We start from the raw sequence: 57,671 nt of genomic DNA on the forward strand, positions 1-57,671 counted from the left end.
AGCGGTTGCGCCCGGTAAAACAGGCCCTATAATGCGCCTCCATCGACACGGCACATGTGAACAACATCACAGGATGAGCCGGGGAGAGTGAGAGTGAAACGGTAAATTAAACGTTGACTCTCACCGAGGAAAGCGTAATATACGCCACCTCGACTTGGTAAGGAGAACTTGCTAAGTCACTGCTCTTTAACAAATTATCAGACAATCTGTGTGGGCACTCGCAAGATTCGTATTAAGCATTCCTCGGAATGCCAAAATATTTAAAGTCTTGAAGAGTGACAGCAGTTAATTCATTACGAATAAACAGTTTAATTTCTTTGAGCATCAAGCTTTTAATTGAAGAGTTTGATCATGGCTCAGATTGAACGCTGGCGGCAGGCTTAACACATGCAAGTCGAGCGGTAGCAGGGAGAAAGCTTGCTTTCTCCGCTGACGAGCGGCGGACGGGTGAGTAATGTCTGGGGATCTGCCTGATGGAGGGGGATAACTACTGGAAACGGTAGCTAATACCGCATAACGTCGCAAGACCAAAGTGGGGGACCTTCGGGCCTCATGCCATCAGATGAACCCAGATGGGATTAGCTAGTAGGTGAGGTAATGGCTCACCTAGGCGACGATCCCTAGCTGGTCTGAGAGGATGACCAGCCACACTGGAACTGAGACACGGTCCAGACTCCTACGGGAGGCAGCAGTGGGGAATATTGCACAATGGGCGCAAGCCTGATGCAGCCATGCCGCGTGTATGAAGAAGGCCTTCGGGTTGTAAAGTACTTTCAGTAGGGAGGAAGGTGTGAACGTTAATAGCGTTCACAATTGACGTTACCTACAGAAGAAGCACCGGCTAACTCCGTGCCAGCAGCCGCGGTAATACGGAGGGTGCAAGCGTTAATCGGAATTACTGGGCGTAAAGCGCACGCAGGCGGTTTGTTAAGTTGGATGTGAAATCCCCGGGCTTAACCTGGGAACTGCATCCAAGACTGGCAAGCTAGAGTCTCGTAGAGGGAGGTAGAATTCCAGGTGTAGCGGTGAAATGCGTAGAGATCTGGAGGAATACCGGTGGCGAAGGCGGCCTCCTGGACGAAGACTGACGCTCAGGTGCGAAAGCGTGGGGAGCAAACAGGATTAGATACCCTGGTAGTCCACGCTGTAAACGATGTCGATTTGGAGGTTGTGCCCTTGAGGCGTGGCTTCCGAAGCTAACGCGTTAAATCGACCGCCTGGGGAGTACGGCCGCAAGGTTAAAACTCAAATGAATTGACGGGGGCCCGCACAAGCGGTGGAGCATGTGGTTTAATTCGATGCAACGCGAAGAACCTTACCTACTCTTGACATCCAGCGAATCCTGTAGAGATACGGGAGTGCCTTCGGGAACGCTGAGACAGGTGCTGCATGGCTGTCGTCAGCTCGTGTTGTGAAATGTTGGGTTAAGTCCCGCAACGAGCGCAACCCTTATCCTTTGTTGCCAGCGGTTCGGCCGGGAACTCAAAGGAGACTGCCAGTGATAAACTGGAGGAAGGTGGGGATGACGTCAAGTCATCATGGCCCTTACGAGTAGGGCTACACACGTGCTACAATGGCGTATACAAAGAGAAGCGACCTCGCGAGAGCAAGCGGACCTCATAAAGTACGTCGTAGTCCGGATTGGAGTCTGCAACTCGACTCCATGAAGTCGGAATCGCTAGTAATCGTGGATCAGAATGCCACGGTGAATACGTTCCCGGGCCTTGTACACACCGCCCGTCACACCATGGGAGTGGGTTGCAAAAGAAGTAGGTAGCTTAACCTTCGGGAGGGCGCTTACCACTTTGTGATTCATGACTGGGGTGAAGTCGTAACAAGGTAACCGTAGGGGAACCTGCGGTTGGATCACCTCCTTACCTGAAGATACGAAATTGTGTAGTGCTCACACAGATTGTCTGATAGATGTTCGAGCAAACGCGTCTGCGAAGCCGACCCTTGTGTCCCCTTCGTCTAGAGGCCTAGGACACCGCCCTTTCACGGCGGTAACAGGGGTTCGAATCCCCTAGGGGACGCCATTTGCGGTATCGGGTGAAAGACGGTGCCAACAGTATTGCAAAACGGACTTACGAGTCATGTTTGCAATATTTTGCTCTTTAACAATCTGGAACAAGCTGAAAATTCGAAAACAATCGAATTGCTTTTAATAAGTGATTCGAGAGTCTCTCAAATGCTTACAGCACGAAGTGAAACACCTTCGGGTTGTGAGGTTAAGTGACTAAGCGTACACGGTGGATGCCTAGGCAGTCAGAGGCGATGAAGGACGTGCTAATCTGCGATAAGCGTCGGTGAGCTGATATGAAGCATTATTAGCCGGCGATGTCCGAATGGGGAAACCCAGTGCAATCCGTTGCACTATCGTTAAGTGAATACATAGCTTAACGAGGCGAACCAGGGGAACTGAAACATCTAAGTACCCTGAGGAAAAGAAATCAACCGAGATTCCCCTAGTAGCGGCGAGCGAACGGGGAAGAGCCCAGAACCTGAATCAGTTTGTGCATTAGTGGAAGCGTCTGGAAAGTCGCGCGATACAGGGTGATAGCCCCGTACACGAAGGTGCACAGCTGTGAGTTCGATGAGTAGGGCGGGACACGTGTTATCCTGTCTGAATATGGGGGGACCATCCTCCAAGGCTAAATACTCCTGACTGACCGATAGTGAACCAGTACCGTGAGGGAAAGGCGAAAAGAACCCCGGCGAGGGGAGTGAAATAGAACCTGAAACCGTGTACGTACAAGCAGTGGGAGCATCCTTCGGGGTGTGACTGCGTACCTTTTGTATAATGGGTCAGCGACTTATATTTTGTAGCAAGGTTAACCGAATAGGGGAGCCGTAGGGAAACCGAGTCTTAACTGGGCGTCTAGTTGCAAGGTATAGACCCGAAACCCGGTGATCTAGCCATGGGCAGGTTGAAGGTTGGGTAACACTAACTGGAGGACCGAACCGACTAATGTTGAAAAATTAGCGGATGACTTGTGGCTGGGGGTGAAAGGCCAATCAAACCGGGAGATAGCTGGTTCTCCCCGAAAGCTATTTAGGTAGCGCCTCGTGAACTCATCTTCGGGGGTAGAGCACTGTTTCGGCTAGGGGGTCATCCCGACTTACCAACCCGATGCAAACTACGAATACCGAAGAATGTTATCACGGGAGACACACGGCGGGTGCTAACGTCCGTCGTGAAGAGGGAAACAACCCAGACCGCCAGCTAAGGTCCCAAAGTCATGGTTAAGTGGGAAACGATGTGGGAAGGCATAGACAGCCAGGATGTTGGCTTAGAAGCAGCCATCATTTAAAGAAAGCGTAATAGCTCACTGGTCGAGTCGGCCTGCGCGGAAGATGTAACGGGGCTAAACCATGCACCGAAGCTGCGGCAGCGACGCTTAGGCGTTGTTGGGTAGGGGAGCGTTCTGTAAGCCGTTGAAGGTGGCCTGTGAGGGCTGCTGGAGGTATCAGAAGTGCGAATGCTGACATAAGTAACGATAAAGCGGGTGAAAAGCCCGCTCGCCGGAAGACCAAGGGTTCCTGTCCAACGTTAATCGGGGCAGGGTAAGTCGACCCCTAAGGCGAGGCCGAAAGGCGTAGTCGATGGGAAACAGGTTAATATTCCTGTACTTGGTGTTATTGCGAAGGGGGGACGGAGAAGGCTAGACCGGCCGGGCGACGGTTGTCCCGGTTTAAGCGTGTAGGTGTGATGACCTGGCAAATCCGGTCATCTTTAACACTGAGGCGTGATGACGAGGCACTACGGTGCTGAAGTGGTTAATGCCCTGCTTCCAGGAAAAGCCTCTAAGCTCCAGATAACACTGAATCGTACCCCAAACCGACACAGGTGGTCAGGTAGAGAATACCAAGGCGCTTGAGAGAACTCGGGTGAAGGAACTAGGCAAAATGGTGCCGTAACTTCGGGAGAAGGCACGCTGGCATGTAGGTGAAGTCCCTTGCGGATGGAGCCGAAGCCAGTCGAAGATACCAGCTGGCTGCAACTGTTTAATAAAAACACAGCACTCTGCAAACACGAAAGTGGACGTATAGGGTGTGACGCCTGCCCGGTGCTGGAAGGTTAATTGATGGGGTCAGCCGTAAGGCGAAGCTCTTGATCGAAGCCCCAGTAAACGGCGGCCGTAACTATAACGGTCCTAAGGTAGCGAAATTCCTTGTCGGGTAAGTTCCGACCTGCACGAATGGCGTAATGATGGCCAGGCTGTCTCCACCCGAGACTCAGTGAAATTGAACTCGCTGTGAAGATGCAGTGTACCCGCGGCAAGACGGAAAGACCCCGTGAACCTTTACTATAGCTTGACACTGAACATTGAACCTTGATGTGTAGGATAGGTGGGAGGCTTTGAAGTGTGGACGCCAGTCTGCATGGAGCCGACCTTGAAATACCACCCTTTAATGTTTGATGTTCTAACCTGGCCCCGTGATCCGGGGTAGGGACAGTGTCTGGTGGGTAGTTTGACTGGGGCGGTCTCCTCCCAAAGAGTAACGGAGGAGCACGAAGGTTAGCTAATCCTGGTCGGACATCAGGAGGTTAGTGCAAAGGCATAAGCTAGCTTGACTGCGAGAGTGACGGCTCGAGCAGGTGCGAAAGCAGGTCTTAGTGATCCGGTGGTTCTGAATGGAAGGGCCATCGCTCAACGGATAAAAGGTACTCCGGGGATAACAGGCTGATACCGCCCAAGAGTTCATATCGACGGCGGTGTTTGGCACCTCGATGTCGGCTCATCACATCCTGGGGCTGAAGTAGGTCCCAAGGGTATGGCTGTTCGCCATTTAAAGTGGTACGCGAGCTGGGTTTAGAACGTCGTGAGACAGTTCGGTCCCTATCTGCCGTGGGCGTTGGAAGATTGAGAGGGGCTGCTCCTAGTACGAGAGGACCGGAGTGGACGCACCGCTGGTGTTCGGGTTGTGATGCCAATTGCATTGCCCGGTAGCTACGTGCGGAAAAGATAAGCGCTGAAAGCATCTAAGCGCGAAACTTGCCTCGAGATGAGTCTTCCCTTGGGCCTTGAGCCCACTGAAGGAACGTTTAAGACTAAGACGTTGATAGGCTGGGTGTGTAAGCGTAGCGATACGTTGAGCTAACCAGTACTAATGATCCGTGAGACTTAACCTTACAACACCGAAGGTGTTTTTAGAGAGACGAATTTAGCTTGTTCAAGATTGGAACCGATGGCCAGTGATGGCGGTTGGTAAAACAGAATTTGCCTGGCGGCGATAGCGCGGTGGTCCCACCTGACCCCATGCCGAACTCAGAAGTGAAACGCCGTAGCGCCGATGGTAGTGTGGGGTCTCCCCATGCGAGAGTAGGGAACTGCCAGGCATCAAACAAACGGAAAGACCCCATGCGCAAGCATGGGGTCTTTTTGTTTATCGAGGTTTTGCCGGGCAGTGGGTGACTCCTGAGGCGAACCGCGGCGCCGGCCGTGGAGCAGAACGGAACGTCTAGGAAGCGATGTCTGAAAGCCGGGGGCCTTGGGTTTATCCGCCCGGCGACGCTGGCGCTGCCGCACCGGCGTTAGCGGATCTCCCCGATGGGCAATACGCGGCGACCGAGCTGGCCATTGATCACCTCGGCCATGGCCAGGTAGATGGCGCTGGCGCCACAGATGATCCCTTCAACGCCGGCGATATGGAGTAAGCCCGCATTGCCGGTCAGATTGCCATAGGCCAGCAGAAAAAACAGGAGGGTTAGGCTGGCAAAGACAAACTGCAGTGCCCGATTAGCGCGTAGGGTGCCAAAGAACATGAAGAGCGTAAAGATCCCCCATAGCGCCAGATAGGCCGCCAGCGACGGCGGCGTGACGGCATCCGCCAACCCCATTTTGGGTAATAGCAGCAGGGCAACCAGCGTGAGCCAGAATGCGCCATAGGCGGTAAAGGCGGTCAGTCCGAAGGTATTGCCTTTGCGGAACTCCAGCAGTCCGGCGAAGATCTGCGCCAGCCCGCCAAAAAAGATCCCCATTGCGAGGATCATCGCATCCAGTGCGAATATGCCCGCATTGTGCATATTGAGCAGCACCGTGGTCATTCCGAATCCCATTAGCCCCAGCGGCGCGGGATTAGCCAGTTCGTTGTGCATAAAGACTCCTCGTGCCGCGCAGGCAGTATCGGTCCGTGCGGCGTTATGAATGAGGCGGAGCGCGCTTCTCCGCCGTAAGTGCCGCTAACGCGGCTGCATAGCCTGTTTCTCTTCCAGCAGTTTTTCTACGACGCCAGGATCGGCCAGCGTTGAGGTATCTCCCAGATTACTGATATCGCCGCTGGCAATTTTGCGCAGGATACGACGCATGATCTTGCCGGAGCGGGTTTTGGGCAGCGCATCGGTCCAGTGTAGGATGTCCGGTGTGGCAATGGGGCCAATCTCTTTACGTACCCAGTCGCGGACCTCGGCGTACAGCGCGGGCGATGGCTCCTCTCCTACGTTCAGTGTGATATAGGCATAAATCGCCTGTCCTTTAATGCTGTGAGGGATCCCGACGACGGCCGCTTCGGCGATCTTCGGGTGTGCGACCAGCGCTGATTCGATCTCCGCCGTGCCCAGGCGGTGTCCTGAGACGTTGAGTACATCGTCGACGCGACCGGTTATCCAGTAATAGCCGTCTTCGTCGCGTCGGGCACCGTCGCCGCTGAAATACATGCCCTTGAAGGTGGAGAAGTAGGTTTGCTCAAAGCGCTCATGGGCACCAAACAATGTACGCGCCTGTCCAGGCCAAGAGTCTAGGATCACCAGATTACCTTCACAGGCGCCTTCCAAGATCTCCCCGCTGTTATCGACCAGGGCGGGCTGTACGCCAAAAAAGGGGCGGGTTGCCGATCCGGCTTTAAGCACGGTGGCGCCGGGCAGCGGGGTGATCATAAAGCCGCCGGTTTCGGTCTGCCACCAGGTATCCATGATCGGGCAGCGGCCGTTGCCGATGGTATGGTAATACCACTCCCAGGCCTCGGGATTGATCGGTTCGCCGACCGATCCCATTATGCGCAGCGAGGTCCGGCGAGTGCCGGAGACGGCGCGCTGCCCCTCGGCCATCAGCGCGCGGATCGCCGTCGGCGCGGTATACAGAATATTGACCTGGTGCTTGTCTACGATCTGACTGAGGCGATTAATGCCGGGGTAATTGGGGACCCCCTCGAACATCAGCGTTATGGCACCGTTGGCCAAGGGGCCATACAGCAGGTAGCTGTGGCCGGTGACCCAGCCGACGTCCGCCGTACACCAGTAAATATCGCCGGGATGGTAGTCAAACACATACTTAAAGGTGGTCGCTGCGTAGACCAGATAGCCGCCGGTGCTGTGCAGTACACCCTTCGGTTTGCCGGTCGATCCGGAGGTATACAGAATAAACAGCGGATCTTCGGCGTTCATCTCCACCGCCGGACAGTGTTCATCGGCCTGGGCCATCAGCTCATGCCACCAACGATCGCGACCGCTGTCCCATTCGCCCGCGCCGCCGGTACGGCGGAATACCACGACATGGCGCACGCTGTTGACCTGGGGGTGCTGCAACGATTCGTCGACGTTGCGCTTGAGTGGAATGGTTCGCCCGGCGCGAACCCCCTCATCTGCCGTGATCACCAGTTTGGCTCCAGAGTCGATAATGCGCCCGGCAACCGCCTCTGGGGAAAAACCGCCGAAGATCACGGAGTGAATGGCGCCAATCCGCGCGCAGGCCAGCATGGCAACTGCCGCTTCGACCACCATGGGCATATAGATTGCGACGACGTCGCCCTTTTCTACCTGCAGTGATTTCAGCACATTGGCGAATCGGCAGACCTCAGCGTGCAGCTGGCGATAGGTTACCCTGCGGCTCTCCTGCGGATCGTCGCCCTCCCAGATGATGGCCGTCTGCTCACCGCGTTCAGCCAGATGGCGATCCAGACAGTTGGCCGCTAGGTTGAGGGAACCATCCTCAAACCAACGGATATTGATATGGCCTGGATCGAAGGAGGTATTCTTCACTCGGCTGTAGGGGGTTATCCAGCTGATGATCTGTCCCTGTTCAGCCCAGAACGCCTCGGGATCCTCGACGGAGGCCAGGTACATTTCACGGTACATTTCCGCATTGATAAAGGCGTGCTGGGCAATATCCGCTGGAACAGGGTAGGTATGGATCTGGCTCATGCTGCGTCTCCGCGCCAATGTTAATAATATGTCAATATAGAGTTAATTTTAGCCTCGGTTAGCGAGTTGTGTATTTTTTGCGCGCACGATCACGTAATAAAACGCAGCGCGGCGCCGCAGTACGGAGAATGTTCCGATGGCGCGAACGTATGCTGAACGACAGTGCATCGCCCCAACTTGGTGCCCCAAATTGGGGCGTGCGAGAGCGTGCGTCGAGGGAGAGGCGGGCCATCGGATGTCATGGGCCGTCGCGATATCGTTAAGATTGCCTCTGGTTTTATTCACCGGCGAACTATTGGCTGTATAACAGCATATTGTTCTTTTATTCAGGTTGAATTGTCGCCATCCGGAGGGATATGCCGTCTTGTGGCATAAATTATGCTTATATCGCTAGGGAGTGACGAGCAGCGGGACAGGCTGTGGCGGGGGATCGCCGTCGGGAAGTGGCAAGAGATAAAAAAGGGCGCCGCGGCGCCCAATAAGAATGAGGTGGTAGAGTGACGAAACGATTTAAATTGACCCTGGCGTGGCAGATTGTTACTGCGCTGATTTTAGGGATTGCGGTGGGTGCGGCACTGCATGATCAAACCGAATCGCGCCAGTGGCTGGTCAGCAATGTGCTGGGACCCGCGGGCGATATTTTTATTCGCCTGATTAAGATGATTGTTATCCCGATTGTGATCTCGACGCTGATTGTCGGGATTGCCGGCGTCGGCGATGCGAAAAAGCTGGGGCGTATTGGCCTGAAGACCATCCTCTATTTCGAGCTGATCACCACGGTGGCCATCGTCGTGGGCATTACGCTGGCTAACCTGTTTCAGCCGGGACTGGGCGTCGATATGAGCCATCTGGCTGCGGTCGACATCTCACAGTATGAGCGGACTACCGAGCAGGTGCAGAGCGGGGCGCACAGCCTGATCGGTACGCTGCTGGCGCTGATACCGGCGAACCTGTTCTCGGCCATGGCAAAGGGCGAGATCTTGCCGATTATTTTTTTCTCTGTGCTGTTTGGCCTGGGGCTCTCTTCTCTGCCGGTAGAGCATAAGGAGCCGCTGCTGCGGGTGTTCCGCGCGGTTTCCGAAAGCATGTTTAAAGTAACCCATATGATCATGCGCTATGCCCCGATCGGGGTCTTTGGCCTGATCTCGGTAACGGTGGCTAACTTCGGCTTTGCCTCGCTGATCCCGCTGGCCAAGCTGGTGCTGTTGGTCTACGCGGCGATCCTGTTTTTTGCCCTGGTGGTGTTGGGCGCAGTGGCTCGCCTGTGTCACCTGCGTATCTGGACGCTGATCGTGATATTGAAAGATGAGCTGATCCTGGCCTACTCCACCGCCAGCTCTGAAACCGTGCTGCCGCGCATTATGGAAAAGATGGAGGCCTATGGCGCGCCGAAATCGATCACCAGCTTTGTGGTGCCGACGGGCTATTCGTTTAATCTGGATGGCTCGACGCTATACCAGAGCATCGCCGCGATTTTTATCGCCCAGCTGTACGGCATTCAGCTGTCGCTCGGTCAGGAGATTATCCTGGTTCTGACCCTGATGGTGACCTCCAAAGGCATCGCCGGCGTCCCCGGCGTCTCGTTTGTGGTGCTGCTGGCGACGCTGGGCAGCGTCGGTATTCCGCTGGAAGGACTGGCCTTTATTGCCGGGGTCGATCGGATTCTGGATATGGCGCGCACGGCGCTGAATGTGGTAGGTAACGCATTGGCCGTACTGGTGGTTGCCAAGTGGGAGCATCAGTTCGATCGCGCTAAGGCGCGCACCTATGAGGCGCGGATGCATACTCCACAGGGCGTGGCACAGCAGGATTTATTATAGCCGCGCGGTGGCGTTGAAAAAAACAAGGGCGGAAAATCCGCCCTTTCTTATACGTTGCCATCCGCGCCAACGCTATTTAGCGCACGCCCCCGCCGGGGATCGGCCCATTGGCTTTGGCGGCCTGGGCCGCATCATCGGGGGCAATGCTGTCGGCCGCCGTCGGGACCGGTTTACTCAGATCGCCGTTGAGCGCCAGCAGATCGTTTTGGTTGAGCGTGCCCAGCGCATACTTGATGTTTAGCTGGCTGATCAGATAGTCATAGCGCGCGTTGGCCAGGTTCTGCTTGGCGTTGTACAGCGCCGTGGTGGCGTTCAGCACATCGACGATGGTGCGGGTGCCTACTTGATAGCCGGCCTGGGTCGCATCCAAGGAGCTTTGTGCTGAGACCACGGCCTGTTTATAGGCAGATACGCCGCTGATGGCGGCAGAGATATTGTTGAAGGAGGAGCGGACATTCTGCACCACGCTGCGGTGGGCGCTGTCCAGGGCCTCGCTGGCGCCGACAAAGTTGTACTGTGCCTGTTTCACCTGTGAGTTGGTGGCGCCGCCGGAATACAGCGGCAGGTTAAAGCTCAGGCCTACGGTGTTCTGTCCCTGATAGCTGCTGCCGTTGCCTCCCCTCAGCGTTTCTTTCTGCGCGTTGGAGAGGGAGTTATAGTCGGTATTGCTGACGCCGGTGGAGGCTGTCAGATTCAGGGTCGGCATATAGCCGGTTTCGGCATACTTGATCTGCTGACGCGCCAGGTCCTGGCTCAGGCGGGCGCTTAACAGCTGTAGGTTGCGCTTCTCGGCCTCTTGCAGCAGCGCTTTCACATCGTCAGGACGCTTGGTGCTGAAGCGATCGATATTCAGAGCGGAGAGCTGCGGATAGTACTGGCCGGTGATCTGGCGCAGGGCCTCCAGCGAGTTATCCAGATTGTTGCGTGCGCTGACCTCTTGGGCCAGCACCTGATCGTACTGCGCTCGGGCGTTCTGTACGTCGGTAATAGCCACCAGGCCGACGTTGAAGCGCTGGGTCGTCTGATCGAGCTGATTGTAAATCGCCTGTTTGTTGGCTTCGGTATAGGTCAGCTGATCGATAGCGCGTAGCACGTTAAAGTAGGCGGTGGCAGTATTCAGCATCAGCGTCTGTTCAGAGGACTGATAGGAGACATCCTGAATCCCGGCCTGCTTTTCGGTCAGCGATAGCTGACGCCATTTGGACATATCGAAGATTGTCTGCGTCAGCGCCAGGGTAGCCCCGTAATTATTTGAGTTCAGGCCGCTGCTGTCGCGAAAGCCGTTGGTATAGGTATAGTCAGCGCCAAGCCCCAGCTGCGGCAGCAGCGGGCTGCGGGACTCATTGATCTTTTCAAACGCAGCGTCGCGGTTAGCGGCGGCCTGACGGAGATCCGGGTTGCTTTCTTTGGCCTGCTGATATACCTGCATCAGGTTTTCTGCCTGACTTAATGCACTGAAGCCACTGAGGCTTAGGCCAATAAGAAGAGGGAGCAGTTTCTTCATTTGCATTCCTTGTTATGCAGAAAATATGGTTAGCGTGGCACAGACCTAACGTCTTAGACTGCCAATTTTACCAGAGAGCTTCCTCTGGGACGGGTGGCCGAATGTGCCATTCTTGCTAAATCATCCAAGTTTAAGAGCGCTAACCGTCTCGCTAAAGTGTACGACTTGCTTAGGTTCAGGTCCGGTGCTCTTTCAATCAGTAAGGATATTACGTTATGTGTGTCGACAAACCCAGCCCCGTCACCTTCGGCAAAGATGATGTGGAAATTATTGCACGGGAAACCTGCTACCGTGGTTTTTTTTCACTCGATCGCTACCGTTTCCGTCACCGTCTGTTTAACGGCGAAATGAGCGGCGAAGTGGTGCGCGAGGTCTTTGAGCGCGGTCACGCGGCGGTGCTGTTGCCCTATGATCCGCGCCGCGATGAGGTGGTCTTGATTGAACAGCTGCGCATGCCTGCCTACACCAGCAGCCGCACGCCCTGGCTGCTGGAAATGGTCGCGGGAATGATTGAGGCGGGTGAAAGCGTAGAGCAGGTGGCCCGGCGTGAGGCGCAGGAGGAGGCCGGGATTACCGTGGGGCGCTGCCAGCCGGTGCTGAGCTATTTGGCGAGTCCGGGAGGTACCAGCGAGCGGTTGTCCATTGTGGTCGGCGAGGTTGACGCAGCCACGGCATCCGGGGTGCATGGGCTGGCGGAGGAGCATGAGGATATTCGTGTCCACGTGGTCAGCCGTGAGCAGGCATATCGCTGGGTAGAGCAGGGCATTATCGACAACGCGGCGTCGGTGATCGCCCTGCAGTGGCTGGCTCTGCATCATCAGCGTTTGCGGGCGCAGTGGGCCTGAGCGGACGGCGAGCGAGCAGAGCTGTAAAAATTCAGACGCTCAGGGGATTGCCGGATCGGCGCGAGAGCCGATACCATTAACGCGACGGTCTGCCGTGGCCGGGCGCCTTGCGGGGCCCGGCCGACAGTCTCTGCCCCGGGAGCGTTCCGGCACGCATACCGTGTTATGGAATTGTGTGCAATACAGCAGATCTCCCGATTTAAAGCACGTTATGATAACCCGAATAAAAAGTTGCATCAGTGCGATGAAATGCATCAAATTAACTGGATTTCGGCAAGCGGATGCTCCGCAGGGTTGGGCGCAGATGCCGGGGGGGAGCGTATGCCGAGCGTTTTTTTAACTGTTCATTTCGATTTAGCCGTGTAACCGCCGTTTTGCAGGTTCTGACAGACTCAAGTCATAAAGGACGTTATTTGGAAAGCCTGTTTCATCTGGCCGTAGCGAGTGGGGCGCCGGTCAGATTATTGCAAATTACTGATACCCACCTATTTGCAGGGCAGCAAGAGACCCTGCTGGGGGTCAATACCTACCGCAGCTATCAGGCCGTGCTGGCGGCGATCCGCGCCGAGGCGCATCCGTTCGATCTTATCGTCGCGACGGGAGACCTCGCGCAGGATCACTCCGCTGCCGCCTATCAGCATTTTGCCGCAGGTGTTGCCGCGCTGCACAGGCCTTGCCTGTGGCTGCCGGGGAATCATGATTTTCAGCCAGCGATGGTCGACACGTTGGCGCAGGCCGGTGTACATGCGAACAAGCGGGCTCTGCTGGGGGACCGCTGGCAGATCGTCTTGCTGGACAGCCAGGTCGTTGGCGTGCCACACGGCGAGCTGAGCGATTATCAGCTCGAGTGGCTGGAGCAGACGCTGGCCAGCGAACCGCAGCGTCACACGATGCTTCTGCTGCACCATCATCCGCTGCCCTCAGGCTGTACCTGGCTGGATCAGCACAGTCTGCGCAATGCGCACGCGTTGGATGAGATCCTGCGGCGCTATCCCCAGGTCAACACGCTGGTGTGCGGCCACATTCATCAGGAGCTGGATCTGGACTGGAACGGCTGCCGCCTGCTGGCGACGCCGTCGACCTGCGTTCAGTTCAAACCGCTGTGCACTAATTTTACCATCGATACCATTTCTCCGGGCTGGCGCTATCTGACCCTGTATCCTGACGGGCGCGTGACCACGGCGGTGCATCGCCTGGCCAGCAGTGAGTTCAGGCCGGATTTGGACGCAGACGGCTATTGATAATGCCTACTCTTCTCTATCTTCACGGTTTTAACAGTTCTCCCCGCTCAGCCAAAGCGACGGCGCTACAGCGCTGGCTGGCCGAGCACCACCCGCAGATAACCATGCTGATCCCGCAGCTGCCGCCGTACCCTGCCGATGCGGCGCAGATGCTGGAGGAACTGGTGATGGAGCGCGCGGGGCGCCCCCTGGGGCTGGTGGGCTCCTCTCTAGGGGGGTACTATGCTACCTGGCTTTCCCAGTGTTTCACCCTGCCGGCGGTGGTGATTAACCCGGCGGTAAAGCCCTTTGAGCTGCTGCTGGACTTTTTGGGACAGAATGAGAACCCCTACACCGGGCAGCAATATGTGCTAGAGTCTCGCCACGTCTTTGATTTGAAGGTGATGCAGGTGGACCCTCTGGAGTCACCGGATCTGATCTGGCTGCTGCAGCAGACCGGCGACGAAGTTCTGGATTACCGTCAGGCCGTGACCTACTACACGCCATGCCGCCAGACCATTGAAGAGGGGGGGAGTCACGCCTTCGTCGGGATTGAGCGCTTTTTCCCGCAAATCATAGACTTTTTGGGGCTGAACGCGGAATAGCGCGCCGTCGCCCTATACCGACGGGTGGGTAAAGCAGGGGACGCGCTAACGGTATCCCCTGCTTTTCCCATCTGATTGACAAATATCTACTTTTACGAATCATAAGATGACGCAATCCAGCTATAACGCTGACGCCATTGAGGTGCTCAGCGGTCTTGAACCCGTGCGCCGCCGTCCGGGAATGTATACCGATACCACCCGCCCCAACCATTTGGGTCAGGAAGTGATCGATAACAGCGTTGATGAGGCGCTGGCCGGTCACGCGACGCGTATTGAGGTGATCCTGCACCCCGATCAGTCGCTGGAGGTGATCGATAACGGGCGCGGAATGCCGGTCGACATTCACCCAGAGGAGGGCGTTCCGGCCATTGAGCTGATCCTGTGCCGCCTGCACGCCGGGGGAAAATTCTCCAACAAGAACTACCAGTTTTCCGGCGGCCTGCACGGCGTGGGGATTTCAGTGGTCAACGCTCTGTCCCGCCGGGTCGAGGTGGGTGTACGCCGCGATGGTCAGATCTATCAGATGGCGTTTGAGAACGGTGAAAAGGTGGAGGATCTGCACGTCAGCGGTACGGTGGGGCGGCGTAATACCGGCACCAGCGTACACTTCTGGCCCGATGCGCAGTTCTTTGACTCCGCTCGCTTCTCGGTTTCGCGTCTGACCCATTTGCTGAAGGCGAAAGCGGTGCTGTGCCCCGGCGTGGAGATCCTGTTCCGCGATGAGGTCAACGGCAGCGAACAGCGCTGGTGCTATCAGGATGGCCTGACCGACTATTTGATGGAGTCGGTTAATGGCCTGGTGACGCTGCCGGAGCAGCCGTTTACCGGCGCCTTTGCCTCCGATACCGAGGCGGTCGACTGGGCGCTGCTGTGGCTGCCCGAGGGCGGGGAGCTGCTGACGGAGAGCTACGTTAACCTGATACCGACCCCACAGGGCGGAACCCACGTTAACGGCCTGCGTCAGGGGCTGCTGGATGCGATGCGTGAATTCTGCGAGTTCCGTAACCTGCTGCCGCGCGGCGTCAAGCTGACCGCCGACGACATCTGGGAGCGCTGCGCCTATGTGCTGTCGGTCAAGATGCAGGATCCGCAGTTTGCCGGGCAGACCAAAGAGCGCCTCTCCTCACGCCAGTGCGCCGCCTTCGTCTCCGGGGTGGTCAAAGATGCCTTTAGTCTGTGGCTGAACCAAAACGTTCAGTCGGCCGAACTGCTGGCCGAGCTGGCGATTAACAGCGCCCAGCGCCGCATGCGTGCGGCAAAGAAGGTGGTGCGTAAGAAGCTAACCAGCGGACCCGCACTGCCGGGTAAGCTGGCGGACTGTAGCGCCCAGGATCTGAACCGCACCGAGCTATTCCTGGTGGAAGGGGATTCTGCGGGCGGTTCGGCCAAGCAGGCGCGCGATCGTGAATACCAGGCGATCATGCCGCTGAAGGGAAAGATCCTGAATACCTGGGAGGTCTCCTCCGACGAGGTGCTGGCGTCGCAGGAGGTGCACGATATTTCGGTCGCTATCGGCATCGATCCGGACAGCGATGACCTCAGCCAGCTGCGCTACGGCAAAATCTGTATCCTGGCGGATGCGGACTCGGACGGACTGCATATCGCCACGCTGCTGTGCGCGCTGTTCGTCCGCCACTTCCGTCCGTTGGTGCAGGCGGGCCACGTCTATGTCGCGATGCCGCCGCTGTACCGTATCGATCTCGGCAAAGAGGTGTTCTATGCCCTGAGCGAGGAGGAAAAGGCCGGAGTACTGGAGCAGCTGAAACGCAAGAAAGGCAAGCCCAATGTGCAGCGCTTTAAAGGGCTGGGCGAGATGAACCCGCTGCAGCTGCGTGAAACCACGCTGGATCCCAATACCCGCCGTTTGGTACAGCTGGCCATTGAGGATGAGGATATGGAGCGTACCGTTGCCGTCATGGATATGCTGCTGGCCAAAAAGCGCGCCGAAGATCGCCGCAACTGGCTGCAGGAAAACGGCAATCTGGCTGAGCTGGACGTGTGACGCGCCCCGCCATACATCCGACAGGCTGCCCGCGGGTGGCCTGTTCTGTTTTCTCCTGAAACGGCGCCGCCCTGGGTGACGCGCTGTGACAGTCGGGCAAAAAATACGTTACTATCGCGGCCATTGCATGATTTTACTGCGATCGTCTGTCCTGCGGGACAGTGGCCGCGTCCAGAGGATGACCAATGAGCGATCTGACTCATGACAACAGTGAGCGTGTAGCGCTCCATGCGTTTACTGAAGACGCCTATCTGCAATACTCCATGTACGTCATCATGGATCGCGCGTTGCCCTTTATCGGCGACGGGCTGAAGCCGGTTCAGCGCCGCATCGTGTATGCGATGTCTGAGCTGGGACTTTCCGCCAGCGCAAAATTTAAAAAATCGGCGCGCACCGTCGGCGACGTGCTGGGCAAGTATCATCCCCACGGCGACAGCGCCTGCTATGAGGCGATGGTGCTGATGGCGCAGCCCTTCTCCTATCGCTATCCGCTGGTGGATGGGCAGGGGAACTGGGGGGCGCCGGACGATCCGAAATCGTTCGCGGCGATGCGTTATACCGAATCACGTCTGTCGCGCTACGCGGAGATTTTGCTCAGCGAGCTGGGCCAGGGCACGGTGGACTATGTCGCCAACTTCGATGGCACGCTGCAGGAGCCTAAATTCCTGCCGGCGCGGTTGCCCAATATCCTGCTGAACGGCACGACCGGCATTGCTGTCGGCATGGCGACGGATATTCCGCCGCACAACGCGCGCGAGGTCGCGGCGGCGCTGGTGGCCCTGCTGGACAATCCGCAGAGCTCGCTGGACGATCTGCTGACGCACATTCAGGGACCGGATTTCCCGACCGAGGCAGAAATCATCACGCCGCGTGACGAGATCCGCAAGATCTACCGCACCGGTCGCGGATCGGTACGCATGCGGGCGGTATGGCGCAAAGAAGAGAGCGAGATAGTGATCAGCGCCCTACCGCATCAGACCTCCGGCGCCAAGGTGCTGGAACAGATCGCCAGCCAGATGCGCGCTAAGAAGCTGCCGATGGTCGACGATCTGCGCGATGAGTCGGACCATGAGAATCCGACCCGTCTGGTGATCGTACCGCGCTCTAACCGGGTCGATCTCGATCAGTTGATGAATCACCTGTTCGCCACCACCGATCTGGAAAAAAGCTACCGTATCAACATGAATATGATCGGTCTGGATCGGCGTCCGGCGGTGAAAGATCTGCGCGAGATCCTCAGCGAATGGCTGAGCTACCGCCGTGAGACGGTGCGTCGCCGTCTGAACTACCGTCTGGAGAAGGTGCTGAAGCGCCTGCATATTCTGGATGGCCTGCTGTGCGCGTTTTTGAATATCGACGAGGTGATCCACATCATCCGCAGCGAGGATGAGCCCAAGCCGGTGCTGGTGGCGCGTTTTGGCCTCAGCGATACCCAGGCTGAAGCGATTCTGGATCTCAAGCTGCGTCACCTGGCCCGCCTGGAAGAGGTGAAGATCCGGGGCGAACAGGACGAGCTGGCGCAGGAGCGGGATCGTCTGCAAACGCTGCTGGCCTCCGAGCGTAAGCTGGGCACGCTGATCAAGAAAGAGATCATGGCGGATGCCGACACGTACGGCGACGCGCGGCGTTCACCGCTGCAAGAGCGTTCTGAAGCACGGGCGATGAGCGAGCACGATTTTGTCCCGAGCGAGCCGGTGACCATCGTCCTGTCCGAAGGGGGCTGGGTACGCAGCGCCAAGGGACATGATATTGATCCGAGCGGACTGAACTATAAGGCGGGCGATGCTTTCCGCGCCTCCGCGCGTGGCAAAAGCAACCAGCCGGTGGTCTTTATCGACTCCAGCGGACGCAGCTATGCCCTCGATCCGCTGACGCTGCCGTCGGCGCGCGGGCAGGGTGAGCCGCTGACCGGCAAGCTGGCGCCGCCGCCGGGGGCGACCGTCGAACACGTGCTGATGGCTGCGGACGATCAGAAGCTGCTGATGGCCTCCGACGCAGGCTATGGCTTTGTCTGCACCTTTAGCGATCTGGTCGCGCGTAACCGCGCAGGCAAGGCCATGCTGACGCTGCCGGAAAATGCCAAGGTGCTGGCGCCGCTGGAGATTAACGGTGACGATGACATGCTGCTGGCCATTACCGAGGCCGGCCGGATGCTGATGTTCCCGGTGCACGATCTGCCGCAGCTCTCCAAGGGCAAGGGGAATAAGATCGTCTCCATCCCCGCGGCGCAGGCCGCCGCCGGTGAGGATACGCTGAAATGGCTGCTGGTGCTGGCGCCGCAGACATCGCTGACGCTGCATGTCGGTAAGCGTAAGCTGGTGATGAAGCCGCAGGATTTGCAGAAGTTCCGCGCCGAACGCGGGCGTAAGGGAACCCTGCTGCCGCGGGGGCTGCAGTGCATTGAGCGGGTGGATGTGGACGCGCCGCAGTCGCTGCGTCTGGACGCCGACGGCGACGCGTAATTCCAAGGCCGCCCAGCGGCGGCCGGAGAGGGCCAGCGCCGCGGCTACCGTGCCCCGGGCGCCTGGCCCGGTATTCTGTTTATGAGGTTGTTATGCTATTCATTTTCCGGGTCATACTGATCACGCTGCTGTGCCTCGTTATCTGTATTGTCGGTTCGCTGTACTGCCTGTTCAGCCCGCGCAACCCGCGCCACGTCGCGCGCTTTGGCCACTGGTTTGGCCGCTTATCGCCGCTGTTTGGCCTGAAGGTTGAAACGCGCCTGCCGCCGGATGCCGCAACCTATGGCAACGCCATCTATATCGCCAACCATCAGAACAACTACGACATGGTGACCGCCTCGAATGCGGTGCAGCCGAACACGGTGACCGTCGGTAAAAAGAGTCTGGTCTGGATCCCCTTCTTTGGGCAGCTGTACTGGCTGACCGGTAACCTGCTGATCGACCGTAAGAACCGTACCAAGGCGCACAATACCATCGCCGCCGTGGTGGAGCAGTTCCGTACCCGCCGCATCTCATTCTGGATGTTCCCCGAGGGGACCCGTAGCCGCGGGCGTGGCCTGATGCCGTTTAAGACCGGGGCATTCCACGCGGCGTTGGCCGCCGGGGTGCCTATCATACCGATCTGCGTTTCCAGCACCCACGATAAGGTGAAGCTAAATCGCTGGAATAATGGCGTGGTGATCGTGGAAATGCTGCCGCCGATCGATACCAGTCGCTGGGGTAAAGATCAGGTACGAGAGCTGGCGGAGCACTGTCGCACCCTGATGGCCGAAAAGATAGAGCAGCTGGACGACGAAGTCGCGGTGCGCGAGGCGCAGGCGGCTAAACGCGACTGACGTCGGCGCGGTCTGGCCGGACGCTATTTTTGATTTACGGGAGAAGTTATGTCACTCAGTCGACGTCGGTTTATTCAGGCCTCCGGGCTGGCGCTGTGCGCCGGCGGACTGCCGCTACAGGCTCGGGCGAGTGGGGCACAGGCCGTGCTGCCGGTGCCGCCGTTGTTGGAATCACGCCGCGGTCAGCCGCTGTTTCTGTCGCTGGAGCGCACGCACTGGGCCTTCATGGGGGGGCGCAAAGTGGGCACCTGGGGCGTGAACGGCATGTATCTGGGGCCGACGGTCAGAGTGCACAGCGGTGACGATGTGAAGCTGATCTACAGCAATCGGTTGAGCGAGTCCGTGGCGATGGAGGTCGCCGGCCTGCTGGTGCCCGGTCCTCTGGCCGGGGGACCTGCGCGCCAGATGTCGCCCGGGGTCGACTGGTCTCCGGTTCTGCCCATTCGCCAGGCAGCGGCGACGCTGTGGTATCACGCGGATACCCCACGCCATATGGCGCCCCAGGTCTATAGTGGCCTGGCCGGCCTCTGGTTGGTGGAGGATCAATACAGCAAGAATGCACCGCTGCCGAATCACTATGGGGTGGATGATTTTCCGCTGATCCTGCAGGACAAGCGCCTGGATAACTTTGGGGTTCCCGAATACGATCCCCCCTCCTCCGGCGGCTTTCTGGGCGATACCCTGCTGGTCAATGGCGTGCAGGACCCCTATGTTGAGGTATCGCGCGGATGGGTACGTTTGCGCCTGCTCAACGCCTCCAACGCGCGACGCTACCTGCTGCAGCTCTCCGATGGGCGTCCCTTCTTCGTGATCGCCAGCGATCAGGGGCTGCTGCCGGCGCCGCTGCAGGCCGATACCCTGCCGCTGGCACCGGGCGAGCGCCGGGAGGTGCTGATCGACATGAGCAAAGGCGAGGAGGTCGCTATCACGGCCGGCGAGGCCGCCGGGATAATGGATCGCCTGCGCGGGCTGTTTGAACCGTCGTCGATGCTGGTGTCTACCCGGGTGTTGACCCTGCGTCCTACCGGTCTGCTGCCGCTGATGACCGATACTCTGCCAGCGCGTCTGGCCGCCGATCCGCTGCCGGAGGGGGACGTCGTCAATAACCGCAGCATCATGCTGGGCAGCGCCTCCAGCCCGGGGATTAACGGGGCGCTGTGGGATCCTGGACGGATCGATGTCCAGGCGCGCCAAGGCACCTGGGAACGCTGGACGGTGCGTGCCGATACGCCGCAGTCTTTCTACATTCAGGGGGCCCAGTTCCTGGTGAAAAGCGTCAACAACGCGCCGCCGCTGGTGGAGGATCGCGGCTGGAAAGACAGCGTCTGGGTTGACGGCGACGTCTCGCTGCTGGTCTATTTCCCGCAGCCCTCATCCGAACACTTTCCGTTTCTGTTCTACAGCGGAACCCTGGAGCTGGCCGATCGCGGTAGCGTCGGCCAGATGGTGGTTCAGCCGGCCCAATAGCGGTCGATCTCCCCCGCGGACGCGGTGCGCCGTCCGCGGGGGCGCCCATCGACGGCGCGCGCTTGCCGCCTGTGCGCCGGATCTGCCCCCTGCGCCATCGTGCACCGTTGACGATCCCTCTGCCATTCACCCTGTCCTCCGCTACATGAAAAAGCCTCAACTGCCGCGCCGTCGCTATCCACTTCAGCTGTGCTAGGATGGAAAAAACGGCGGTTTTGCGGGTAAAACCGTCAGCGGGCTTATCGGGCAGCGTGCTGCCGACATGACGGGACAAGGAGTGAGTGTGAATACGACGCATGAACGGTTGCGCCGCCGGCTGGAGAAACGGATTTTAGTATTGGATGGCGGTATGGGAACCATGATCCAGCGCTACGGGCTGAGCGAACAGGATTTCCGCGCCGAACGCTTTGCCGAGTGGCCCTGCGATCTGAAGGGAAACAACGATCTGCTGGCGCTGACCCGTCCCGATATCATCAGCGCGATTCATTATGCCTACCTGGAGGCGGGCGCCGACATTCTGGAGACCAACACCTTCAACGCAACGCGCATCGCCATGGCGGATTACCGCATGGAGGAGCTAGCGCCAGAGATAAACTACCGGGCGGCCTGCCTTGCGCGGACCTGTGCCGATGAGTGGACGGCGCGCACGCCGCACCAGCCGCGCTTTGTGGCGGGTGTGCTGGGGCCGACCAACCGTACGGCGTCGATCTCGCCGGAGGTTAACGATCCCGCCTGTCGCAATATTACCTTCGATCAGCTGGTGGCGGCCTATCGCGAGTCGGCGCGGGCGCTGATTGAGGGGGGCGTCGATCTGCTGATGATCGAAACCGTCTTTGATACCCTGAATGCCAAGGCGGCGGTCTATGCGCTGGAGTGCGAGTTTGCCGCGCTGGGCGTTACGCTGCCGGTGATGATCTCCGGCACCATTACCGATGCCTCCGGGCGCACCCTGTCGGGGCAGACGACCGAGGCATTTTATAACGCCTTGCGCCACGCCCGTCCGCTCTCTTTCGGTCTGAACTGCGCTCTGGGGCCGGAGGATCTGCGCCAGTACGTGGCGGAGCTGTCCCGGGTTGCCGAGTGCCATGTCAGCGCCCATCCCAACGCCGGGCTGCCCAATGCCTTTGGGGAGTATGATCTGTCGCCGCAGGCGATGGCGCAGCAGATTGCCGAATGGGCCCGCGCGGGCTACCTGAATATCGTCGGCGGCTGCTGCGGCACCACGCCGGAGCACATTGCCGCCATCAGCCGGGCGGTGCAGGGCATCGCGCCGCGCGTCCTTCCCGCGCTGCCGGTGGCCTGCCGTCTGTCTGGCCTGGAGCCGCTGACGATCGATGAAACGAGTCTGTTCGTCAACGTGGGCGAACGTACCAACGTGACCGGCTCAGCTAAGTTTAAGCGACTGATTAAAGAGAATAAATATGATGAGGCGCTGGACGTGGCGCGTCAGCAGGTGGCGAACGGCGCGCAGATTATCGATATCAATATGGATGAGGGTATGCTGGATGCCGAGGCGGCGATGGTTCGCTTCCTCAACCTGATCGCCGGCGAGCCGGATATCGCCCGGGTGCCCCTGATGATCGACTCCTCTCGCTGGTCGGTGATCGAGGCGGGGCTGAAGTGCATCCAGGGGAAAGGCATTGTCAACTCGCTCTCCCTCAAAGAGGGAGAGGCGAACTTTCTGCAGCACGCCCGTCAGGTGCGCCGCTTTGGCGCCGCGCTGGTGGTGATGGCCTTCGATGAGCAGGGGCAGGCGGATACCCGGGAGCGTAAGGTGGCCATCTGCCGTCGCGCCTATCAGCTGCTGACCGAGCGTATCGGTTTCCCGCCCGAAGACATCATCTTCGACCCCAATATTTTTGCCGTGGCCACCGGCATTGAAGAGCACAGTAACTATGCCGTCGATTTTATCGCAGCCTGTGCGGAGATTAAGGCGCTATTACCTCACGCCCTGATCTCTGGTGGGGTGTCGAACGTCTCTTTTTCTTTCCGCGGTAACGAGGCGGTGCGTGAGGCGATCCACGCGGTCTTTCTGTATCACGCGATTCGCCACGGCATGGACATGGGGATCGTTAACGCCGGACAGTTGGCTATCTATGACGACCTGCCGGACGATCTGCGTACGGCGGCCGAGGCGGTGATCCTGAACCGGGGACCCGATGCCACCGATCGCCTGCTGGCGCTGGCGGAGCGCTACCGCGACACGCAGGGCAGCGCGCAGGCGGAGGGGCCGCAGGCTGAGTGGCGCAGCTGGCCGGTGGCTCAGCGCCTGGAGTATGCCTTGGTCAAGGGCATCGGCGAGTTCATTGCGCAGGATACCGAGGCGGCGCGTCTGGAGGCCGATAGGCCGATTGCGGTGATCGAGGGGCCGCTGATGGCGGGGATGAATCGGGTCGGCGATCTGTTTGGCGACGGTAAGATGTTTCTGCCGCAGGTGGTGAAATCGGCGCGTGTGATGAAACAGGCGGTGGCTTATCTGTCGCCGTTTATCGAGGCCAGCAAGCAGCGCGGCAGCAGCGCCGGTAAGGTGCTGCTGGCGACGGTGAAAGGCGACGTACACGACATCGGCAAGAACATCGTCGGCGTAGTGCTGCAGTGCAATAACTATGAAATTATCGATCTGGGGGTGATGGTGCCCGCCGAACGTATCCTGCGGGTGGCGCGCGAGGAGCGGGTCGATATCATCGGGCTGTCGGGGCTGATCACCCCCTCCCTGGATGAAATGGTCAACGTGGCCAGCGAAATGGAGCGGCAGGGGTTCACGCTGCCGCTGCTGATCGGCGGGGCGACGACCTCCAAGGCGCATACGGCAGTGAAGATTGCCCCCGCCTACGGCGGGCCGACGGTCTATGTGCAGAATGCGTCGCGCACCGTCGGCGTAGTGGCAGCCCTCCTGTCGGAGGCGCAGCGAGGTCCGTTTATCGAGCGGACGCGCCGGGAGTACGATGCGGCGCGTGCCCAGCATGGTCGCCATTGGCGCACGCCGCCGGTGACGCTGGCACAGGCGCGCGCCAATGGCGTCGTCACCGACTGGTCCGCCTGTCCGCCCCCGGTGCCGCGGCGCTTAGGCGTGCAGACGGTGCAGCCGGGGATTGGGCGTCTGCGCGACTATATCGACTGGACGCCGTTTTTCCTCACCTGGTCATTGGCCGGGAAATACCCGCGTATCCTGCAGGATGAGGTGGTCGGCGAGGAGGCGCGGCGCCTGCTTGCGGATGCCAATGGGTTACTGGATACGCTGGAGGCGTCCGGCAGCCTGACGCCGCGCGGGGTGTTTGGCCTGTTCGCGGCAAACCGGCGGGGGGACGATGTGCTGATTTACCGCGACGAGAGCCGCCGCGAGGTGCTGGCCATCAGCCACCATCTGCGTCAGCAGAGCGATAAAAGCACGGGGCCCAACTACTGCCTGGCCGACTTTATCGCCGCGGCGGATGACGGTATCGCTGACTATATCGGTGCCTTTGCCGTGACCGGCGGGCTGGAGGAGGAGGCGCTGGCGCAGACCTTTGATGCGCAGCACGATGATTATCATAAAATCATGGTGAAGGCGTTAGCCGACCGTCTGGCGGAGGCCTTTGCCGAATACCTGCATCAGCAGGTGCGCAAAGTGCACTGGGGCTATGCCGCCGATGAGGCGCTGGACAACGAGCAGCTGATCCGCGAAAACTATCGCGGCATTCGTCCGGCGCCGGGCTATCCGGCCTGTCCGGAGCACAGTGAAAAGGCCACGCTGTGGCGTCTTTTAGACGTCGAACGCCATACCGGCATGCGGTTGACGGAGTCTTACGCGATGTGGCCGGGCGCCTCGGTGTCTGGCTGGTACTTCAGCCATCCCCACAGTAAGTACTTTGCCGTTGCGCGCGTGCAGCGCGATCAGGTGGCGGACTATGCCGCGCGCAAAGGGATCCCGCTGGCGGAGGCCGAGCGTTGGCTGGCGCCCAATCTGGGCTATGAGGTGGAGTAAGCCCCCGCTTATCCGGCCCCGTGGGGCCGGATAAGCGTCCCACCGGGCTATTCGAACAGGCGTGCGTGCAGGGTGCGCACTACCGCATCGGCATCGCTGCCCGGCACCAGGAAGCACAGGTTATGGCTGCTGGCGCCGTAGCAGATCATGCGGATATTGAACGGCTCCATCGCGCCGAATACCCGGCGGCCAACGCCGCAGGCACTGCTGAGCTGGTTACCGATCAGCGCTACCAGCGCTAAATCTTCCTCAACCTCGACCCGGCACAGGGCGGAAAGCTCGGTCAGCAGGGCGCTGGTCAACAGGCTGGCGCCGCCGGTGCAAGAGCCGGTGGTATCCAGCGTCAGCGCGATACTAACCTCTGAGGTAGTGATCAGATCCACGGAGAGGCGGTGGCGGGCCAGAATACCGAACACCTCGGCCAGAAAGCCGCGGGCGTGCAGCATATTCAGACTGTGCAGCGTCAGCAGCGTCTGGTTGCGCCGCAGCGCCAGCGCGCGGAACAGCGGAGGCTGCGCGCTTTTATTGCATACTAGGGTGCCGCCGGCGCCGGGATCGCGGCTGGAGCCGACGAAGACCGGGATATCGCTGCGCACCGCCGGCAGTAGGGTGGCCGGGTGCAGTACCTTCGCACCGAAGGTCGCCATTTCGGCCGCCTCGGAAAAGGCGATCTCATCGATGCGCCGAGCGGCGGGAACGATGCGTGGATCGGTGGTATAGATCCCCGGCACATCGGTCCAGATATCGACGCGCGCCGCGTCCAGCGCCTCGGCCAGCAAGGCGGCGGTATAGTCGCTGCCGCCCCGTCCCAGGGTCGTGGTGCGTCCTTTGCACTCGCTGCCGATAAACCCTTGGGTAATGATCAGGTGCTTGGTCAGGCGCGGCGCCAGAGACTGCTGCGCCAGCGCCTGCAGCTGTTCCCGATCCGGCTCGGCTTTGCCAAAGCGGTCATCGGTGCGCATGATCCTGCGGATATCAAACCACTCAACGCTGACGCCACGAACGCGCAGCAGCTCGCTGAACAACAGCGTCGACATCAGTTCACCGTGGCTGACCAGCTCATCCGTCAGCGCCGCGGAGGTGGCCAGCGCCGCGGCTTCGGCCAGCATGGCGATATTTTCCAGCATGCGCTCAATTTCACTGCGTACCACGGCGCCGTCGGGGAGCGCAGCCAGGATCGCGTCGTGAATTCGGCGGATCTCGCCTATCAGGCGCAGCCGTTCTGCGTTCTCCTGACCCTCGGCCAGCGCAATGAGGTGGTTGGTGACGCCCGCGGCGGCCGAAAGCACCACCACGCGTACGGCGGGATTGGAGAGAATGATGTCAGCGCAGCGCAGCATGGCGTCGGCGTCGGCTACGCTGGTGCCGCCAAACTTTGCAATGATTGTCTGTTGCATGTGATGCCTCGTGTCAGGGGCCGGTGTCCGTGTTGTCCGGCGGGTCATTCCATTAGCCCGGCGCCGGGCGCGCGCTAAACGGTACGGGGCGGCATACGCGCGCTCCGCAGGTACTCCACCTTACCGCGCCTTCCACCGTGGCAGGGGTACGAGGTGACAGCCCAAGGGGGTGCCCAGATGGCCGCTGCGCGGTTGCCCGGCGAGCCGGGTCAGCTGGCGATGCCGGGGCCGGCGTACCGCCACGATAGGCGCAGACAGGCCTGTACACGGGATGTACAGGGCATTTTTAGAAATAACGGCTTATGCCGGGTGTGTCAATGGCATTGGGATGAGTGATTTTCAATTTGACCTGCGCAGTATTACCGTTACTGATTATTGTTTTTATCATATTGAAATATATGAAATAAAATCAATTGCTTGATCATTAGGTCTCGCGAGTCAACGGCGTATAGACATCGTATCCGCTAATCTTGATGCCTAAAAAATCGCCGCTGTCTCTTGGCGTCCCGGCCGTTCACCCCCGTGGACTCCCGCGGATGACGCCGTGATTTTCCACGTGGGAAACAATGGTTGCTGAATGGAGTCAGTATCAGGCAGTATCAGGGGTGAGAGTTTTAGTCGATCGCAATAAAAGGGATCGCAACACGGCGTGAAATGGATACAATTTAACGCACGTAGGAAAAGATGAACCGGTACCCTATGCCGTCATCCCTGTCGTTCCCGGGAGCGGCGATTATCCGGAATGTGCGGGGCGCGTTCAGCCGCTGAACGGCGCCTCGGAAACCACCGACCGTTACTCAAGCATAAGGCGTCGCTATGAAAAATATCAACCCGACCCGTACTGCTGCCTGGCAAGCGCTGCAGCAGCATTTCGAGCAGATGAAGTCCGTGCAGATGCGCGATCTGTTCGCCGCGGATGCCGACCGTTTCTCTAAGTTCTCTGCTACCTTCGACGATCAGATGCTGGTCGATTACTCCAAGAACCGGATTAACGCAGAGACCCTGGAAAAGCTGCAGGCGCTGGCCCGTGAAACCGATCTGCAGGGCGCCATCGCCGCCATGTTCGCCGGTGAGAAAATCAACCGTACCGAGGACCGCGCCGTGCTGCACATCGCGCTGCGCAACCGGAGCAACACGCCGATCTGCGTTGACGGTAAAGACGTGATGCCGGAGGTTAACGCCGTACTGGCCAAGATGAAGCAGTTCTGTGCCCGGGTGATCGACAGCGAGTGGCGGGGCTACACCGGTAAGGCGATTACCGACGTGGTGAATATCGGTATCGGTGGTTCCGATCTCGGCCCTTACATGGTGACCGAGGCGCTGCGCCCTTACAAAAATCACCTGACCATGCATTTTGTCTCCAACGTCGACGGTACGCACATCGCTGAGACGCTGCAGCGGTTGAACCCGGAGACGACCCTGTTCCTGGTGGCCTCAAAGACCTTCACCACCCAGGAGACCATGACCAATGCCCACAGCGCCCGCGACTGGTTCCTGCAGGCGGCCGGCGATGAGCGTCATGTGGCCAAGCATTTTGCCGCGCTGTCCACCAACGCGCAGGCGGTGGCGGCGTTCGGTATCGATACCGCCAACATGTTTGAGTTCTGGGACTGGGTCGGTGGCCGCTACAGCCTGTGGTCAGCCATCGGACTCTCTATCGCTCTGAGCATCGGCTACGATAACTTCGAGCAGCTGCTGGCCGGCGCCCATGCCATGGACCGCCACTTTGCCAGCGCGCCGCTGCAGCAGAATCTGCCGGTACTGCTGGCGCTGATCGGCATCTGGTATAACAACTTCTTCGGCGCCGAAACCGAAGCCATTCTGCCCTATGATCAGTATATGCACCGCTTCCCGGCCTATTTCCAGCAGGGCAACATGGAGTCGAACGGGAAATATGTCGATCGCGACGGTCAGGCCGTGGATTACCAGACCGGCCCCATCATCTGGGGCGAGCCGGGTACCAACGGCCAGCACGCGTTCTATCAGCTGATCCACCAGGGTACCAAGCTGATTCCCTGCGACTTTATCGCGCCGGCCATCAGCCATAACCCGCTGGGCGATCATCACAGCAAGCTGCTGTCCAACTTCTTTGCCCAGACCGAGGCGCTGGCGTTCGGTAAATCCCGTGAAGCGGTAGAAGAGGAGTTTGCCAAGGCGGGCAAGAGCGCAGCAGAGGTACAGCATATCGTGCCGTTTAAGGTGTTTGAGGGGAACCGCCCGACCAACTCCATCCTGCTGCGTGAAATCACGCCGTACAGCCTGGGGATGCTGATTGCGCTGTATGAGCACAAGATCTTCACCCAGGGCGCCATACTGAACATCTTCTCCTTCGATCAGTGGGGGGTTGAGCTAGGTAAACAGCTGGCCAACCGTATCCTGCCGGAGCTGGAGGATGCGCAGCCGGTACGCAGCCACGATAGTTCGACCAATGCCCTGATCAACCGTTTCAAGGCCTGGCGGGCATAACGCCGCGCAGCCAAAGAAAAACCCGGACTTGTCCGGGTTTTTTTACGTCTGGCGCCGGCGTTACTCCGCCGTTTCCCATCGGCGCTGTAGCCACGCCTTACCCTCAACAAAGCGGGTGACCAGCATGGCGCAGACCGTATTGCCGGTGGAGTTCAGTAGGGTGGCCGGAATATCGATGATGGTGCTGATGATCATGATGGTGCCGACCAACTCCGGCGAAAAGCCGAACACGGCGCAGATCATCAGTTCGCCGGTCATGCCGCCGCTGGGAATAGCCCCCATGACGGCGCCGACTAGGAACGCCACGCTGATGATGGCCGCGATGCTCATCGGATCGCTCATGTCGCGGCCGAACAGCGTGAACAGAAAGACGATCTTGATGATGCCGCCGATAACCGAGCCGTCCTTATGGGTGTTGGCACCCAGCGGGATCACCGTCTCGGCGATATCCGCCGGTACGCCCATTTTCTTGCTGGCCACCAGGTTGACCGGAATGCAGGCGGCGCTGGAAGCGGTGGCGATGGCGGTGATGGCCGGTGTAAATACGTTGCCCCAGAACAGGCGAACGGCGGGGCGCCCTCCGGCGATAAAGGCGTACAGCGTATTGGCGCCGAAGAAGTAGATCACCGTCAGCACCACGTACAGCAAGAAGGCATTCAGATAGCCGTGGATGATTTGCGGCCCCAGCGCGCCGACCGTGGCGGCGAAGTAGCAGCCCAGCCCCAGCGGCGCTGCGTACATAATGATCTTGACCATTCTCAGGATCACCGTGGTGCCGGCGCTGAGAAACTGGGCGACGGGACGGCCCTGCTCGCCGCTGAAGGCCGTAGCCAGGCCGAACAGGATAGAGAAGACGATGAGCGGTAGCAGATTGGACTTAGTAAACAGCTGTAGAAAATCGGGTACGGTGAAGGTGGAGACGATCACCTCGCCCAGCCCCTTGCTCTGTTCCTGCGGCGCCGGAGGCAGGTGGGCTATCAGCGACTGAGTATCCACGTTGTGGAACGGGTTAAACAGATGGGTGGCGACAAAGCCGATCAGCGCGGCGAACAGGGCGGTGGCGATGAAAACCGAGAAGACCGTTCCCATTATTTTGCCCAGGCGCGACATCTGCCGCATGTCGGCGATAGAGGAGGCGATGCTGAGGAATACCAGCGGAACGATCACCACGAACATCAGGTTTAGGAACAGTTCGCCGATGGGTTGAACCAGGGTCGCCCGTTCGCCAAACAGGACGCCGGCCAGCCCGCCGAGGATAATGCCCAGCAGCAGGCAGAGGGTAAACGTATAGTGTCGGAGTATATGCATTGTGTGGGAATCTCAGTCGAGCCTTTTCTTGCTACCGCGCGGCGGCGGAGGGTGTGTTGATCCTGACGGATTATGCTCATTATCAGCCCTTGTCGCCGCCGGCGCCAAATTTGTGTGACGCTCGCCGCGCCGCACGCGACGCCGACGGGTTTTTTGGCGCAGGGGGATAGACGGCAAAACGGCAATATTGTTAACTAGCTCACATTATACAGCTATTACGCAAGGAGTTACTTTATGCCGGGAACCGAGCGCGCAAACCGTGTCGCCACGGTATTGCAGTGGATACTGAATATCGGCCTGATGGCGCTGGCGGCGATTCTGGTGATCTTTCTGGCGAAGGAGACGTTCACGCTGGCCGGGGTGCTGTTTGACGCCAACCAGAACGCGTCGACCTATATGCTGGTGGAAGGGATCGTGATCTATTTTCTGTACTTCGAGTTTATTGCATTGATTGTTAAATATTTTCAATCAGGCTATCACTTTCCGCTGCGCTACTTTATCTATATCGGCATCACGGCGATCATCCGATTGATCATCGTCGATCACGAGAGCCCCAACGATACGCTGATCTATTCGTTCGCCATTTTGGTGCTGGTGATCGCGCTGTATCTAGCTAACACCGATCGTCTGAAGCGCGAATAGAGGGGTATAAAAAGGGCGGCCCGCAGGCCGCCAGTTACGCACACAGGTTACTGCTTTTTTAAGGGTAACGCATAAACTAGCCTTTCACGCCGCCGGCGGTCAGACCGCCCACCAGCCAACGCTGCGCCAGCAGGAAGACGGCGGTTATCGGCATCGCCGACAGCACCGCCGCCGCGGCAAAATCCCCCCACAGGTAGTTTTGCGGATTGAGATACTGCTGCATGCCGACCGCCAGCGTATAGGTATTGACGTCGCGCAGCAGCAGCGAGGCGACCGGCACCTCGGTGATGGCGGCGATAAAGGAGAGGATGAACACCACCGCCAGTATCGGTACGGAAAGCGGCAGCAGCACCAGACGGAACGCCTGCCACGGCGTGGCGCCATCCAGCGCCGCCGCCTCCTCCAGCGAGCCGTCGATGGTTTCAAAGTAGCCCTTGATGGTCCAGACGTGCAGGGCGATGCCGCCCATATAGGCAAAGATGACGCCCCCCAGGGTATTTAGGCCGAGGAACGGCACGTACTGGCCGATCCGATCGAATAGGGCATACAGCGCGACCAGCGACAGTACCGCCGGGAACATCTGGAAAATCAGCATCCCTTTCAGCAGCGAGGATTTGCCGCGGAACCGCATGCGAGCGAAGGCATAGGCGCAGGTGGTGGAGAGCGCCAGGATGCCCAGCGCGGTGGTGACCGCGACCTTGATCGAGTTCCACAGCCACAGCAGCACGGGGAACGGCGGCGGGGTCACGCGGCCGTCCGGCGCCGTCACGCTGATACCCAGCGCCAGCTTCCAGTGCTCCCAGGAGATCTGGTCCGGGATCAGGCTGCCGGTGGCAAAGTTGCCGGCGCGCAGCGAAATGGCGATCACCATCAGCAGAGGGAACATGATCAGCGCGATAAACAGAATCATCAGCAAATGGGTGAGCCACAGGCGATAGCGCAGGGATTGGGGTTGAACCATGGCCATAGTCAGGCATCTCCTTAGTCAAAATTCATTTTGCTGGCTTTCAGATTGAGGATCGCCAGCGCCCCGACCAGCAGGAAGATCAGGGTCGCGATGGCGGCAGCCAGGCCAAAGTCTTGTCCGCCGCCGCCCTCAAAGGCGATGCGGTAGGTATAGCTGACCAGCAGGTCGGTATAGCCGGCCGGTGTCGAGGTTCCCAGCATATCCGGCCCCCCGTTGGTTAACAGCTGGATCAGCACAAAGTTATTAAAGTTGAAGGCGAAGCTGGCGATCATCAGCGGCGTCAGCGGCTTGATCAGCATCGGCAGCGTAATCCGGAAGAAGTTTTGCAGCGGCCCGGCGCCGTCCATGGCCGAGGCCTCATACAGATCCTCGGGGATCGCCTTCAGCAGCCCCATGCACAGGATCATCATGTAGGGATAGCCGAGCCAGGTGTTGACGATCAGGATCATGCCCTTGGCGGTGAGCGGATCGCTGAACCAGGCCGGTCGGATGCCGAACAGCTGGCTGAGCATCATGTTGATCTCGCCGAAGCTTTGGTTGAACAGTCCCTTGAAGATCAGGATGGAGATAAACGCTGGCACCGCATAGGGCAAGATCAGTAGCACCCGATAGGCGGCGCGTCCGCGCAGCGCCTCCCACTGCACCACGCAGGCCAGCACCATCCCGACGGCCACGGTAAAGATGACGGTCAGCACCGAGAAGACCAGGGTCCAGATAAAGATGCTGATAAAGGGCTGGCGGATCCCCTCATCGTTGAGCACCCGCAGAAAGTTTTTCCAGCCGGTGGTCACGGTAAACCCCGGGCTTAGGCGCTCGCTGCGCCAGTTGCCGTCGGCGTTGACCGCCTGATAAAAGCCGCTTTGCATATTGGGGCGGTAGGCGATGCCGCTTTGGTTGTCCGTCAGGGTGCGGCCATCGTCGCCCAGGGTGTAGAGCGGGCGGCTGGCGGCGAACTGACGCAGTGAACTCATGCGCAGCGCGGTGCCGTCGGGCAGCAGGGCGACCAGGCTGTTCAGCGTCTGACGGTGCTGGGTCACGGTGCGCAGCGTGGCGGCGCTGCCCTGCGGCGCGCCGTCTGCCGCCGCCATCGAAATCTGTAGGTCGGGCTGGCCCAGATCAAAGGGGTCGGAAAGGTAGCGTTGACCGCTCTGGGCGTCGGTGAGCTGCAGGCGCCATTGGCCGCCGTCCGGATACAGGCTGAACGCGTAGCTCTGACCGCTGGTGAACAGGCGCTGCAGCAGGACCGACTGGGCGCGCTCCTGGCTGAGTTGGTTGGTGCTGCTGTAGTTGGTAAAGGCGATGGCGATGGTGCAGATCAGCGGGAACAGGACGAACAGCCCCATGCCGGCTAGCCCCGGATAGACATAGCGCCAGGCGTAGGCGCGCCGGTTGGCGAAGATATACAGTCCGCCCCCCAGCAGGATCAGGGTTAGCATGGCGAACAGGTATTCGCCTTGGGCATACATGACGATAGTCAGATAGCCGGTCAGCAGCGTCAGTAGGCCGACCGCCAGCCATTTTAGCCCGGTGCGCGGGCAGAGCCGGCGCGGCTCGCTGGCCGGATATTCAGTTTGGGATAGTGACATGGACACGCCCTCGTTTTACTTGCCACACCGGTGACGGCGCGCCGTTCGGGCGCGGTTGGCATCAGGTTAATGCGGTGATGAGCCCGCCGCGCCCGTCAGCGGGGGAACCGGCGGGCAGGCGGCGGGTCAGCCGGAGATTATTTTTTGAGGATCCGCTCCTTGGCGCTTTCCAGCGCCTGAGCCACGCTCTGACGGCCGTTGATCGCGTTGATGATCGCGGCGCGCTCGGCGTACCAGAAGGCGCTCATCTGCGGGATATTCGGCATGATCTCACCGTTTTGCGAGTTCTGCATGGTGGCGGCGATGCGCGGATCCTTCTCCAGGATCTCCTGATATGACTTCAGCGCCACGGCGCCCAGCGGCTTGTCTTGGTTGACCATTGCCAGGCCGCTGTCGGTCAGCAGGTAGTTCTCAATGAACTCGGTCGCCAGCTCTTTGTTCGGGCTGGCCGCGTTGATCCCGGCGCTCAGCACGCCGACGAAGGGCTTGGAGGGGTGCCCCTTGAAGGTCGGCAGCAGGGTGATGCCGTAGTTGATGCCGCTCTTGTCGATATTGGACCAGGCCCAGGGGCCGTTGATGGTCATGGCGGTCTGCCCTTTGTTAAAGGCCGCCTCGGCGATGGAGTAGTCGGTATCGGCGTTGATATGCTTGTTTTTCACCATGTCGACCAGGAACTGCAGGCCGGCGCGCGATCCGGCGTTGTCGACGCCGACGTTATGGGTCTCGTAGCGGCCGTTGGCATACTTGAAGGCATAGCCGCCGTCGGCGGCGATCAGCGGCCAGGTGAAGTAGGGCTCCTGCAGGTTCCACATGATAGCGCTCTTGCCCTGGGCGCGCAGCTTGCCGTCCAGCGCCGGGATCTCCTCCCAGCTCTTGGGCGGGGTGGGCAGCAGATCTTTGTTATAAATCAGCGACAGCGCCTCGACGGCGATGGGGTAGGCGATCAGCTTGCCGTTGTAGCGCACCGCGTCCCAGGTAAAGGGGTAGAGCTTCTCCTGAAACGCTTTGGACGGATGGATTTCGGCCAACAGGCCGGATTGGGCATAGCCGCCAAAGCGGTCATGGGCCCAGAAGATGATGTCTGGCCCGTCACCGGTGGCCGCAACCTGGGGGAATTTCTCCTCCAGCTTGTCCGGGTGCTCCACGGTGACCTTGATACCGGTTTCCTGCTCGAACTTCTTGCCCACGTCCGCCAGACCGTTATACCCCTTGTCACCGTTGATCCAGATGACCAGTTTACCCTCTTCGATCTTGGCCAGCGCCGGCGCAGAGATGACCAGTGCGGCCAGTGCGCTAAGAGCGATGGTTTTTATAGCGGATGTCTTTGTCATAGTGCAGTCCTTGTAGTCCTGTCGGGGGAGTTCACGAACGCGGGCCGGGGGTCGATGGTCGCGTCTCGTACGCTGCGCTCATGGGGCTATCGCCGTGTTCCGGCCGTTCGCCGGGGGCAGGAGCGCCGATGTTGTGTCATAGTCCGCGAGACCCGCCGGATTCTCATCCTCCCCCACTCTACGCCCTGCGGGGCTTTCTTGTGATCTGCTTAACACAACTTGGCAATATGTGGTGAATGGCACGAAATCTCTGGGTCGATTTTGCAGTCACGATCACGATTCTTCCGCCGCCGCGGCGCCCTTCGCCCCGATCCGGCAGGCGCTATCCTCCCATCTCCTCCGCCAGCAAAAAAGCGCCGATGGATGATCCCTGGGCGCGGGTTTTTCGCGCACTATCGTGTCCATTCATTGAGGCGCAGCGCCCTTTTCCCCCGCCGTCTGCGGCGCGCTGCGGCCATCCCTTGGCAACGGACAGGAGCGGCGCATGGCGAACGTATCACTGCGTAATGTGTATAAGGCGTACGGTGAGGCCGTGATCTCCCGGGATATTAACCTGGACATTGAGGATGGCGAGTTTGTGGTGTTCGTTGGGCCCTCGGGCTGCGGTAAATCGACGCTGCTGCGCATGATCGCCGGCCTGGAGGACATCACCTCCGGCGAGCTGCAGATCGCCGGGGTGCGGATGAACGATGTACCGCCGGCGAAGCGCGGCATCGGCATGGTGTTTCAGTCCTATGCCCTGTATCCGCACCTGTCGGTCGCGGACAACATGTCGTTTGGCCTCAAGCTGGCCGGCGTCAACAAGGCGGAGATCCAGCGGCGGGTGAATCAGGTGGCGGAGATCCTGCAGCTGGCGCACCTGCTGGACAGGCGCCCCAAGGCGCTTTCCGGCGGTCAGCGTCAGCGGGTGGCCATTGGCCGCACTCTGGTGGCGGAGCCGGACGTTTTTCTGCTGGATGAGCCGCTCTCTAATCTGGATGCCGCGCTGCGGGTACAGATGCGCATCGAGATCTCCCGTCTGCACAAGCGTCTGCAGCGCACCATGATTTACGTCACCCACGATCAGGTTGAGGCGATGACCCTGGCAGACAAGATTGTGGTGCTGGACGCCGGCCGGATTGCCCAGGTCGGTAAGCCGCTGGCGCTGTACCACTATCCCGCCGATCGGTTTGTCGCCGGCTTTATCGGCTCGCCCAAAATGAACTTCCTGCCGGTCAAAGTGAGCGAGGCGCAGCCGCAGCGTGTACGGGTTGAGCTCCCCAACGGCCAGCATATCTGGCTGCCGGTGGCGGGAGAGGGGCTGCGTCCCGGCAGCAACCTGTCGCTGGGGATCCGCCCCGAACATCTGGTGCCCAGCGCCGCGGCCGATGTGACGCTGTCGGGCGAGGTTCAGGTTGTCGAGCAGCTGGGGAACGAAACCCAGATCCATATCCAAATCCCGGCCCTGCGTCAAAACCTGGTGTATCGCCAGAACGACGTGGTGTTGGTCGATGAAGGCGCCACGCTAGCCATCGGCCTGCCTGCGGAACGTTGCCACCTGTTTCGAGAGGACGGCAGCGCCTGTCAGCGGTTGTATCAGGAGCCGGGAGTGTAGCTCCCCACCCTGTGACAACGCATTAAAAAGCAATAATAACGCCGTTAGGCACCCCTAACAGGAGAATGATGATGAATATGCGCAAACTTCCGCTGGCGCTGGCTGTAGCCAGCGTCGTGCTGTCGGCTCAGGCCATGGCAGTCGACTTTCACGGCTACGCCCGTTCCGGCATCGGCTGGAGCTCCAAGGGCGGCGATCAGAAGTGTTTTCAGGCTGATGGCGCCGGCTCTAAATACCGCCTTGGCAACGAGTGCGATACCTACGCCGAACTGAAGCTGGGCCAAGAGCTGTGGAAGAGCGGCGATCAGAGCTTCTACCTGGATACCAACGTGGCCTACGGTATCGATCAGGCCAACGACTGGGAGTCAACCTCTCCGGCGTTCCGTGAGATCAATGTGCAGGGTAAGAACGTGATTACCTGGCTGCCCGACTCGACCCTGTGGGCCGGTAAGCGCTACTACCAGCGTCACGACGTTCATATGATCGACTTCTACTACTGGGATATCTCCGGTCCGGGTGCCGGTCTGGAAAATATCGACCTCGGCTTCGGTAAGCTCTCTCTGGCGGTGACCCGTAACACCGAATCCGGCGGCTCCTACTCCTACTTCGTGAATCAAAGCAACGAGAAATATATCCGCAATACGGCCAACGATGTGTATGACATCCGCCTGGCCGGACTGCAGACCAACCCGGGCGGCTCGCTGGAGCTGGGCTTTGACTATGGTCGCGCCAATCTGGACGACGGTTACCACCTGGCACCGGGCGCGACCAAGGACGGCTATATGTTCACCGCCGAGCATACCCAGTCTCTGTGGGGCGGCTTTAACAAGTTTGTCGTGCAGTATGCGACCGACGCGATGAGCAATACCAACAATGCGGGCCACTCCAGCGGCTCTGACGTTAACAACGATGGTCACCTGATCCGCGTGCTCGACCACGGTGCTATGGACTTCAACGATAAGTGGGGCCTGATGTATGTCGCCATGTATCAGGATGTCGACCACGATGTTCAGAACGGCTCGACCTGGTATACCGCCGGCGTACGTCCGATGTACAAGTGGACGCCGACGATGAGCACCCTGTTTGAGGCGGGCTATGACAATGTGAAATCGCAGAAAACCGGTGCCCGCAACGAGCTGTACAAGCTGACGCTGGCGCAGCAGTGGCAGGCGGGTGACAGCGTGTGGTCGCGCCCCGCCATCCGCATCTTCACCACCTATGCGAACGGGAAGAACAACTGGAACACCGATAAAGACGGTATCCAGGTTAATACCCAGCCGGGCGATATCCGCGCTGAGGGGGTGCCTGGGTGGTCGTTCGGCGCCCAGATGGAAGCCTGGTGGTAAGGGCCTGAGGCGGTGCCCGCACCGCCCGGATTGCACGCCGGCGTCCCTTGCCTGATGCCGGCTGTGCCGTACGAAAGAAGGATAATAAGGATAATAATGATGAAAACCGCCTTAAACCGTCTCTCCCGCGGCGTACTGCTGGCCTGTGCGCTCTGCAGCGCGCCGCAGGCGTTCGCCGATACCCTGCTTCCGACGGATGTGGCCGCTGCGCCAGAGCTGAGCCATGCCGCTCTGCAGGCGCTACGCTGGCAGCCGCTGACGCCGCCGATGGATACCACCCTCACCCTGGGCCCCGACAGCCAGACGCTGGCGCAGGGAGATATCCAGGGCGCCGTCGCCGCGCTGGCTTTGCCGGCGAATCGGGGCTCGCTAGAGATAACCTTAAGCAGCCGGCTGCACAATAAACGGCTGTATGTCCCCAATGTGCTGGTGCTCGATCAGCATCTGCGCCCGGCGGCCTACTACCCCGGCAGCTACTTTACCTACCGCCAGCCCGGCGTGATGAGCGGCGATCGGCTGGAGGGAACGCTGAAGCTGACGCCGGTGCTGGGTCAACAGCAGATTTATCTGCTGATTTATACCACCCGTCAGGATCTGGCCACGACGACCCGTATGGTAAACCCCGCCAAGGCCTATGCCGCCGGCGTAGGTAACGCGGTGCCGGATATCCCCGACCCACAGGCGGCGCATGCGTCACAGGGGGTGCTGAGCATTCAGGCCAGGGTTGAGCGGCAAAGCGGCAATGTGATGATCGGCGGACTGCTGCCGGGCGGCGATACGCCGGCCGACGTGGCGGTCGGTAACCCGGCGAGCTCCGTCGCTGCGCCTGCGGCGCCGATGCTGGATGACACCTCCGCCTATTTCGATCGCAGCATCCGCAGCGCGGTACGCCAAGGCGATATCGATAAAGCGCTGCGTCTGATGAATGAGGCGGAGCGACTGGGGTCGGCGACGGCCCGGGAAACCTTTATCCGCAGCGTAAAAGGCAAGGGTTAAGCGGCGGGGCGCAAAGGCGCCCCGCCGTACTGCGTTACGGATGTGGCTTGATGACTGGTGCGCTGCGGCGCACCTTTTTTATTGATTCCCGCCCGCGCAGGCGTTTGCGCGCTTGTTGTGGTTTCCACTTTCTTTTGTTAGTCAAATGCTCATGGATTGCTGCGAGAGTGCCCCAGACGGCGAATCTGCGGTACACTGAAACGTAATAAGGCGCGCCGCGGATAGCGCAGCGACGCAGGGGTTGAGACGATGGGGTGTATGGCATGGCAGAACATTCTGCTGCGCTGGCGAATATCGACTGGCAGCCGTTGGCTGACGCGGCGGCGCCGGCGGACTACCGCAGCTGGCTGGCGGAGCAGGGGTCGATGACCCGCCGCCTAGAGCAGCGGTGCGACAGGCTACAGGTGACGGTACTGCGCGAAGGGCTGGTGGACGCCGCGCAGCTGAGCGACGATGAGCGCGGGCAGCTGTCGCCCTGCGCGCAGTATTGGCTGCGGGAGGTGATCCTGCTCGGCGATGGTATCCCCTGGCTGTTTGGCCGAACCCTAACGCCTGCCAGCACGCTGGAGGGCGCAGGTCAGGCGCTGAGTCAGCTGGGGAGCACCCCGCTGGGGCGCTACCTGTTCAGCGGGGTCGCCCTGGAGCGCGAGTTGCTGCGAGTTGGCTGCCTGGGCTCGCTCTGGGCCCGTCGCAGCCGGCTACGCGTCGCCGGTCAGCCGCTGCTGCTGACGGAGCTGTTCTTGGCCGATGCCCCTATCTATGGTGGATAACGCACGTAAGCGGAGAGAGCAAGGCGTGGAGGGATGTGTGACCCAAAGCAAATGGCTGGCGTATTGCCGCCTAATGCGGATCGACAAGCCCATCGGTTCGCTGCTGTTGCTGTGGCCGACCTACTGGGCACTGTGGCTGGCAGGCGGCGCGGCGCCGGGGGGAAAGCTGCTGCTGGTTTTTACCTGCGGGGTGTTTTTTATGCGCGCCGCAGGCTGCGTGATCAATGATTTTGCCGATCGTCACTTCGACGGTCATGTCAAACGCACCTGTCAGCGTCCGTTGCCCTGTGGCGCGCTGTCCGAGCGCGAAGCCAAGACGCTGTTCGTGCTGCTGGTGGCGCTCTCTTTTACCCTGGTGCTGACGCTGAATGCGATGACGATCTGGCTGTCGGTGGCGGCGCTGACGCTGGCCTGGCTCTATCCCTTTATCAAGCGGTTCTCCCATTTTCCGCAGGTGATCCTGGGGATGGCCTTCGGCTGGTCGATACCGATGGCCTATGCGGCCGTCGGCGAGAGTCTGCCGCTCAGCTGCTGGCTGCTGTTTGCGGCCAATATCTGTTGGACGGTCGCCTACGATACCCAGTACGCCATGGTGGATCGCGACGACGATCTGCGGATCGGCATCAGGTCGACGGCGATCCTGTTTGGCCGTTACGATCGTCTGATGATCGGCCTGCTGCAGCTCGCTACGCTGCTGCTGCTGCTGTGGGTCGGCGAGCTGAATCAGCTGCAGGGCGCCTATTACTGGGGCGTGCTGCTGGCCGCGGCGCTGTTCGTGTATCAGCAGCGGCTGATTGCCCGACGGGCGCGTACCTCCTGTTTTCGGGCATTTATGAACAATAACTACGTCGGGCTGATCCTGTTTTTGGGGATCTTGCTGGCGCTGTGATGGCGCGGTGGGTGTAATGCCCGCCGTTTTTCTCATAATCGCCACGCAATTATCATTTTTCCATCCATTTTAACCCACATTGATAGTCGCTTCTCTGGCGCGCGCCGCTAAAGCCGAACGCTAAAATGAAACTGTAATTTAACATTTCACCTTTCTTTGTTACCTGTCACAAAGCCTGGATGAATTTCGCCGTCGAACAAATTTTGAACAGGAATGGTACGTCTTCTGCTATGTCAGGATGCGCCGCTTGCCATGGCGGCAACGCATTCAGGATCAGGAGAAGCATAATGAGTGTCGATAATTCTGTGCCGGCGCCGCGGGGCGGCGAGCGGCGGGCGGCCGACGACCGACCCGGTTTTTTCAGTAAGGCGCGTATCATTGCCCGTCCGGGGTTTAACCGTTGGCTGGTTCCGCCGGCGGCGCTGGCGATCCACCTGTGCATTGGCATGGCCTATGGCTTTTCCGTCTTTTGGCTGCCGCTGTCGCAGGCGCTGGGAGGCGGCGCGGCACGCGCCTGTCCGGCGCAGATGTCCGCTTGGCAAGAGCTCTTTACCACCCAGTGCGACTGGCGCATCTCCATGCTGGGCTGGACCTATACCCTCTTTTTTATCTTTCTGGGCTGCTCGGCGGCGCTGTGGGGAAGCTGGCTCGAGAAGGCGGGGCCGCGTAAGGTCGGGGTCGTCGCAGCCTGCTGCTGGTGCGGCGGACTGATGTTTTCCGCGCTGGGGGTCTACCTGCATCAGCTGTGGATGCTGTGGCTGGGATCCGGGGTTATCGGTGGCATCGGCCTGGGGCTCGGCTATATCTCACCGGTATCGACGCTGATCCGCTGGTTTCCCGATCGGCGCGGGATGGCGACGGGGCTGGCGATAATGGGATTTGGCGGCGGCGCGATGGTGGGGGCGCCGCTGGCGAATAGCCTGATGCACTTCTACGCCGCGGCCGGGGGCGTCGGCGTATGGCAGACCTTTCTGACGCTGGCGCTGATCTACTGGGTCTTCATGCTGTCCGGCGCGTTGGCCTATCGCATTCCGCCCATCGGCTGGCGTCCCCAGGGGATGGCGACGACGACGGAGACGCCCGCGGCGCAGGGCTTCACCCACATGGAGGTGCACGTCAGCGTGGCCTGCCGCACGCCGCAGTTTTGGCTGGTGTGGGCGGTGCTGTGTCTCAACGTCTCCGCCGGTATCGGCATTATCGGCATGGCCTCCCCGCTGCTGCAGGAGGTCTTTGCCGGGCGATTGCTGGGAGGCACGCAGACCTTTGCCGAGCTGTCCAGCGCCCAACTGGCGCAGATCGCCGCCATCGCCGCCGGGTTCACCGGCCTGCTGAGCCTGTTTAATATCGGCGGGCGTTTTTTCTGGGCCTCGCTCTCCGATCGCATCGGGCGTAAGAGAACGTTCTTTCTCTTTTTTACCCTCGGCGTGGCGCTGTACAGCCTGCTGCCGACGCTGGGCACGCTGGGCAGCGTAACGCTGTTTGTTCTGGCATTTTGCCTGATCGTGTCGATGTACGGCGGGGGCTTTGCGACGGTGCCGGCCTATCTGGCGGATCTTTTTGGTACCCAGATGGTGGGGGCGATCCATGGCCGCCTGCTGACCGCCTGGTCGGCGGCGGGGATCCTGGGGCCGGTGCTGGTCAACTATCTGCGGGAGTATCAGCTCAGTCGCGGCGTCGCCCGCGCGCAGGCCTATTCCGAGACGCTGTATATCCTGGCGGGTCTGCTGCTGGCCGGTCTGGTGTGTAATCTGTTGATCCGTCCGGTCGATCGACGCTATACGATGAGCGAGGCTCAGCTGACGCAGGCGCGCTCCCTGTATAAGGTGAACCCGAATGCCCAGCTTAGCTGGGTGGCGGACGCCGGCAGCCGGCCGTGGGTCGCGCTCTCCTGGCTGGCCGTGGGGCTGCCGCTGCTGTGGGGATGCTGGATTACGCTGCAGCAGGCCGGGCAGCTGTTTGGATAGGCGAAGAAAAACGCCCGGCGTAGGCCGGGCGTTTTAGGGGGATTGCCGCGGGCGTTACGCGGCGCCGTCGTTCGCGGCGCCGGTATCTTCCAGCGCAGCGATGCTGACGCTTTCGATGGTCAGGCGAATCTCCGGGGTCAGCAGATCGGCCAGCAGGTTATAGATTTCCAGCGTCTGCTCGCGCACCGCATCGCCGACGTCGTTGATATAGCCCTCTGCGCGCAGCGTCGCCACCAGGGTGGCGAAGACCGCCTTGTCGAAGAACTCCGGCGCATTGATGCCGTGCAGCACCGACAGACGCTGGGCCAGGATCCGGCTCTCTTTCTCCAGGGCGCCGCGGCTGATGCTGGGGTTGGCGCTCAGCAGCGAGAAGGTGATGGCATAGCGCTGCAGGGTTTCACGCACCCCGGAGGCCAGCAGCTGCAGGGCGCGGATACGCGGCGGGTTAATGCTCAGGGTATCATCCTGCAGGCTGATCAGCTGCTGGCGACACAGTTCATCGATGATCGGGCCCAGCACCTGCGGCAGCGTTTCCGGCGCATAGTGCATGAACAGCTCCTGCTTCAGCATCGGGTAGATCACCGCCGCCTGGCGCAGCAGCTCGCCGCGTGAGATCTGGCGATGGTGGATAACCATGCTGGCAACCAGCGCCGGCAGCACCAGCATATGCTGAATGTTATTGCGGTAGTAGGTCATCAGCACCGCCTGCTCGCGCGGCAGAATGATCAGATCACCGATGTTATCCTTCTCAACCTCAAACTTGTTCATCTGCAGGGCGTGGTCCAGCAGCTCCTGCGGCGTGCGCTGTGGCAGCGTCGCATCCGACGCGTAGGGCACGTTTTGCAGCAGCTGCAGGTAGCACTCCAGCTGCTCCAGCAGCTGCTCGCGGGTCAGCGCACGCTGGCGCGAGGCCAGCAGCGCCGTGGCGCACAGGTTCATGGCGTTAGCGGCAGCGGCCTTATTGATGTTGACCATCACTTCGCCGGCGATGCTGTTGACGCTGGGGGTGAGCCAGTGCGGACGTTGGGCCTCAATAGGATCGATAGCCTCGCGCCACTCCGGTACGTGCTGGTTGAGCCAGACGTTAAGGGAGATAGGCTCGCCAAAGTTGACGTAGCCCTGGCCCAGGTTACGCAGCTTACGTAGCCCGCGCACCATCTGCAGCAGGCTCTCTTTTTCTTTCGTCGCCCCGCGTAGCTCTTTGGCGTAGGTGGCGACCTCCATCACGTGCTCGTAGCCGATATAGACCGGCACCAGGGTGATCGGACGCTTACCGCCGCGCAGCATGGCCTGCAGCGTCATGGCCAGGGTGCCGGTTTTCGGCTCCAGCAGGCGGCCGGTACGTGAGCGCCCACCCTCCATAAAGTATTCGACGGAGTAGCCGCGGCTGAACAGCTCGCCGAGGTATTCACGGAACACCGTGGAGTAGAGCTTGTTGCCCTTAAACGTCCGGCGGATGAAGAAGGCGCCCAGCCGACGGAAGATCGGCCCGGCCGGCCAAAAGTTCAGGTTGATGCCGGCGGCGATATGCGGCGGCACCAACCCCTGGTGGTAGAGCACATAGGAGAGCAGCAGATAGTCCATGTGGCTGCGGTGGCAGGGAACATAGACTATCTCGTGACCATCCTGGGCCAGCTGACGCACGCGCTCGGCGTTATGGACGTTAATCCCCTGGTACAGGCGGTTCCAGGTCCAGCTGAGTACGCGGTCGGAGAGACGCACCGCCTCATAGGTAAAGTCAGCCGCGATCTCTTCCATCAGCGCGACCGCATTCTGCTGGGCCTTCTCGCGGGAGATCTTCTTGCTGCGGGCTTCGTCTTCAACGGCCTTTTCAATGGCCTTGGATCCGAGCAGCTTATTGAACAGCGCCTGTCTGTCCGGCAGGCGCGGGCCGACGGCGGCCAGGCGCAGGCGGGAGAAGTGCATACGCGCTACGCGCGCCAGCTTCTGGGCGATGGTTTTGTCGGTGCCGTGCTCATCGGCCATATAGCGCAGCGAGACGGTATTGGAGAAGCGCACAAAGCTGTCGCGTCCCAGCCACAGCACGGCGAAGAATTTCTGAATACCGTTGAGCAGGCGCAGCTGCGGGGCGCCTTTATGATCCTCGCGGCCCGGTGCGCGGCCAAACATCACGGAGACCGGTATCATCTGAATATCCAGCGACGGGTTGCCGCGGTGCAGATCCAGATAGTCGAGGAACAGTTTGACCGACGCCTGCTTGGGCGCGTAGTAGCGGAAGACCCGCGGGCCATCGTCTATAAACACATAGCGTGGCAGGATGACGCCGTCGATTTCATTGTCATCCAGCGGGTCGGGCAGATCCAGCGCCAGACAGCGATCGCGTAGGGTCAGTAGATCCGCCTTAGAGTTATAGGGCAGAACATAGAAGACCGGCCGGGTGGTGTCCAAACGCAGTTCGGCCACCGGATCGGTGGGGATAACTTTACTTTTTACAAGTAATTTAAGCGGTAAATTCAACAGCTTATAATATATTTTACGCCATCCAGACATAAAAGTATCAGCCTCTTGTTAGCAATGCGCGGCAAGGATACCAGAAAGTAGCCCTGAGATCTGTGGTGCCGGGATCCCGGGAAGCGGCTAAAATGCCCGCCAATGCTCATCGTTATGGATTATCTATGAATAGTACTACAGGTTTGACTCGAATCATTAAAGCGGCCGGTTACTCGATCAAAGGACTGCAGGCGGCATGGCGCCATGAGGCGGCGTTCCGTCAGGAGAGTCTGCTGCTGGCTGTCGCGGCGGCGCTGGCCTGTTGGCTTGACGTCACGGCGGTCGAGCGCATTTTACTGATCGGCAGCGTGACGCTGGTGGTGATCCTGGAAATCCTCAACAGCGCTATCGAGGCGGTAGTGGACCGGATTGGCAGCGAACGCCATGAGCTGTCCGGCCGCGCCAAAGATATGGGATCGGCGGCGGTATTCGTGGCGCTGTGGCTGGCGCTGTTTGTCTGGGTCAGCATTCTGTGGACGCATTGGTAACCGATGTGTCGTTTGGCGGCGGCTCTCATGGATTTATGCTCAGTTGCCCGCGCCGGAAAACATCACCCCCTGCGCGGATGCGCAGGGGGTGATGGCATAACAACATGGGCGTTAGGCGAGAGGTTAGTTCCACATGGCCATGATAGGCCAACCGATGCCTAGCAGCGCGGCGATGTAGATAACCCCAAAGATGGCGCCAAGTCGCCAGTAATCCTGAGATTTTACATAGCCACAGCCGTAGATGATGATCCCCGGGCCAGTGGCGTACGGGGTCAGACAGCCCATCAGGCCGATAGAGAGCACCAGCAGCAGGCACAGTTGGTCCATCGGAACCCCTGGAATGCTCTGGGCGACGGCCAGGATCACCGGCAGCATGGTGGCGGTGTGGGCGGTCAGGCTGGCGAACAGGTAGTGGGCAAAGTAGAACACCAGCACCAGGGCGATGACCGTCGCGGTCGGTGAGAAACCGGCCAGGTGGGTGCTCATGGTTTTGGCGAACCATTCGATAAAGCCGGAGCGGGTCAGACCGTTGGCCATGACCACCAAGGTAGACAGGTTGACCAGGGTATTCCAGGCGCCGCTGTACTTGGTAACATCCTTCCACGGCACCACGTGCAGCGCCAGCATCAGGGCGACCGCCAGCAGGGCGACGGCGGTGGCGTTGATGAAATCATCGCCAAAGACCCACAGCGCCAGGCTCAGCAGCACCAGGCAGATCAGGGTGATTTCATGGCGGGTCAGGGCGCCCATCTCTTTCAGCGCGCTACCGGCCCAGGTAGCGACCTGCTCGCTGTGGGTCACGGTCGGCTTGTACAGTACGTAGGAGAGCCACGGGGCGACGATTAACAGCAGCAGACCCACCGGCAGAAAGCCGAGGAACCACTGCATCCAGGAGATCTGGATACCGGCAATTTTACTGACAAACTCCAGGCCCAGTACGTTCGGCGCGGCACCGGTGACGAACATGGAGGAGCTGATGCTGGTACTGATCACCATCATCCACATCAGATAGCTACCGATGCGGCGTGAAGAGGGATCGTTGGGATGGGAATCGAACAGCGGCGGCAGGTTTTTGATCACCGGAAAGACGGTGCCGCCGGTACGCGCGGTGTTAGACGGCGTAAAGGGCGCCAGCAGAATATCGATGATGACGATGGCGTAGCCGAGAGTGAGCGTTCGCTTACCCATGAACTTGACCAGCAGCAGGGCGATACGCCGACCCAGCCCACTGACCTCATAGCCCAGGGCAAAAATAAAGGCGCCGAACACCAACCACACGGTGGTGCTGGAGAAGCCGGCCAGCCCCCACTTCAGCGCCTGTTTACTGGCGTCGAAGGCGGGATCGGCCAGCTCTTTGGCGTCAAACAGCAGGAACTGGTTACCGATAACGACGATGGTCACGGCGATAAAGCTGATGGCGGTGGCCGGGATGGGCTCAAGGATCATCCCGACGATCATGGCGACAAACACGGCAAAATAGTGCCAGGCCTGCGGCGGCATGCCTTCGGGGACTGGGATCATAAACATAATCCCCATCACCACGAGGGGCGCGAGTAGTTTCCCTATTTTCTCTTTGGACATAACTGATGACTCCGGTAAGGATGATATTTTTAATGTTCAGCTTGCAAAATCGGGTAACAGAGGTGAGCCAGAAACCAGGTGAGGATCAGCAGATCCGCGCTGCCGCCCGGGCTCAGGTGATGGTCAATACACTCGGCGTCAAAGCGGCGTAGCGCCTGCAGATCGGCCGGGGTGCGGATGCCGCCGGTTGCCAGTAGCGCGGCGGCGCGCTGCTGCATCCAGCGCAGCCCGCTCTCGCCGCCGCGCGCCGCGACATTGGTATCCTGGTTATGCGCCATCAGTTGCACCAGGGTATCGAGCAGCGCCAGCTCCGGATCGCGTCCGGCGGCCAGCGCCCTCTGGTAATGGGGAAGCGCCAGATTCAGCACCAGCGGGTAGCCGGCCTCCGCCTCGCCGCGGGCGCCGGTAATGCCCAGCGTGATAAACAGACGCTGTCCGGCCGTGGACGCCTGCGCCGGGCGCAGGGAGGTCAGCTCGCGCGCGACCAGCCCGCGGCAAAACTGAGCCGCATAGCCGCACAGCCGCGCGGGGGTGAGCGGTTGGCCGCGCTGGTGGCTGCGCCCGGCGGCGGCGCACAGCAGGCCGAGAGAAAAGATACTGCCCTTATGGGTATTGACGCCGGCGGTCGCGCGGAACATGTCCGTCTCGCAGGCGACGCCGAGCGCGCGCAGGCCTGGCAATACGCTGCCGCCGTCCAGCGCGGCGCTGTCGGCCCCGTACTCGACAAAGCGGGCCAGCCAGGGGGCGATGGCATCGGCGCTGCGCACAAAGTCGCTGTGGGCCATGTCGCGGTGGGCGCCGCTGTTGTGGCGATCGACCAGGCCCGGCTTGGGCGTCAGATTGACCTCGGCCAGCATGGCGCGCCAGCCCAGCGTGGCACAGTGGTGACAGGCCTGGCTCAGGGAAAGGCGATGCGGGCTATGCGTTGTCGGGTTGTGCATCGTGAACCAGTGCCTCCATATGGGCGAGAAGTTGGGCCACGTCGTGGCGGCGCTCGCGGGCGCACAGCACGGCGGGGCGTTGGCAAATCAAGCAGCGGCGGGCCGGCAGCTGATAATCGCCGCGCGACAGGATCTGTCCGTCGCTTGCCAAGACATCCATGTCCCAGAGCCGACCCAGGGGATGGGTCTGCTCCAGTGCGATGGCCGCCTGTTTGACCTGTTCGGCCGGCGCATCGATGGCCATCAGCCCTTCCGGGCCGGTGGCTAACTCCAGCGAACGCTGCTCCCTGATGCGCCATTCCTGACGCTGCGCCAGCTGGCTCAGCGCCGCGATGCCCGCATTGAAGATGCGGCGCGTCAGCGGGCTATCCTTGACCGGGCCGGGGGCGACCACGGTAAAGGAGAGCAGCGTACAGGTATGGCGGGTCAGCCATGCCGCCTGCCGGGACTGCCTGCATTCACGGCTGAGGAGCAGTTCCGGTAGGGTGACGGTATGGCTGGCCGCCAAATGGGGGAGCAGGGTCATCATCGCTTATTCCTTGACCTGGCGAACCACGTCGATGACGGAGCCATCGCGGTAGCGCACCACGGCCACGACCTTGTCGGTAAAGGCGATCGGCTTCGGCTCGCCGGTCAGGGAGAGCGCGCGATCGCGCAGCCACTCAATGCTGACCAGCGGTAGGCCGGCGTCGCGCAGACGCTGCGCCAGCTCCGGACGCGCCGGGTTGACGGCGATACCGTGGTCGGTGACCAGGATGTCAATGCTGGAGCCGGGGGTGACGCAGGTCAGCACGCTATCGACGATGGTTGGGATACGTCCGCGCACCAGCGGCGCCACGATGATGGAGAGCGCAGAGCCGATGGCGGTATCGCAGTGACCGCCAGAGGCGCCGCGTAGAACGCCGTCGGAGCCGGTCAGCACGTTGACGTTGAAGTGAGTGTCCACTTCCAGCGCACTCAGCACCACCACGTCAAGACGGTCGACCGATGCACCCTTGGAGCTCCAGTTGGCGTATTGGTTGGCGCTGATTTCGATGTGGTTCGGGTTGCGCGCCAGGGAGCCGGCGGCGGCGCGGTCGAAGCTCTGCACATCGAGCAGCTTACGGATGTATCCCTTCTCGTGCAGATCGACGATGGTAGAGGTAATGCCGCCCAGGGCAAAGTCGGCGCGGATATCGGCGCGACGCATCTTGTCTTCCAGGAAGCGGGTCACGGCCAGCGAGGCGCCACCGGTGCCGGTCTGCAGCGAGAAGCCTTCGTTAAAGTAACCGGAGTGAGCGATCACTTCTGCCGCGCTGCGGGCGATTAAAAGCTCACGTGGGTTAGAGGTCATGCGGGTGGCATCCGCGCCGATCTTACTGGCGTCGCCGACCTGATCGATCTGGACGATCAGGTCGACCTGATCCTGGGTCAGGCTGGCCGGGTTGTGCGGGTAAGGCAGAATCTCCTCGGTCAGCAGAACGACGCGGTTGGCCGCCTCGGCATCGGCGCGGGCGTAGCCCAGCGAGCCGCAGCAGGCGTTGCCGGTATAGCCGTTGGCGTTACCGAAGGCGTCGCAGGCCGGTACCCCGAGAAAGGCGACGTCGATGTTCAGTTCACCGCTGTCGATCAGGTGTACCCGGCCTCCGTGGGAGTGGATCTGCACCGGCTCGTCGAGCAGGCCATGGGAGATGGCATCGGCCAGAGGGCCGCGTAGGCCAGAGGTGTAGATCTTGCGTACCACGCCACTGCGGATATGGCCGACCAGCGGCGCATGGCAGTCGCTCAGGGAGCTGGAGGCCAGGGTCAGATCCTTGAAGCCCATGGCGGCGATGACATCCATCACCTGATTCAGGGTCAGATCGCCGCCGCGGAAGGCGTGGTGGAAGGAGATGGTCATGCCGTCACGCAGGCCGCTGCGGCGGATGGCCTCCTCCAGAGAGGCGCACAGTTTGCGATCGCGCGCGTGATCGTCATGGTACTGGGCCTTGCTGACGTCATTGAAGGCCGGCAGCGCGCCATCCCGTTGGCTAAAGGCGGCTACGCGGGCGTTTCGTTGGGTATCTTGTGTCATCTTTATCGCCTTATTCTTCACGGATGCCGGACAGGGCCGCGCGGGAAAGCACCAGACGCGCGCGCTCGATAACCGGGCTGTCAACCATCTTGCCGTTCAGGGAAACCACACCGCGTCCTTCGCGGGCGGAGGCCTCGGCGGCGTCGACCACCAGACGGGCGTGATCGACCTCTTTCTGCGTCGGCGCGTACAGGTTGTGCAGCAGCTCGATCTGACGCGGGTTGATCAGCGATTTACCGTCAAAGCCCAGCTGTTTGATATGGGAAGCTTCGCGCAGGAAGCCCTCATCGTTGTTGGCGTCGGAATAGACGGTGTCAAAGGCCTGGATACCGGCGGCGCGGGCCGCCTGCAGGATGCTGCAGCGGGCGAACAGCAGTTCGATGCCCTCCGCCGAGCGCTCCGTGCGCAGATTGCGCACATAGTCTTCGGCGCCGAGCGCAATCCCGATCAGACGCGGGGAGGCGTGGGCGATGGCCACGGCCTGGGTGATCCCCTGGGCTGACTCGATGGCGGCCAGCAGGCCGGTGCTGCCCACCTCACGTCCGCAGGTGCGTTCGATGCGGGCAATTTCGTTTTCGATAGCGATGACGTCATCGGCGGAGTCGGTTTTCGGCAGACGTACCACATCGACTCCAGCGCGCACGACGGCTTCCAGATCGGCGACGCCGTACGCGGAGTCCAACGCGTTGACGCGCACGATGGTCTCAATGTCGTTGTACAGGGGGTGCTGCAGCGCGTGGTAGACCAGACGGCGGGCAGCGTCTTTTTCACGCAGCACCACGGAGTCTTCCAGGTCAAACATCAGCGCATCGGCTTTATAGATAAAGGCGTTGCTCAGCATGGCGGCGTTGGAGCCGGGAACAAACAGCATGCTGCGACGGGTGCGGGTTTTCTGTTGCGGTGTCATGCGCGATCCTCCCAAGGCAGGCTGACCAGATCGGCGGCGCGCGCCAGCAGGGTTTCCAGACGTGCGCGCAGGACACAGTCGAGCGCGCCTTTATCGTCAACGATCAGCTGTACGCCGCGAATCTGATAGCGGTTGAGGACGTCCAGCACGGTGGCGCGGATGGCGTCGCCAAACTGTTTTTCGACGCTGCTGCTAATTTGCAGATCGAGAGCTTGGTCGTCTTCAATGGGCGCGATGCGCACCATCACGTCGCTCGACTCAAGGGTGCCAGCGACGGCTGCGTGGTTTATTTTCATTTGTCACCTGTAACTAAGACGGATTCCTGGGGCCGGCGCTCTGCGCCCGCCGGCATTGATGCGATCAGCCGGGCCAGATAGGCCCGCGTCGCGTCGGGTACCAGTGGGGTGATTGCCGGAAGATCTTTGCGTACCAGCAGCTTGCGTACCCATGAGGCTGAAATGGGGGTGTTGTGATAGGTCAGCCTGGCCACTTCAACCAGATGGATCGGCGGATAGGGCAGCGCCGGGGTTTCCAGCCAGTAACGCATATCCTGATTGTATTTGGCGGTGACCGGGCAGAAGGGCTCCGTCCCGACGAAGCGGTGGGTAATGCCCAGTGCCGGCGCCAGATACTGCCGGAATATCTTGATATCGATTTCGGTGTAGCAGTTGTCAGCCACCCCCTGCTCTTTAATGAAGTAGCAGGGAAAGGTGGCGCGGGAGATGATGTATTCGGAGCCCGGGTGTAGCGTCAGATTGGCGATATCACTCACACCGGAACGCACCAGCGCCAGCCGATCTTCATAAGAAAAGCGTGAGGTATCCTCACGGACTAAAAACAGGTGTAGCCAGTCGCATTGACTGGCGGCCTGCCGGACGAGGTAGCGGTGTCCGTTGGTGAACGGGTTAGCGTTCATCACGATGGCACCGATTTTTTTCCCTGGGTGGCGCAGCGTCGCTAATGTTTCGGCATAGCGTTGAAGACGGACTTTACTGTTCTCCATCAGTACCATGATCCCGGGAACCCGGGTAATGGTAGAGAAACCGCACTGGTGGAACATCTCTTCGTTTTCTTCTTTTGTATAGATGAAAAGATTATTCCGCCCTAATTCATAGGCCAGGTTGACCAATTCAGTGGCCAGCGTCAGGGCCAATCCTTCGCCGCGGGCGGTGGCGCTGATGGCGACACACTTTATGATATCGCCGGCGATACCGCCGCAGGCGATGATTTTGTTATCCCGCTGTGCACAAATAAATATTTCTACTGATGTATCAATGTTGAGGCCATTTTCACGCAGAAAATGAGTGATGTCGGCAATCCTCTTTTGCTCAGAACGCTTAATCTGGGTGAAAACAGTATTGCTGAACATAAGGATTCCTGCTCTGCGTCGCGATGGTTACGTTAAATAAATGTATCTTTTATCAACTCAATAACTTTTCATTTTCAATCAAAGCTAATAAAACTTTGCTGCCTATTTTTATTCCCCTTGGCTGTTGTTAAATTAATCCTAAATAGGAATTGGGTGGGGATTTTTGACCTGATTCACAAACGGAAAGCAGTTTTAAATCGCCTTAATAGTTTTTATCTTCGTAATTTAAAATAAAGATTTTTATAGACTGGTTTTTATTTGCTTAATTAGTTTAATAGCGATAATCTGCAAAAGTAGAAAAGCATTATGGCCAGAGTGTCAGGAAACAAAACGATTACATTTGAAGCGTTCAAAGGTAATCGAAACGTATTAAAAGGTGAGGTAACGATGGTAAGAATGCCGAATAACAGTGCGGTGAATTTCTTTCGCCGCATGGCGTTCCCCCTGCGTATTTTTTTACTGTTACTGCTGGTTTCCTGCTGCCTGTTTGCCGCGCTGGGGAAGTACCTGTCAGCCAGCTTTGAAGACTACATGATGAGGCAGGTGCGCGACATGGCGATGAACCAGGCCAAGATCATCGCATCGATGGACAGTATCGTGGATGGGGTGAAGGATCGCGACATCCACCGCCTGGCGCTGATTGCCGATCGTCTGGGAACCGGGACTGACTTTGACTATGTGGTCATCGGCGATCGGAACTCTGTTCGCCTGTATCACCCCAATCCGGCCAAAATCGGCCATAAGATGCAGTTCAATAAGCCGGGCGCCATTGAGAAGGGAGAGAGCTACTTTATCTCAGGAAAAGGCTCTCTGGGCCAGGCGCTGCGCGCGAAAACGCCCATTTTCGATCATCGGGGGCAGGTGATCGGGGTCGTATCCCTGGGCTATTTGGTCAGCAAGATCGATAGCTGGCGTCTGGACTTCCTGCTGCCCATGGCCGGGGTCTTCGTGTGCGTGCTGCTGCTGATGATGCTGCTCTCCTGGCTATTTGCCGCACATATCCGACGACAGATGATGGGGATGGAGCCGCGCCAGATAGCCCGGGTGGTGCGTCAGATGGAGGCCCTGTTCGGCGCCGTTTTTGAGGGACTGATTGCGGTCGATCCTGACGGACAGATCACGGCAATAAATCGTAATGCCCGCAAAATGCTGGGGCTAAGCGCGCCGGGTCGTCAGTGGCTGGGGCAGCCGATAAGCCAGGTGGTCTCACCGTCGGACTTTTTCACCGATCGCATCAATGAAGATCGGCGTGATGCCATTCTCACCTTTAACGGGCTGAGCGTTATAGCCAACCGGGCGACCATCCGCTCCGGCGACGGCGATACGCTGCTCGGCGCGATTATCAGCTTCCGTAGCAAGGATGATATCAATGCGCTTAACGCCCAGCTGACCCAGATCCGCCAATATGTTGACAGCCTGCGTACCGTACGCCATGAACACCTCAACTGGATGTCGACGCTCAGCGGGCTGCTACAGATGAAGGAGTACGATCGGGCGCTGGAGATGGTGCGCGGGGCATCGCAGGCGCAGCAGCAGCTGATCGACCGCCTGCGCGATGCGTTCAGTGACAAGGTGGTCGCCGGGCTGCTGTTTGGTAAAGTGCACCGGGCACGCGAGCTGGGGCTGACGCTGACCATCGTCGACGGCAGCCAGCTGCATGCGCTGCCGGCGGGGTTGGACAGCACGGAGTTTGCGGCGGTATTGGGCAATCTATTGGATAATGCCTTCGACGCCAGCCTGAAGAACCCGCAGGGGGGCGGCGGCGTTGAGGTCTATCTGTCGGATGAGGGCAGCGAGGTCATCATTGAAGTGGCCGATCAGGGCTGCGGTGTCCCGGATGCGCTGAAAGATAACATTTTTGAGCAGGGCGTGAGTACCAAGGCGGAAGATCCTGGGGAGCACGGCATTGGCCTGTACCTTATTGCCCGCTATGTCGGGCGTTGCGGAGGCACCATTACGCTGGAGGACAACCAGCCCTATGGCACTCTATTTTCTGTTTTTATCCCGAAGGTGAAGTGTGAACATGAATAAAATTAATATATTAATCGTCGAGGATGAAACGCCGCTGGCTGAGATGCACGCGGAGTTTATCCGCAATCATCCCTGCTGTGGTCAGCTGTGGTTGGCCGGCAATCTGGCTCAGGCCCGGGCGATGATTAAAAGTTTTCACCCGGATTTGGTGCTGTTGGATAACTATTTGCCGGACGGCGTCGGAGTACATCTGCTGCATGAACTGACCCAGCAGCGCTATCCGGGCGGCGTAGTGCTGACCACCGCCGCCAGCGATATGGACACCGTCTCAGAGGCGGTTCGCAGCGGCGCCTTTGACTACCTGATCAAACCCATCGCCTACGAGCGTCTGGGGCAGACGCTGGATCGCTATCAGCAGCGCAATAGCATGCTCAGCGGACATCAGAATGCCAGCCAGCGTCAGATAGACAGCATGTATAACGCCTATGCGCGCGGGGATAGCAAAGAGGATCTGCCGGTCGGCATTGATGCCCTGACGCTGGAGAAGGTGCAGGGGCTGTTTGTGGACGATACGGTACGCCATACCGCCGAAAGCGTGGCGCAGAGCCTGCTGCTGAGCCGTACGACGGCGCGGCGCTATCTGGAGTTCTGTGCGGCGCGTCAGCAGATCGTCGCCGAAATTGTCTATGGCAAGGTGGGGCGCCCGCAGCGTATTTACCGGGCGCAGGGGAAAAGCTGAGCACCGTCTGACCGCGACGGAAAGCACGCCGCGGCCGGTGTTTTGTGTATTTCACGGTTTTAAATTATCCGCTACCTGTATATACTCACAGCAAAACTGTATAAACGAACAGGGGGCGGAATGAAAGCACTTACGGCCAGGCAGCAGCAGGTCTACGATCTGATTCGCGATCATATCGAACAAACCGGCATGCCGCCGACGCGTGCCGAGATTGCCCAGCGCCTCGGTTTCCGTTCACCCAACGCCGCCGAGGAGCACCTGAAGGCGCTGCAGCGCAAGGGGGTGATCGAGATTGTCTCCGGTGCGTCGCGCGGTATCCGCCTGTTGATGGAAGATGAGACGGGGCTGCCGCTGATTGGCCAGGTGGCCGCCGGTGAGCCGCTGCTGGCGCAGCAGCATATCGAAGGGTTTTACCAGGTCGATCCGTCGCTGTTTAAGCCCAGCGCCGACTTCCTGCTGCGGGTCAACGGCATGTCGATGCGCGATATCGGTATTCTGGACGGCGACCTGCTGGCGGTGCACAAGACCCAGGATGTCCGCAACGGTCAGGTAGTCGTTGCGCGCATTGAGGATGAAGTGACCGTTAAACGACTTAAAAAACAAGGGAATATGGTACAGCTTCTGCCAGAAAACAGCGACTTCCAGCCTATCGTGGTCGATCTGCGCGAGCAGAACTTCACCATCGAGGGGCTGGCCGTCGGCGTGATCCGCAACGGTGACTGGATCTAGGCTGTATCCCGCTCCGGGGCGTAGCGCCTCTGCGCCGCCAGGCCCGCGCGTTACCCCGGCCCCCACCCCGCGATCCTTCGGCTCGCGGGGTCTTTTTTTTGCGGCCTTCGTGCGCCGCACCGGCGCGATCCGACCAAACGAGGGAACGATGTGATGCGAGGCGTTTTCCAGGAAGACAAGGCGCTGTGGCGCCTGGCGCTGCCGATGATTCTGTCGAATGTTTCCGTTCCCTTGCTGGGCGTGGTCGACACGGCGGTGATCGGTCATTTGGACTCGCCGGTTTATCTGGGCGGCGTGGCGGTGGGCAGCATGGCCACCACCTTTTTGTTTATGCTGCTGCTGTTTTTGCGCATGAGTACCACCGGGCTGTGTGCCCAGGCGTTCGGCGCCGCCGATCGCCCGGCGCTGGCGCGGGCGTTGGTGCAGCCGCTGATCATGGCCCTGCTGGCCGGGGCGGGCATCATCCTGCTGCGCCAGCCGCTGAGCGCGCTGATGCTGCAGATCGTCGGCGCCGAGGCCGCGATACAGACGCAGGCGCAGCTGTTTATGCATATCCGCTGGCTGAGCGCGCCGGCGACCCTGGCCAACCTGGTGATTCTGGGCTGGCTGCTGGGGGTGCAGTACGCCCGGGCGCCGGTGCTGCTGCTGATCGTCGGTAACGCGGTGAATATCGCGCTGGATCTGTGGCTGGTGGTGGGACTGGGCTGGAAGGTGGCCGGCGCCGCCTGGGCTACGGTGATCGCCGACTATGTCACGCTGCTGATGGGGGGGGCGCTGCTGCTGCATGTGATGCGTCTGCGCGGGCTGCGCCGGGCGCATTTCCGACACGCCTGGCGCGGTAACCTGCACCGCCTGTTGGCACTGAACCGCGATATCATGCTGCGCTCCCTGCTGCTGCAGCTGTGCTTTGCCTCGCTGACGGTGATCGGCGCGCGGCTGGGGGCCGACGTCGTGGCCGTCAATGCGGTGCTGATGAATCTGCTGACCTTTACCGCCTATGCGCTGGATGGCTTCGCCTATGCCGTCGAGGCTTACTCCGGCCAGGCCTTTGGCGCCCGCGATGGCTCGGCGCTGCGCCGGGTATGGCACGCCGCCTGCCGTCAGGCGGGGGCGGTAGCGCTGCTGTTTGCGCTGGCCTACGGCTTGTTTGGGCGCGCTATTGTCAATCTGTTGACCTCGTTGCCGCAGGTACAGACCCTGGCGCTCGACTATCTGCCTTGGCAGGCCGTGCTGCCGCTGCTGGGGGTATGGTGCTACCTGTTGGACGGCATGTTTATCGGTGCGACGCGCGGGGCCGATATGCGTAACAGTATGGCGGTAGCGGCCCTGGGATACGGCATAACGCTGCTGAGCATACCGTGGCTGGGTAACCATGGTCTGTGGCTGGCGCTGGCGGTATTTTTGACGCTGCGCGGCCTGTCCCTGTGGCTGATCTGGCGCCGCCGCTGGCGCACGCAGCGCTGGTTCCCCGCAGGGGCGGCGTAGTCCGCCGCCGCGATGGCGCTAGCGGGCCGGCGTTTCGCCGCCGGGCGCCTGGGCGCAGGCGTGGCACAGGCCATGGGCCTCGATGACGCTGTGCTGCAGGGTAAAACCGGCCTGCTGCGCCAGCGTCTCCAGCTGCTGCTGCAGGAGGTCGGCCGAACGCTCATGAACCTGGCCGCAGCGGTGGCAGATAAACAGCGCGGAGGTGTGACACGGCTCATCGAGGTGGTGGCACATCACATAGCTGTTGGTCGATTCGACCTTGTGGATAAACCCCTGCTCCAGCAGGAAATCAAGCGCCCGATAGATGGTCGGGGGCTTGGCCTGGGGTTCGGATACCCGTAGTAAATCCAGCAGATCGTAGGCGCTGATGGCGCCCTGCTGAGCGGCCATCAGGCGCAGCACCTCCATCCTCTGGGGCGTCAGGCGGACATTGCGCTGCCGACAGATCTGTTCTGCCTGGGCCAGCAGTCGCTGCAAAGTGGGGGTGGTCATGGTCGCGGTTCCCTGCCAATAGTGTGATGCCATTTTACCACAGTTAGCACGATGCCCCGAAGCGCATCGCGGCCGCTTCGGCGTTGCTCCGTTGTTTAAACCTTGTTGTTTTATCATCTGAAATACATATCGACGGCAGACGCTGACGTACGGAGCGGGTAATTTAGCCCTGCGCCGCTCACCGTTGGCGATGGATCGGGCAGCGACGCGGACGCGTCCATTCGGTAATTACACTGGTGATATATCTCTAGCTGAGATAATAAAAGCAATTAATATTTAAAAGT

At 60.1% G+C, this 57,671-nt stretch carries 39 protein-coding genes, 1 tRNA gene, 3 rRNA genes and 1 pseudogene; 27 read left to right on the forward strand and 17 right to left on the reverse strand.

Annotated features, from left to right (window positions below; all coding sequences use genetic code 11):
- The first annotated feature begins 333 nt into the window (after nucleotides 1–333).
- From ETEE_RS08800 to rrf, 4 genes are all read left to right on the forward strand, one after another.
- Nucleotides 334–1,877: ribosomal RNA gene (locus ETEE_RS08800) — 16S ribosomal RNA — on the forward strand.
- Nucleotides 1,878–1,960: 83 nt separating this feature from the next.
- A tRNA-Glu gene (locus tag ETEE_RS08805) sits at nucleotides 1,961–2,036 on the forward strand.
- A gap of 190 nt (nucleotides 2,037–2,226) precedes the next feature.
- Nucleotides 2,227–5,134 (forward strand): 23S ribosomal RNA (locus tag ETEE_RS08810).
- Nucleotides 5,135–5,225: 91 nt separating this feature from the next.
- Nucleotides 5,226–5,341: ribosomal RNA gene (gene rrf, locus ETEE_RS08815) — 5S ribosomal RNA — on the forward strand.
- Together the 16S, 23S and 5S rRNA genes with 1 tRNA gene alongside form the textbook arrangement of a ribosomal RNA operon.
- 195 nt (nucleotides 5,342–5,536) lie before the next feature.
- Here rrf and satP read toward each other — a convergent pair.
- Both satP and acs read right to left on the reverse strand, forming a co-directional pair.
- On the reverse strand, nucleotides 5,537–6,100 hold the full coding sequence (gene satP / locus ETEE_RS08820) for an acetate uptake transporter (protein ID WP_034163050.1): 564 nt from the start codon (nucleotides 6,098–6,100) through the stop codon (nucleotides 5,537–5,539).
- 84 nt (nucleotides 6,101–6,184) lie between these two features.
- Nucleotides 6,185–8,140 carry an acetate--CoA ligase gene (gene acs, locus ETEE_RS08825; protein ID WP_034163049.1) on the reverse strand — a complete coding sequence of 652 codons (1,956 nt, stop codon included), beginning with the start codon at nucleotides 8,138–8,140 and terminating at the stop codon, nucleotides 6,185–6,187.
- A gap of 497 nt (nucleotides 8,141–8,637) precedes the next feature.
- Here acs and gltP point away from each other — a divergent pair, with 497 nt between their 5' ends.
- Nucleotides 8,638–9,960: a glutamate/aspartate:proton symporter GltP gene (gene gltP, locus ETEE_RS08830; protein ID WP_034163048.1), complete on the forward strand. Its 1,323-nt coding sequence runs from the start codon at nucleotides 8,638–8,640 to the stop codon at nucleotides 9,958–9,960.
- A 76-nt stretch (nucleotides 9,961–10,036) separates the two neighbouring features.
- On the opposite strand, the gene tolC is transcribed toward gltP, so the two are convergent.
- Nucleotides 10,037–11,464 (reverse strand): outer membrane channel protein TolC, encoded by a 1,428-nt coding sequence (gene tolC / locus ETEE_RS08835; protein ID WP_034163047.1) that lies wholly within the window; start codon nucleotides 11,462–11,464, stop codon nucleotides 10,037–10,039.
- 215 nt (nucleotides 11,465–11,679) lie between these two features.
- Between tolC and nudF the strand changes: the two genes are divergently transcribed.
- The 9 genes and pseudogenes from nudF to metH all read left to right on the forward strand — a co-directional run bounded on the left by nudF (nucleotide 11,680) and on the right by metH (nucleotide 24,865).
- Complete coding sequence (gene nudF / locus ETEE_RS08840) at nucleotides 11,680–12,309, forward strand: ADP-ribose diphosphatase (RefSeq protein WP_034163046.1); 630 nt, start codon at nucleotides 11,680–11,682, stop codon at nucleotides 12,307–12,309.
- Nucleotides 12,310–12,459: 150 nt separating this feature from the next.
- A pseudogene (locus tag ETEE_RS21875) lies at nucleotides 12,460–12,573 on the forward strand (DUF1249 domain-containing protein); the annotation flags it as partial.
- 149 nt (nucleotides 12,574–12,722) lie between these two features.
- The gene (gene cpdA, locus ETEE_RS08845; RefSeq protein ID WP_034163045.1) at nucleotides 12,723–13,550 is read left to right on the forward strand and encodes a 3',5'-cyclic-AMP phosphodiesterase; all 828 of its coding nucleotides are present in this window, start codon (nucleotides 12,723–12,725) and stop codon (nucleotides 13,548–13,550) included.
- Between the two features lie 2 nt (nucleotides 13,551–13,552).
- On the forward strand, nucleotides 13,553–14,134 hold the full coding sequence (gene yqiA, locus ETEE_RS08850; protein WP_034163044.1) for an esterase YqiA: 582 nt from the start codon (nucleotides 13,553–13,555) through the stop codon (nucleotides 14,132–14,134).
- A 106-nt stretch (nucleotides 14,135–14,240) separates the two neighbouring features.
- Entirely contained in the window at nucleotides 14,241–16,136 is a 1,896-nt protein-coding gene (gene parE / locus ETEE_RS08855) for a DNA topoisomerase IV subunit B (protein WP_034163043.1), read from the forward strand.
- A gap of 185 nt (nucleotides 16,137–16,321) precedes the next feature.
- Nucleotides 16,322–18,598 carry a DNA topoisomerase IV subunit A gene (parC, locus tag ETEE_RS08860; protein ID WP_034163042.1) on the forward strand — a complete coding sequence of 759 codons (2,277 nt, stop codon included), beginning with the start codon at nucleotides 16,322–16,324 and terminating at the stop codon, nucleotides 18,596–18,598.
- 92 nt (nucleotides 18,599–18,690) lie between these two features.
- Complete coding sequence (locus tag ETEE_RS08865; RefSeq protein ID WP_034163041.1) at nucleotides 18,691–19,434, forward strand: 1-acylglycerol-3-phosphate O-acyltransferase; 744 nt, start codon at nucleotides 18,691–18,693, stop codon at nucleotides 19,432–19,434.
- Between the two features lie 48 nt (nucleotides 19,435–19,482).
- A complete protein-coding gene (gene ftsP, locus ETEE_RS08870; RefSeq protein WP_034163040.1) occupies nucleotides 19,483–20,901 on the forward strand; it encodes a cell division protein FtsP in 1,419 nt (472 codons plus the stop codon).
- Nucleotides 20,902–21,163: 262 nt separating this feature from the next.
- The gene (metH, locus tag ETEE_RS08875; protein ID WP_051905083.1) at nucleotides 21,164–24,865 is read left to right on the forward strand and encodes a methionine synthase; all 3,702 of its coding nucleotides are present in this window, start codon (nucleotides 21,164–21,166) and stop codon (nucleotides 24,863–24,865) included.
- A 47-nt stretch (nucleotides 24,866–24,912) separates the two neighbouring features.
- Here the strand turns inward: metH and lysC are convergent, their stop codons facing one another.
- The gene (gene lysC / locus ETEE_RS08880; protein WP_034163038.1) at nucleotides 24,913–26,262 is read right to left on the reverse strand and encodes a lysine-sensitive aspartokinase 3; all 1,350 of its coding nucleotides are present in this window, start codon (nucleotides 26,260–26,262) and stop codon (nucleotides 24,913–24,915) included.
- An 816-nt stretch (nucleotides 26,263–27,078) separates the two neighbouring features.
- Here lysC and pgi point away from each other — a divergent pair.
- On the forward strand, nucleotides 27,079–28,728 hold the full coding sequence (pgi, locus tag ETEE_RS08885; protein WP_034163037.1) for a glucose-6-phosphate isomerase: 1,650 nt from the start codon (nucleotides 27,079–27,081) through the stop codon (nucleotides 28,726–28,728).
- 60 nt (nucleotides 28,729–28,788) lie between these two features.
- Here pgi and ETEE_RS08890 read toward each other — a convergent pair whose 3' ends face one another.
- A complete protein-coding gene (locus ETEE_RS08890; protein ID WP_034163036.1) occupies nucleotides 28,789–30,036 on the reverse strand; it encodes a dicarboxylate/amino acid:cation symporter in 1,248 nt (415 codons plus the stop codon).
- A gap of 234 nt (nucleotides 30,037–30,270) precedes the next feature.
- On the opposite strand from ETEE_RS08890, the gene psiE reads away from it, so the two are divergent.
- A complete protein-coding gene (gene psiE / locus ETEE_RS08895; protein ID WP_012847085.1) occupies nucleotides 30,271–30,678 on the forward strand; it encodes a phosphate-starvation-inducible protein PsiE in 408 nt (135 codons plus the stop codon).
- A gap of 76 nt (nucleotides 30,679–30,754) precedes the next feature.
- On the opposite strand, the gene malG is transcribed toward psiE, so the two are convergent.
- The 3 genes from malG to malE all read right to left on the reverse strand — a co-directional run bounded on the left by malG (nucleotide 30,755) and on the right by malE (nucleotide 34,562).
- The gene (gene malG / locus ETEE_RS08900; RefSeq protein WP_034163034.1) at nucleotides 30,755–31,645 is read right to left on the reverse strand and encodes a maltose ABC transporter permease MalG; all 891 of its coding nucleotides are present in this window, start codon (nucleotides 31,643–31,645) and stop codon (nucleotides 30,755–30,757) included.
- Nucleotides 31,646–31,659: 14 nt separating this feature from the next.
- Nucleotides 31,660–33,231 carry a maltose ABC transporter permease MalF gene (malF, locus tag ETEE_RS08905; RefSeq protein WP_034163033.1) on the reverse strand — a complete coding sequence of 524 codons (1,572 nt, stop codon included), beginning with the start codon at nucleotides 33,229–33,231 and terminating at the stop codon, nucleotides 31,660–31,662.
- A 137-nt stretch (nucleotides 33,232–33,368) separates the two neighbouring features.
- On the reverse strand, nucleotides 33,369–34,562 hold the full coding sequence (gene malE / locus ETEE_RS08910) for a maltose/maltodextrin ABC transporter substrate-binding protein MalE (RefSeq protein WP_034163032.1): 1,194 nt from the start codon (nucleotides 34,560–34,562) through the stop codon (nucleotides 33,369–33,371).
- A gap of 484 nt (nucleotides 34,563–35,046) precedes the next feature.
- Between malE and malK the strand changes: the two genes are divergently transcribed.
- The 6 genes from malK (at nucleotide 35,047) to ETEE_RS08940 (ending at nucleotide 42,121) form a co-directional block, all read left to right on the forward strand.
- On the forward strand, nucleotides 35,047–36,156 hold the full coding sequence (malK, locus tag ETEE_RS08915) for a maltose/maltodextrin ABC transporter ATP-binding protein MalK (protein WP_012847091.1): 1,110 nt from the start codon (nucleotides 35,047–35,049) through the stop codon (nucleotides 36,154–36,156).
- Nucleotides 36,157–36,221: 65 nt separating this feature from the next.
- Nucleotides 36,222–37,502: a maltoporin gene (locus ETEE_RS08920; protein WP_034163031.1), complete on the forward strand. Its 1,281-nt coding sequence runs from the start codon at nucleotides 36,222–36,224 to the stop codon at nucleotides 37,500–37,502.
- A gap of 99 nt (nucleotides 37,503–37,601) precedes the next feature.
- Nucleotides 37,602–38,498 carry a maltose operon protein MalM gene (malM, locus tag ETEE_RS08925; RefSeq protein WP_034163030.1) on the forward strand — a complete coding sequence of 299 codons (897 nt, stop codon included), beginning with the start codon at nucleotides 37,602–37,604 and terminating at the stop codon, nucleotides 38,496–38,498.
- 263 nt (nucleotides 38,499–38,761) lie between these two features.
- Nucleotides 38,762–39,268 (forward strand): chorismate lyase, encoded by a 507-nt coding sequence (ubiC, locus tag ETEE_RS08930; RefSeq protein WP_034163029.1) that lies wholly within the window; start codon nucleotides 38,762–38,764, stop codon nucleotides 39,266–39,268.
- Nucleotides 39,258–40,157: a 4-hydroxybenzoate octaprenyltransferase gene (ubiA, locus tag ETEE_RS08935; protein ID WP_176564284.1), complete on the forward strand. Its 900-nt coding sequence runs from the start codon at nucleotides 39,258–39,260 to the stop codon at nucleotides 40,155–40,157. The genes ubiC and ubiA overlap by 11 nt, the downstream gene beginning before the upstream one ends.
- Before the next feature lie 287 nt (nucleotides 40,158–40,444).
- A complete protein-coding gene (locus tag ETEE_RS08940; protein WP_034163028.1) occupies nucleotides 40,445–42,121 on the forward strand; it encodes an OFA family MFS transporter in 1,677 nt (558 codons plus the stop codon).
- Between the two features lie 54 nt (nucleotides 42,122–42,175).
- Here the strand turns inward: ETEE_RS08940 and plsB are convergent, their stop codons facing one another.
- Complete coding sequence (gene plsB / locus ETEE_RS08945) at nucleotides 42,176–44,632, reverse strand: glycerol-3-phosphate 1-O-acyltransferase PlsB (protein ID WP_034163027.1); 2,457 nt, start codon at nucleotides 44,630–44,632, stop codon at nucleotides 42,176–42,178.
- Between the two features lie 125 nt (nucleotides 44,633–44,757).
- Between plsB and ETEE_RS08950 the strand changes: the two genes are divergently transcribed.
- Nucleotides 44,758–45,120 carry a diacylglycerol kinase gene (locus ETEE_RS08950; protein WP_034163026.1) on the forward strand — a complete coding sequence of 121 codons (363 nt, stop codon included), beginning with the start codon at nucleotides 44,758–44,760 and terminating at the stop codon, nucleotides 45,118–45,120.
- 123 nt (nucleotides 45,121–45,243) lie between these two features.
- Here ETEE_RS08950 and ETEE_RS08955 read toward each other — a convergent pair whose 3' ends face one another.
- The 7 genes from ETEE_RS08955 to citC are packed head-to-tail and all read right to left on the reverse strand — an operon-like array spanning nucleotide 45,244 to nucleotide 51,971.
- A complete protein-coding gene (locus ETEE_RS08955) occupies nucleotides 45,244–46,701 on the reverse strand; it encodes an anion permease (protein ID WP_034163025.1) in 1,458 nt (485 codons plus the stop codon).
- 29 nt (nucleotides 46,702–46,730) lie between these two features.
- Complete coding sequence (gene citG, locus ETEE_RS08960; RefSeq protein WP_034163024.1) at nucleotides 46,731–47,642, reverse strand: triphosphoribosyl-dephospho-CoA synthase CitG; 912 nt, start codon at nucleotides 47,640–47,642, stop codon at nucleotides 46,731–46,733.
- Complete coding sequence (citX, locus tag ETEE_RS08965) at nucleotides 47,620–48,168, reverse strand: citrate lyase holo-[acyl-carrier protein] synthase (protein ID WP_225865190.1); 549 nt, start codon at nucleotides 48,166–48,168, stop codon at nucleotides 47,620–47,622. Before citX ends, citG begins: the two co-directional genes overlap by 23 nt.
- A 6-nt stretch (nucleotides 48,169–48,174) precedes the next feature.
- Nucleotides 48,175–49,695 carry a citrate lyase subunit alpha gene (citF, locus tag ETEE_RS08970; protein WP_034163022.1) on the reverse strand — a complete coding sequence of 507 codons (1,521 nt, stop codon included), beginning with the start codon at nucleotides 49,693–49,695 and terminating at the stop codon, nucleotides 48,175–48,177.
- A 10-nt stretch (nucleotides 49,696–49,705) separates the two neighbouring features.
- Complete coding sequence (gene citE / locus ETEE_RS08975) at nucleotides 49,706–50,602, reverse strand: citrate (pro-3S)-lyase subunit beta (protein ID WP_034163021.1); 897 nt, start codon at nucleotides 50,600–50,602, stop codon at nucleotides 49,706–49,708.
- On the reverse strand, nucleotides 50,599–50,898 hold the full coding sequence (gene citD, locus ETEE_RS08980) for a citrate lyase acyl carrier protein (protein WP_034163020.1): 300 nt from the start codon (nucleotides 50,896–50,898) through the stop codon (nucleotides 50,599–50,601). Before citD ends, citE begins: the two co-directional genes overlap by 4 nt.
- Nucleotides 50,895–51,971 (reverse strand): [citrate (pro-3S)-lyase] ligase, encoded by a 1,077-nt coding sequence (gene citC, locus ETEE_RS08985; RefSeq protein WP_034163019.1) that lies wholly within the window; start codon nucleotides 51,969–51,971, stop codon nucleotides 50,895–50,897. The genes citD and citC overlap by 4 nt, the downstream gene beginning before the upstream one ends.
- A gap of 387 nt (nucleotides 51,972–52,358) precedes the next feature.
- On the opposite strand from citC, the gene dpiB reads away from it, so the two are divergent.
- From dpiB to dinF, 4 genes are all read left to right on the forward strand, one after another.
- The gene (gene dpiB / locus ETEE_RS08990) at nucleotides 52,359–54,002 is read left to right on the forward strand and encodes a sensor histidine kinase DpiB (RefSeq protein ID WP_034163018.1); all 1,644 of its coding nucleotides are present in this window, start codon (nucleotides 52,359–52,361) and stop codon (nucleotides 54,000–54,002) included.
- Nucleotides 53,995–54,681, forward strand: a complete 687-nt coding sequence (gene dpiA / locus ETEE_RS08995; RefSeq protein WP_034163017.1) for a two-component response regulator DpiA — start codon at nucleotides 53,995–53,997, stop codon at nucleotides 54,679–54,681. The genes dpiB and dpiA overlap by 8 nt, the downstream gene beginning before the upstream one ends.
- A gap of 120 nt (nucleotides 54,682–54,801) precedes the next feature.
- On the forward strand, nucleotides 54,802–55,410 hold the full coding sequence (lexA, locus tag ETEE_RS09000) for a transcriptional repressor LexA (RefSeq protein ID WP_012847108.1): 609 nt from the start codon (nucleotides 54,802–54,804) through the stop codon (nucleotides 55,408–55,410).
- Between the two features lie 153 nt (nucleotides 55,411–55,563).
- Nucleotides 55,564–56,895: an MATE family efflux transporter DinF gene (gene dinF / locus ETEE_RS09005; RefSeq protein WP_034163015.1), complete on the forward strand. Its 1,332-nt coding sequence runs from the start codon at nucleotides 55,564–55,566 to the stop codon at nucleotides 56,893–56,895.
- Nucleotides 56,896–56,913: 18 nt separating this feature from the next.
- On the opposite strand, the gene zur is transcribed toward dinF, so the two are convergent.
- Entirely contained in the window at nucleotides 56,914–57,387 is a 474-nt protein-coding gene (gene zur, locus ETEE_RS09010; protein WP_034163014.1) for a zinc uptake transcriptional repressor Zur, read from the reverse strand.
- Between the last annotated feature and the right edge of the window lie 284 nt (nucleotides 57,388–57,671).

This window comes from Edwardsiella anguillarum ET080813, from assembly GCF_000264765.2.
GTDB lineage: Bacteria > Pseudomonadota > Gammaproteobacteria > Enterobacterales > Enterobacteriaceae > Edwardsiella > Edwardsiella anguillarum.

Bases quoted from the DNA above. Each gene is read 5' to 3' on its own strand.
- satP (WP_034163050.1), bottom strand. From the start codon at position 6,100: ATGCACAACGAACTGGCTAATCCCGCGCCGCTGGGGCTAATGGGATTC.
- acs (WP_034163049.1), bottom strand. From the start codon at position 8,140: ATGAGCCAGATCCATACCTACCCTGTTCCAGCGGATATTGCCCAGCAC.
- tolC (WP_034163047.1), bottom strand. From the start codon at position 11,464: ATGAAGAAACTGCTCCCTCTTCTTATTGGCCTAAGCCTCAGTGGCTTC.
- nudF (WP_034163046.1), top strand. From the start codon at position 11,680: ATGTGTGTCGACAAACCCAGCCCCGTCACCTTCGGCAAAGATGATGTG.
- yqiA (WP_034163044.1), top strand. From the start codon at position 13,553: ATGCCTACTCTTCTCTATCTTCACGGTTTTAACAGTTCTCCCCGCTCA.
- parE (WP_034163043.1), top strand. From the start codon at position 14,241: ATGACGCAATCCAGCTATAACGCTGACGCCATTGAGGTGCTCAGCGGT.
- parC (WP_034163042.1), top strand. From the start codon at position 16,322: ATGAGCGATCTGACTCATGACAACAGTGAGCGTGTAGCGCTCCATGCG.
- ETEE_RS08865 (WP_034163041.1), top strand. From the start codon at position 18,691: ATGCTATTCATTTTCCGGGTCATACTGATCACGCTGCTGTGCCTCGTT.
- ftsP (WP_034163040.1), top strand. From the start codon at position 19,483: ATGTCACTCAGTCGACGTCGGTTTATTCAGGCCTCCGGGCTGGCGCTG.
- metH (WP_051905083.1), top strand. From the start codon at position 21,164: ATGACGGGACAAGGAGTGAGTGTGAATACGACGCATGAACGGTTGCGC.
- lysC (WP_034163038.1), bottom strand. From the start codon at position 26,262: ATGCAACAGACAATCATTGCAAAGTTTGGCGGCACCAGCGTAGCCGAC.
- pgi (WP_034163037.1), top strand. From the start codon at position 27,079: ATGAAAAATATCAACCCGACCCGTACTGCTGCCTGGCAAGCGCTGCAG.
- ETEE_RS08890 (WP_034163036.1), bottom strand. From the start codon at position 30,036: ATGCATATACTCCGACACTATACGTTTACCCTCTGCCTGCTGCTGGGC.
- psiE (WP_012847085.1), top strand. From the start codon at position 30,271: ATGCCGGGAACCGAGCGCGCAAACCGTGTCGCCACGGTATTGCAGTGG.
- malG (WP_034163034.1), bottom strand. From the start codon at position 31,645: ATGGCCATGGTTCAACCCCAATCCCTGCGCTATCGCCTGTGGCTCACC.
- malF (WP_034163033.1), bottom strand. From the start codon at position 33,231: ATGTCACTATCCCAAACTGAATATCCGGCCAGCGAGCCGCGCCGGCTC.
- malE (WP_034163032.1), bottom strand. From the start codon at position 34,562: ATGACAAAGACATCCGCTATAAAAACCATCGCTCTTAGCGCACTGGCC.
- malK (WP_012847091.1), top strand. From the start codon at position 35,047: ATGGCGAACGTATCACTGCGTAATGTGTATAAGGCGTACGGTGAGGCC.
- ETEE_RS08920 (WP_034163031.1), top strand. From the start codon at position 36,222: ATGATGATGAATATGCGCAAACTTCCGCTGGCGCTGGCTGTAGCCAGC.
- malM (WP_034163030.1), top strand. From the start codon at position 37,602: ATGAAAACCGCCTTAAACCGTCTCTCCCGCGGCGTACTGCTGGCCTGT.
- ubiC (WP_034163029.1), top strand. From the start codon at position 38,762: ATGGCAGAACATTCTGCTGCGCTGGCGAATATCGACTGGCAGCCGTTG.
- ubiA (WP_176564284.1), top strand. From the start codon at position 39,258: ATGGTGGATAACGCACGTAAGCGGAGAGAGCAAGGCGTGGAGGGATGT.
- ETEE_RS08940 (WP_034163028.1), top strand. From the start codon at position 40,445: ATGAGTGTCGATAATTCTGTGCCGGCGCCGCGGGGCGGCGAGCGGCGG.
- plsB (WP_034163027.1), bottom strand. From the start codon at position 44,632: ATGTCTGGATGGCGTAAAATATATTATAAGCTGTTGAATTTACCGCTT.
- ETEE_RS08950 (WP_034163026.1), top strand. From the start codon at position 44,758: ATGAATAGTACTACAGGTTTGACTCGAATCATTAAAGCGGCCGGTTAC.
- ETEE_RS08955 (WP_034163025.1), bottom strand. From the start codon at position 46,701: ATGTCCAAAGAGAAAATAGGGAAACTACTCGCGCCCCTCGTGGTGATG.
- citG (WP_034163024.1), bottom strand. From the start codon at position 47,642: ATGCACAACCCGACAACGCATAGCCCGCATCGCCTTTCCCTGAGCCAG.
- citX (WP_225865190.1), bottom strand. From the start codon at position 48,168: ATGACCCTGCTCCCCCATTTGGCGGCCAGCCATACCGTCACCCTACCG.
- citF (WP_034163022.1), bottom strand. From the start codon at position 49,695: ATGACACAAGATACCCAACGAAACGCCCGCGTAGCCGCCTTTAGCCAA.
- citE (WP_034163021.1), bottom strand. From the start codon at position 50,602: ATGACACCGCAACAGAAAACCCGCACCCGTCGCAGCATGCTGTTTGTT.
- citD (WP_034163020.1), bottom strand. From the start codon at position 50,898: ATGAAAATAAACCACGCAGCCGTCGCTGGCACCCTTGAGTCGAGCGAC.
- citC (WP_034163019.1), bottom strand. From the start codon at position 51,971: ATGTTCAGCAATACTGTTTTCACCCAGATTAAGCGTTCTGAGCAAAAG.
- dpiB (WP_034163018.1), top strand. From the start codon at position 52,359: ATGGTAAGAATGCCGAATAACAGTGCGGTGAATTTCTTTCGCCGCATG.
- dpiA (WP_034163017.1), top strand. From the start codon at position 53,995: ATGAATAAAATTAATATATTAATCGTCGAGGATGAAACGCCGCTGGCT.
- lexA (WP_012847108.1), top strand. From the start codon at position 54,802: ATGAAAGCACTTACGGCCAGGCAGCAGCAGGTCTACGATCTGATTCGC.
- dinF (WP_034163015.1), top strand. From the start codon at position 55,564: ATGCGAGGCGTTTTCCAGGAAGACAAGGCGCTGTGGCGCCTGGCGCTG.
- zur (WP_034163014.1), bottom strand. From the start codon at position 57,387: ATGACCACCCCCACTTTGCAGCGACTGCTGGCCCAGGCAGAACAGATC.